This window comes from Aeromonas sp. 604282 (assembly GCF_049170575.1).
In the GTDB taxonomy this organism is placed as follows: Bacteria; Pseudomonadota; Gammaproteobacteria; order Enterobacterales; family Aeromonadaceae; genus Aeromonas; species Aeromonas veronii_A.
The window spans coordinates 1-57,671 of the sequence record NZ_JAAKMV010000004.1; the positions used below are offsets into that span (position 1 = coordinate 1).

Sequence of the window (57,671 nt, forward strand, 5' to 3'; positions counted from 1 at the left end):
CCCGAGCGGCCAAAGGGATCAGACTGTAAATCTGACGGCTCTGCCTTCGAAGGTTCGAATCCTTCTCCCTCCACCATCATTCAGAAAACCCGGCCTAGCGCCGGGTTTTCGCTTTATCGCCAATTCACCTTTCCGCCCTTGTCAGATCTGACAGTTGCAATTGCATCCCAGCTTGCTCATCGTGGCATCATTAACATCAGAGTGTTCACATCATGTTTGAAGTCTGGGATGAGCATGACCACGCAACAGGTCTGACACTGCAGGCACTCAAAATCAGAATCAGCAACGACTATCAGGGCGATCTGATGGTGCGCTACAGCAACAAGCTGGGACTCCCTACGACTCTTTTTCTGACAGTTCACAAGGGTATTGCCTATCAGCGCTTCAAAGCCGGCTCACCAAAACTGGACTGGGAGTGGCTGGCTGGCGCAGGTAATGGCCATACACCCCGCGATTTTATGAGTGAGCAGTTTCCCCTACTCCAGTTTTCCCTCGACAACAACTGACTCTTCATACTGTTCGCTTAAACGCATCAGCTCCCCGATGATTTGCTGTAGTTGGGCACGAAAGCGTGTCAGCTCGTCAGTACAAGCTGACGATCCAAACTGGCGGATTTTTTCTTCCAATCGCCATGCCTCTTCAGCCAGCTGCGGCGCCATCATCATACTGACGGTTCCTGCCTGACGATGAACCCAATTAGCCAGAGCCTTGTCATCCTGTGGTTGCTGCCCCATCGCTTGCTCAAGCTCCTGACGAAAGAGTGGGAACATCTGCCGCAACTTGTCACCTTGGCCAAAAAAAGCCGCCATGGCCGCGACATCAATCAAGGATGGTGATGGCAAGATACGCCACTTTTGCAGCATCTGACGCAAACCATCCAGCAGCACCGGCTTGCCCAGCAAATCATCCATGCCGGCGGCAAAGCAGCGTTCAGCCTGCTCAGGCATGACATTGGCCGTCATGGCAATGATCAGCAAGCGCTTCTTATCCTCCCCAGCCCGTACCCTGCGCGTGAACTCATAGCCATCCATCACCGGCATCTGGCAGTCACAGAGCACCAGATCATAGGGATACTGCGCGACCATCTCGAGGGCTTGCTGGCCATGCTCAGCCAGTTCGCAGTTCAGCTTGAGCTGCCCGAGCTGGCGCATCACCAGCTGCTGGTTAAGGTGATTATCTTCCACCAGCAGAACCCTACAGGGCAGCATGGGCTCGCACTCTGCGCTCTTTTGTATCGCTTGCGTAACAATCTCATCGCTCAAGGCCAGCTGGCGATAGCAGACTTCCCGCACTGCATGCCAGGTCATGGGATTGCTGTTGAGAATGTAACCCTTCTCATCACTGCGATAGCCAAGAGGGGTGGCCAGCGGCAGCACCCGGATAACGCCCTCAGCCGCCAGGTCATGGTCACTGAAACGCAACTGAGCATTATCAGGGGGCGACGTTCGCGTGACTCCCAGCGCGTCAAGATGCAGTAACAGGGTGTGACACAGCTTATCGTCATGCAGTTCAATGCTGGCTTGCAGGCCATTGAGACGGAGATCCGGCTCTCGCTGTGCCAGAACAGGCAGCGTGACTGTCAAGGTGATAAAGGTACCTAGCCCCGGGGCACTCTCCAGCCGGATCTCGCCCCCCATCAAGTTGGCCAGGGTCTGGCAGATGCTAAGCCCCAGGCCACTGCCACCATAACTGCGGGTGGTGGAGCTCTCAGCCTGTTCAAAGGCATTAAAGATCCGGTCACGCGCTTCGGGTGTCATGCCGATGCCACTATCGCGTACACCGAAGCGCAATTGCTGTTGCCCCTCCCCCTGTGCCAGCAGTTGCACCGAAATCTCGATAAAGCCCCGCTCGGTAAATTTGATGGCATTGCTGACAAAGTTGAAGAGGATCTGACGCAAACGCAGCGCATCGCCGCTTACCCGGGCCGCAACTCCGGCATCAGCCCACAAGTAGACACGCAGTCCCTTGCGGTGTACCTCGCTCACCGTCATGGTCAGCACACTGTCAATCAGCTCACGCAGAAGAAACGGGGTTTGCTCGAGCTGCATCTTGCCCGCCTCCAGCTTGGCGTAGTCGAGCACATTGTCGATCAGCGCATGCAGCCCCTGAGCCCCACGGTTGATGATCTCCACCATCTGGCGCTGCTCCAGGGTCAGCTCGGTGAAGGTGAGTTGCTCCGCCATGCCGACGATACCATTCATGGGCGTGCGAATTTCGTGGCTCATGGTGGCCAGAAACGCCCCTTTCTGGGTGGCGGCCGACTCAGCTTTTGCCTTGGCCATGGCGAGTGCAGCCTCGACCTGACGACGACGAACTATCTCCTGACGTAGCCGCCAGTAAGCCACCGAGAGTATAAGGATAAACAGGGCAATCCCGATACCTATAGGGATCAGAGTTCTGATTAATTTATGCCAAGGGATCCCCTCGCTGTAGTTCAATGCCAACCAACTATTGCGGATCTGCTGTTTCTCCTTGTCACTCATGCTGGCGAGCACCCTGTTAATCAAAGGCAGCAAGGGGGTGTATGGCTCACGCACCGCTACGGCCAGCTCATCTCTGAAAGGCGTCGGCGCAACAATATGCAGGCTGTCATCAAACTGCTCATTGATAAGTCGAGATATCACTGCAAGATTGCCTATGTAAGCGTCTCCGCGACCAGACGCCACCATGGCTAGTCCCTCTTTCGGGCCGGAAACCACAGTAGTCCTGATATCAGGAATACGAGCACGCAGCTCTGCAACCAGCAAGCTATCTGTAACCACCAAATGCTTGCCCACCAATTCTGCAAATCCCCCAAACGTACTACTCGCACGAGACATGGCGATCACAACAGGAAACGAAGCAATCGGCTGGCTAATCTGCCAACCGCTAATACGCTTGATTATTCGGGTCGGGATGACAGCAATATCCGCATCTTGATGCAGCAATCCCTGTAACAATTCAGGCCAACTCTGATCAACGCGATATTGATAGGCAAGTCCTAGCTTGTCTTTGAAGACATTCATGTAATCGCCGATCAATCCTGTGAGCTTACCGTCACCATCTGAGTAGGAGAACGGTATCCACTTGGGAATAAAGCTCAACTTAAGGGGGGGCAGGCTCGCAAGCCAGTCACGTTCATCCGGTCGCAGTAAAAAACCACTATGCCCCTGAAAGTTAAGGTTATTGTCGCCCAACCAGCGTTGTTCCAGAGCGCTGCGCTCTTCAATTCTCAGCGCCTGGATCGCTGTATCAAAGCGAACCCCCAGCCTAGAGTTATGTTTGCTTATTCCCAGATGCAGGCTCTCCATCAACAAGGGAGCCTGGGCGACCACTGCCAGTTCTGGATGCTGGGCAATAAACTGATTCGTGACATGCAAATTGCCGATATAGGCATCGGCCCGCTTGTCCAATACGGCCTGGAGTGCCATGTCAGTGTCTTGAAACAGCAGTCGCTGTACCTCTGGATAATGCGCTCTCACCAGCTTTTCAGTCAGAAATCCTGCTTCTATCGCAATGCGCGATTTATTCAAACCACTGACATTTTTAAACAAAGGTGAATCATGCCGCACTACTACCACGGTCGGTGAAGAATAATAAGGCCGACTATAGGTCACGCACTCACTCTCTTCCGATCGAAAAGAGTCCAGCATAATATCCAATTGCCCTTTACAACTCGCTACGTATAGCTGGTTCCAGTCAGGATATGTTTTCCATTCAATATGATAATCAAGATTCCTTGCCAGGGTCGTGATCAATTCAACACTGAAACCGCTGGCATTATGTCCATCCCACCGCTGAAATGGCCCCCATCCTCCAGTTAATAACCCGACTTTTATTGTTGGTAATGAGTTGTTTTTATGAGCAGAGGCAGACGTCGTGAATATGCAGAAATGACATATCATTATGGCGACTATGCATCGGTATATGTTCATATGAAGACGACTCACTGTACGATTTCTGAAGGAGAGAGCATTATCTGAATACTAAAAAAGGTCGCGTAAAGTAGTATAGAAATGAAATGTTTGCTAGTGTAAATATTATTGTAATATTCATATAGGGCTCATCTATGTCTTCCAAGATCATTCTTGCCGACGATCATCCGCTTATACTGACCGGGATCCGCAGCCTTATTGCACAACACCAACCAGGTTGCGAAATTGTTGCCGAGGCACATCAGGTCTCCGAATTATTCAAAACATTGCAGCAACACCAATGCAATCTCTTGATAACTGATTTTAGTATGCCTGGTGACTCTCGCAGTGATGGCCTGGTGATGCTCCAAAATTTAAAAAGAAGCTACCCGGGACTCTCGATTATCGTGCTGACACAGATACAGAATGCCGGGATACTCCAAGCCTTGCTGCAGCTTGGGGTCAGCGGAATATTATTGAAGAAAGCCGTCATCAGTGAATTATCGGATGCCATTCGCCATGTCTTATCGGGCCAAAAATATCTTGGCCACTCAGTGAAAATGTTATTGGCGGAAAGCGGTATGGTTAACCCGGCCCAATCACAGCAACTGACACCAAGAGAGAGTGAAGTCGTGCGTTTATTAGCCAGTGGAATGTCTGTCACCCAGGTGGCCGAGTACCTGCATCGCAGCGTCAAGACCATCAGCACCCAGAAAAAGAGCGCCATGGTACGCCTCGGCCTGCAAAGCGATAGCGACCTGTTTCACTATGCCAAAGAGCAAGGGCTGGCCTGAACCTTGACCTTGGTGAATCACCCGAGCCTTAAATCGCGGCATCATAAATAAGGGTTACATTACCTTTATAAGTGCTGCCCGGATATTCCATCATCAAGGCCAGAACTGGCTTTTGCACTTTAAAGATGATGCTGCGTTCTTCATTTATGTAATATGGGTCTTTTATACCTGCTGTGAATAGCTTCTTAACGCCATGCGTCAAAGGAAACTCTTCTTTTGATTTATTTACATAAATCACATCAAGTTTGACTTGCATCCCGAGCCTTTCATTATTCAGCATACAGACTTCACCAATGGCATACTGGCAGTTCAGCCAGACATTAAAATCTGAACTACTCCATAGTCGATATGGTAACTCCGCTATCAAATAGGGAGGAATATGTGATTTCCCACGATAAATCCAGTCATGCCATCCGCCAGGAGGTTGCAACACGACTTTGTCACCACCAGGAGGAAACTCTACCTTTATTTGATGTTGAACTTTTAATGTCAATTCTATTATCAGTTGATTATCTTCATATACCCCATTACCAAGATCGATATCTTTATTTTGGCCTACAGAGAGAATTATCGAACCGGTATAAATTCCATTTGGCATTTTCAGTGGGGAGGGTGGTGTTATTTTAAAACCGAAAAACATCGCTTGTATATTAGACGTGCCATCCACAGATAGTCCTGTATAACAAGATTTTCCCCCAACATCTCCCCATAATACGATCCAAGAGGTTAGATTAATATATCCTGCAACCTGCCGCTCAAGATAGCGACATCCACCTCGAGGATTTGTAAAGGATGTATTGTATATTTTCCAGCCATCATTTTGATTGACAACAGAATCAAAATGTACTCCTAACTTATCAGGCTTAAATAAAACCGAGAACTGTTGCCCTTTATCAGATGTAATAATCATGGTTTTGTTTCCCAACGAACTTAGAGAAACAAAGGAATCCCTTGTATTTGAAAAATCCTTTATCACATTTCGCTTTACTTTAGTTTTTAATGAAAATAATAAGCTATCAAGTGACATTACACCGCCACTACAGGATGAAAGCCACATTCCCTCACTGGTTTTCACACATTTTGTAGTGCTAACAAAGGTTCCATTATCAGCATCATAGACTGCAGGCTTATATTCAGCGGTCACTTTAACGACTGCAGCCTGACATGGAAATCCAAAGAGCAAGCCTGCTATTAACCACCAATATCCGTACATCGCACCAGCTCTCATTATCTCTTCCTGCTCAAGCATTTATTGACTGGCCCAGGCCTGGGTACTGCAAACTAGATCACCCAGTAACAACACAGCCTGTTGGCGTTCGGCTCGGGCCGTGTCCAGCGCCAGATCGCACTGCTGTGCTCCCTGATATTCCACCTGCAAGCTGGGATTGCGCTCGCTCATCTCCACCGCAAAGAAGCCATCTGCCTCGCTGACTGTGCGGTCCGCGTGGTTGACCACCATGGCGCCTCTCAAGGGATCGCCCTTCTCATCCAACAATCGACCGATGACGGTTACTGTCTGCATGACCCTGACTTTGTGATAGGCCACCCCCCCCTTGTTGAGATGATAGGGCAGCACGTTGGGGCGAATGCTCACCGAGGGCGCATCGTGCTCTGCCAGATCCAGCTGCACGGCACCGCTGCGATAGGCGGCTACGGGTATCAGATTGCGACCGGGCCGCAACTTGATATTGCTACCCTGATCGTCATCGGCGCGCAGAGTCAGCTCGGGCATATCGGACTCCAGGTCCACTATCATGCCCGCCTCGAACCCTTGCGATTGACCTGTCATGGTCAAGCTGCCCTCATCACCAAACGCCAGGGTACTGTCGAGGTTGAGCCCCCCGCTCAGCGCCCGGTTATAGGAGGATGATTGCAGGTGGGCATCACCACTGACCAACGCCCCCTGAAACTTGGCGTAGCCTGCCGTGCCGACGCCGTAACTGTCGGTAGTCAAGTTGGCCCCCACGCTCTGCAGTGCGCCCCACTCCAACTGTTGCTGGTACCCGAGGGAGGCGTTGCGCTCCTGCCCACCGGAACGAGAGGTTCGACTGCCGATACCGATGGCCAGTAGGCTATGCTCTCCTCCCAGATTCATGCTCAGGGAGAGCATGCCGCCCCTGTCCCTCGCATGATCGGTACTGATGCTACCTGGCCGGTCAAACACCGTCAGGTTCCAACTCACCGTATGACCAAGCAACTCTCCGTTGTAACGCCAGCCCAGATCGGCCCCCAGCCCCCGCCCCACCTGGTGTGCCAGATAAAAGTTGGCGGAGTGGCACTCATCGAGCCGCTGCTGCAACGACAGGTTGCTCTGCTTGAGGTCACGGCTCTCCTCTCCGACTTTCCCATGCTGGCGCTGCTGCTGGTGGCTCAGCACCAGGCTACCTTCGCCATAATGGTACAAAGCCTGCAGATCGAAGCCGCTGCCCAGCGCCTGTGTCGCCATCAGGTTGCCAAACAACCGCCACTGTTTATCCAGGCTCCAGTCGGCAGAGAGACCATGCTGCCAGCGCTGGTCGATATACTGGCTGGAGGCCCCGACTACCACCGAAGGGGTGAGCAGATGGTTGAGCATGACGCCGCTGCTCAGAGGCCGGGCCGTGTCCTCCTCCCAGTTGCTGAACAAGCGGGTCTGCTGGCCCACAAACAGGTTGAAGCGCCAGCTTTCATCCGGGTTTTGCCAGTTCATCGGCTTGTAGATCATCTCTCTGCGCCGCTCGGTGACTTGGCCATCTTCCAGCACATGCAGCTCCACCTCGTAGATGCCGGTGGGCAGCACTTTGGTATCCAGCGCCTGCAAGCCGGAGAGCACCTGCTGCGAGTTGATGAGCTGCCCATCTCGATAGATCTCGACCATGCCGGGTCGGCTCGGGGTGACATAGACAGGTGTGGTACTGACTTGGCCCTGCTCTATCAACAGGGTGTCGGAGTCACCCAGCATGACCCCCAGCACGGTCGGAGTGCCGCCGCCAAACAGGGTGGGCTGACGCACCAGCCCCTGGGCATAGGGCGAGAAGTAGCCCAGCCGATAGAAATGTCCTGTACCTTCGTGTTCGGCATAAAGTTGCTGCACATGATGCTGAGCCGCCTGCCCGCTGCCAGACTGGCTCACTTCTCCCTCCAGCAGCGGAGTCCACTGTCCTATGCTGCCCTGTGCCATCAGGTTGTAACGGCCACTGCGCTGCTCCCCTTCCCCCTGGATCAGGTTCAACTGGTGGCGCAACAGGGCGCCATAGCTGCCCCCGCTGGGCAGGTTGTGATAACGGGTCAGCGGCTGCCCCTTCTCGGCACCGGCCGTCAGCACCGACAACTGGGAGTTCTCCAGGCTGTACTCCAGCGCCAGCACTTCGTCGGTACACTGATTCTGACATGGGCCCAGTCGATGGGATGCCGTCAACACCTTGCTCCAGCGCTGGCGGTCCCGTTCTTCCAACTCGCTCTCGTGGCCGTCGGTCAGAGCCAGCAGTTGTACACTGGTGTCTTTGCCCAGCACTATCTCGCCTTCCCCCAACAGTTGCCCATCGACCAGGATGCGCACCGTCAGCGGGACGCCGAAGAAGTAGTCGGCAAAACCATCAGGCAAATCTTCTGCTTGTTGTAGCAGGTCAAGGGGTTGTGCAACATGCCCCCCCGTAGCCCAGGCCGGTACACACAATGCAACCAGGATCAACAGGAAAGAGAAATACGACACGACCTATCTCGCTCTTCTAAGCACAGACAAAAAGGCTCCCCCGATACAGGGAGCCTCCATCAATCGGCTTATGCGCCGCCTTTAGGGGCTTCCGATTCAAATATCATGTTCACTACCCCCTGGTAGTTGCCTGGCTTGTAGCCAGTGACCGGGGCATCCACCGGGATCACTTCCAGCCCCAACAACTTGCCGGTCTTGGCATCATCAGCCTTCATTACTTCAACGGAGGTGGTCGACAGGGCGACACCACCCACCTTAACGGTCAGGGGAATGTTGTCGTTGCCGCTGGCCATCACGGCCGGGTTGGTCAGGTAGCCAGTGATGGCGCCGATCGTGCTCTTGGCATCCAGCTGTTTGCTCAGCTTGTCCAGCTTCTTGGTATAAGGGTTGTAGGCCAGCTTCTGCGGGGTGCTCATCCAGTTGTCCCCGCCGGTCGGCTGCACATAGAAAGCTTCGGTCGGGATCTGGGCGGTCACGGTGACCTGATGCTCGACACGTTCGGCAGCCATCAGATTGGCCGACACCAGCATGGCCAGGGGCGCAGCTATCCATACTTTCATTACTCTCTCCTCTCTCGGATATAAGAAACATCAGTGACCAATCACCATGTTTCTACTCTTGTCGCCCTCTATCAGCACAAATCGATAGAGGCGATCGCTCTTCTTCATCAACTGCTTTTTCATATTTGGCAGCAGATGAATCTTGGTCGGGCTGGAACAATTTGTTTTCCGTTCATTACATTCTTCAAAAAAATCCAGTATGAGTGTTGTGTTGCCTTTATTGATGATGGTGGTCATCTTCTCATCTTCAATAATTTGGGTATCAAAGTGACTTTTTCTTGGCATCACGAACAGGATTGAGCCGAATCCGGTCAATATATTTACACCAGCGGAGACCTGTTGTTGTTCTTTCTGAATAGCACCGGCATCAATATCAAAGCTGTCTTCTGCTCTGGGCAACACAGGAATAAACCGAACCCTGAAGTAGCGCTCTTTATCGCGATCTCCCATAAACAGAAAACGGGTTGCCTGCACACCACTTGCCGGAATAATGAGCCTGGAAGGACTTGCAACCAGTGCTCGATTACCTTCTGTCAGCTCCGGCGACTCCTGCGGCATACCATCACTGTCATAGGTGATTTCATGGATGGCCACCTTTACAAAGGCTGTTGCATCACCCTGATTACGAACCCGTTTCAAATAGGTGCTCTGTTGTCCTGACATGTAGTCATAGAGCGTGCCAATACTTATTTCAGCTGATGCAAAAACATTTCCACATATTAAGCAGAAAAGAATTGAAATGAACTTCCTCATAAATTTTTATCCAAAAAACTGCTGCGAGATTTTTATTTTCCCTACGTTGTGGAAATTTATATATTTTTGCAAACCACCCGAAAGGATATCGATGACACTACTTTACGAGTCACATGAACCACTGTTAATCAGAATATTCTGATATTGACTTCAAAAAACACCGCCGACATATCAGACAATTCCTACAGGCTTTCTCACGCATCTCTGCTGTATTATCCGCACCCCTTATCAGTCAACAGGTGAGTGCCGTGTTTGCATTTCGAGAAGAGTACCCAATAAGTGACATGGCAAGCATCGCAGTAGCCGATCTTGCCATGCCCTTTTATCAGCCAATCATTGGCCAGGATCATCAGGTCAAGGGTTACGAGGTACTGGCCAGACGCTGGGAACCTGCCCGGCAGAACTATCATGGCATCGACTTTGCGTCCCTCAGTGAGGAGCAGTCTCTACATCTGGACATCGTCATGCTCAGAGCCATTATGCGTGATCTACCGGCTCTGGCGAAAAACGGTCCCTGTTTCCTCTCCATCAATCTCAACCCGGCACTGAATAGCCCCACCTATCAGAACCTGTTATTACTGGTGCTGATGCAGGCACGCAAGGTGGGGATCGACATATGGTTCGAAGTAGTGGAGTACGCCCCGCTACAGCGCAAGGCGTTGGCCCTGATCGAGGTGCTGCGTAGCCACGGTGCCCATATCGCTTGCGATGACTTTGGCGCCCTGGAGTGCAACTTCCAGCGCATGCTGGCGATGCCTTACGAGATCATCAAGCTGGACCGCTCCCTGTTGCTGCAAGCCACCAAGAATAGCCATGCCCTACGGATGCTAACCGGCCTGGTAGAGTACTTGCAGCGGCTCGGTATGAAGGTGGTGTGCGAAGGGGTTGAAACCCAGCAACACATCGAGATCGCCAACCAGCTCGGCTGTGACTATCAGCAGGGCTATGCCCATGCCATGCCCTCCCCCCTCTCACGCTGGGCCTGAAAGGCCCCATTGATCACGTCGACTCCAGCCCCTGCCAAATTGCATGATACGGTGAGGACGAGTACAATCTCGCACCCCGTTTATCCGGCGCATATTGTTTATAAACGTACAGCCCGGATATGCCGTTATCGGGTAGCGGTCCGAGTATCTACTCCCCCCGCAGCTCAAGCCATACGATGCCATCAGGTGGCGTCGTCCTGATTTGCAATCAGACATAAAGAGTCAGCCATGTTTAAACCAGAATTGCTCTCCCCCGCAGGTTCCCTCAAGAACATGCGTTACGCCTATGCCTATGGTGCCGATGCCGTCTATGCCGGCCAGCCCCGCTACAGCCTGCGGGTACGTAACAACGAATTTGATCACGAGAATCTGCAACTCGGCATCAACGAAGCCCATGCCCTCGGCAAACAGTTCTACGTGGTGGCCAACATCCAGCCCCACAACTCCAAGCTCAAGACCTTTATCCGCGATATGCGCCCGGTGGTGGAGATGAAGCCGGATGCGCTGATCATGTCAGACCCCGGTCTCATCATGATGATGCGTGAAGCCTTTCCGGATATGCCCATTCACCTCTCGGTGCAGGCCAACGCAGTCAACTGGGCCACGGTGAAATTCTGGCATCAGATGGGCCTGACCCGGGTCATCCTCTCCCGCGAACTGTCGCTCGACGAGATCGAGGAGATCCGCATGCAGGTGCCGGAGATGGAGCTGGAAGTGTTCGTCCACGGGGCACTGTGCATGGCCTACTCCGGCCGCTGCCTGCTCTCTGGCTACATCAACAAGCGTGACCCCAACCAGGGCACCTGCACCAACTCCTGCCGCTGGGAGTACAAGGTGCACGAAGGTAAAGAAGATGAGGTAGGCCAGATCGTCCACCGTCAGGAGCCGATCGCCGTGCGTCCGGACAACACCCTGGGACTTGGCAAGCCGACCGATGCGCTGGTGTTGCTGGAAGAGTCCAACCGCCCGGGCGAGTACATGAGCGCGTTCGAAGACGAACACGGCACCTACATCATGAACTCCAAGGACTTGCGCGCCGTCGAGCATGTCGAGCGACTGACCAAGATGGGCGTTCACTCGCTGAAAATCGAAGGTCGTACCAAATCCTTCTACTACTGCGCCCGTACCGCACAGGTCTATCGCAAGGCGATCGACGATGCAGTGGCAGGTCGCCCGTTCGATCGCAGCCTGATGGGCACCCTCGAGAATCTGGCCCACCGCGGCTATACCGAGGGCTTCCTGCGCCGTCACAACCACAGCGAATACCAAAACTACGACTACGGTTACTCCGTCTCCGACACCCAGCAGTTCGTCGGCGAGATCACCGGTCGCAACGGTGACATGGTGGAAGTCGAGGTGAAGAACAAGTTCCTGGTGGGCAACAGCCTGGAGCTGATGACCCCGCAGGGCAACCTCAGCTTCAATCTGGAGCAGATGCAGAACCGCAAGGGCGAACTCATCGACACCGCACCGGGCAACGGCCACGTAGTCTATGTGCCGGTGCCGAAGGAAGTGGACGTGAACTACGGCATCCTGCTGCGCAACCTCGGTGAGCGTCAGGATACCCGTCAGCCCCACTCGGCCGCCTGAGATGGCACTGCTCATCACCGACAAGTGCATCAACTGTGACATGTGTGATCCCGAGTGTCCGAACCAGGCCATCAGCCTGGGTGAGGAGATTTACGAGATCGACCCAAGTCGCTGCACCGAGTGCGTCGGTCACTATGAGAAGCCGACCTGTATCAGTGTCTGCCCTATCGACTGCATCATCTGGGATCCCGCTCATGTGGAAACCGAAGATCAGCTGATGGAAAAGTTCGTCCGGATGCACAGGCAGTAGCTGATGCACAGACCGTAAAACGAAAAAAAGGCCGAGCAATCGGCCTTTTTTGATCCTGTGTTCAGCAACTGGCCATCACTTGCCGATCAATCGACTCAGCTTGTCCAGCTCCCGCTGGGCCTCCAGCATCCTGGTCTGGGACTCCTCCAGCTTGGCCTGTTGCTTGGCAATTTTCTCCGGCTTGCCACTCACTCTCGCCTCCTGCAACTCGAGCAGGCGTTCGTCCACCTCGCCACGCAGCTTGTGAACCCGCTCTTTCTGCTCCTTGAGCAGCCCCTCATCGGTGCAGTTGGCCTTGATATTGCGCGCAGCCTGTTCCAGGCCGGCAATCTGTCCGGCATTGTTGTGAGCTTTGGCAAACACCAGTTGGTCGTTGACGGCCTGCAGACGAGCCTTGCAGCCGACAGCTTCACTGCCATAGGCATGACCCGCCAACAGCAGCAACCCTATTCCTACACTTTTCCACATCTCGATTCACCCGGTCATGTTTGCGAACTGACCATAAGAACCGTGTTTCGCTAACGGGTCAAGCAAGCAGGGAAAAGGTGCGACAGAAGTTGTGCGACATCACGCTATCGTCATCCGGTTGGTTCTACAATGACGCTTTTTAGAATCAGGAGTCTCTTATGAATCAACAGATTGTGGTGATCGCCAATGGCGCCCCCTATGGCAGCGAATCCCTGTTCAATGCCCTGCGTCTCGCTATCGCCCTGAGCGAACAGGGTGGCGCCAGCCTTAAGCTGTTCCTGATGTCAGATGCGGTGAGTGCGGCACTGGCCGGTCAGGCACCGGCCGAAGGGTACAACCTGCGCCAAATGCTGGAGATCCTGCTGGCTCAGGGCGTCACCATTCGCCTGTGCAAAACCTGCACCGATGCCCGGGGCATCACCGCCCTGCCACTGATCGAAGGAATTGAGGTCGGTACCCTGGCGATGCTGGCTCAGTGGACCCTGGCTGCCAACAAAGTACTGACCTTCTGAGTTACTTCACCGGGCAGGTCAGACTCCTGGCCTCCCGGTTACCCGCTCCGTACAGGGCGAACACCAGCACACAGATCCCCGCCATCACAGCAAACAGCGCTGGCCCTCCCCATACTTGCAACAGCCAGCCCCCCACCAAGGGGGCAAGCGCCCAGCCAAGTCCGGCAAGAGCACTGGCACCGAAGTAACTCCCCTTGAGGTGAGGGGGCGCCATCTCGTCGATCAGCACGTTAAAGAGCGGAAAGAGCACCGCTTCCCCGACACTTAGCAAAAACACAGCCATCAACCAGGGCCAATGCAATGCAGGGTTCGACAGGGCGAACAGCACCTGGGCCGCCGCCATCAACAGAATGGAGAACCGTAACCGCAGACTCACCCGCCAGCGCCGGGTCACATGTAACAGCGGGAACTGCAGGGTGATGATGGTGACCGCATTGGTCGCCACCAGCAACGCCACCAGGGTCTCGACCTCAGGTGCACCGGCCCGGGTCAAATATTGAATAAGCGGCGACTCCACCTGGGCATAGACCAGCATCATCAGCAAGTTAGCGAGGATAAACAGCATAAAGGCCCGATCCTGTACCAACACCCTGAGCATGGCCCCCAGCGTGAGCCCGGCAGCAGGGTGACTGGCGCAAGCACAACGAAACCCGAACAAAAATACAAGCCCCAGCAAGCCGTAGCTCACCGCGGTCACCAAGAAGGTCTCCTGCCGAGCCCCCAGCCCAACCATCACGCCAATCAAGGGCCCCACCCCTGCCCCCACATTGAGCAGGAAGTAGCGCAGGTGTTGAGCCAGCTCTCGCTGCGCCTTCTGGGGCAGCTGATCGCCCATCAGCGCCTTGCCCGGGGTATCGATAAAGGCATAGGAAAGCCCTGAGCCAAACACCCCCAGTGCGATCAGCCAAAGAGAGTGGCCAAAACCAAGCAGCAGGTAGGCTCCACACGACACGGCACAGCCCAGCAGCAAGATGGCGCGGCGGCCAATCTTGTCGGAAAGCCCCCCACGTAGAAGCCGATCAGACTGGAGAGTACTGCCGCGCCACCTAGCAACATCCCGATGCAGGAAGCGGAGAGGTCATACTCCCGATACAGCAGGATGGAGAGGAAAGGCCAGACCATGAAAAAACTGGTACGCACCATAAAGGTGCCCAGAATGACGATCCAGACCAGCAGGGGAAATTGCCTGAGGATATTCCATGGCATAGCAAGACTCCGTGGCGCGTGGGTCAAATAATCAGTGGCAAAAAGGGGAGTTGCAACAGAGGACTCCATCGAGGCAACCACTATCCGCGCCGGACCAGCTGAACGGCGTTTTCCTCCGAAACATCTCAATACACAAGGTCAGCCAGCGTGGCCTTGTTGACTGCCTTTCATCCCGTTAGAGGGATTTCAGGCTGATATTTAGCACTCAAGTAGGAACATCACAGGTAGCTCGGGCGTCATACCGCCTTGCCAACCCCCTCCTTGTGTCGAGCGCTATAACGAGCACCCGACTCATACAACGAAAGAGTGACCACACAGAGCAGCGCCATCAGCACATAGAGCAGCTGACCGCTCCACTGTTCGAGGATCCAGCCTCCCAGCAGCGCGCCGGCGGCCCCTCCCAACCCGGCCAGTGCGCTGGCACCAAAGTAGCTCCCCTTGAGATGAGCGGGGGCCATCTGATCGATCAGCACGTTGAGCAGGGGGAACAGGATGGTCTCGCCGATGCTGAGCAGCAGCACGGCGCCAAACCAGTGGCTGCGCACCGTCGGGTCCCCCAGCGCGAAGAGCAGCTGGGCCGCCAGAAAGAGCGCCATGCCGATATGAAGCCGTACCCGCACCGGCCAGCGTGACAACAAGCGCAGCAGCGGAAACTGCAGCAGCACCACGGTCAGTGCATTGGTCGCCACCAGCAGGGCAACCAGCTCGGCCACCTGCGGCATACCGGCCCGGGTCAGGTACTGCACCAGCGGTGAGTGAAACTGGGAGTAGACCAGCACCATCAGGAGATTGGCCATCACCAGCAACAGGAAGGCGCGATCCGCCAGCAACACCTTGATTGCATCCCGCAAGCCGGGCCCAGCAGTCCCCGGCTTGCCTGTGCTGCCAGCCCGGCGCAAGCCCCAGCCAAAGGCCAGCGCCAGCAGCAAATAGCTCACCACCAGAAACAGGAAGGTCTCCTGCTGGCCGTTGATCCCGAGGGTCACCCCGAGCAGCGGCCCCAGCGCCGCCCCCAGGTTGAGCAGAAAATAGCGCAGGTGCAGTGCCAGCTCCCGCGCCTTGGCCGAGGCCAGACTGTCGGCCATCAGCGCCTTGCCGGGGGCATCGATGAGCCCCGACGAGAGGCCGCTGCCCATCACCCCTATCCCGAGCCAGAACACCGCATGGGAGAAACCGAGCAGACCGAAACAGATCATCGCCACCAGACAACCGGCCAGCAGTATGCTGCGCCGCCCGAAGCGATCAGAGAGCCAGCCGCCGTAGAAACTGACCAGGGTAGAGAGGGCCATCGAGCCACCCAGCAACAGGCCGATGAAGGTGGCCGAAAGGTCATACTCCCGATAGAGCAGAATGGAGAGGAAGGGCCACACCATGTAGTAGCTGGTGCGCACCATGAAGGTGCCCAGAATGACGATCCAGACCAACGGGGTAAATTGCCTGAAGGTGCTCCATGACATCGCTATGCTCCATGCCCCGCAGCTCTTACCACAAGATCCTGTCATAAACGGGGAAAGCATTCAGTTGTAACAGAGGGCCTCAATAGAAACAACCTTTGCTCACCCGCAAGGTGCAACCGGATGCAAAAAGGCCAGCCGATGGTCATCGGCTGGCCTTTTTATCGCGGGATTTCCCTCTGGCTAACGCCAGAGGGCCAGGCTTAGCGCCAGGGGCTCTGCTGCCACAGCCGCCCAAGTCCTGCCTCGAGCGCCTGCGCGCCCTGCTGCCCCAGCTTCTGGGTCAGGCTTTTTGGCTTGCGATAGCTGATGCCGATCACCTTGTGGTGGCTGGCCTGCGCCAGCAGGTAGTCATCGCTGGTGCAGAGGGTATCCACCAGCCCCAGCCCCTTGGCCTGACTCGCCAGCCAGTGCTCACCGGTCGTGACCCGATCGATATCGAGTTGCGGACGGTGCTCGGCCACAAAGGCCTTGAAGCGCTCGTGGATCGCCGCCAGCTCCTCGCGAAACTTCTCGCGCCCCAGATCGTCGTTCTCGCCGAACATGGTGATGGTGCGCTTGTACTGACCGGCAGTGTGCATCTCGAATTCGATATCGTGCTTTTTCAACAACTTGTTGAAGTTCGGCATCTGGGCGATCACCCCGATGGAGCCGACGATGGCAAAGGGGGCAGCCAGGATCTTGTCCGCCACGCAGGCCATCATGTAGCCGCCGCTCGCCGCCACCTTGTCGATAGCCACGGTGAGCTTGATGTCACGATCGCGCAGACGCTGCAGCTGGGAAGCGGCCAAGCCGTAACCATGCACCACGCCGCCACCGGATTCGAGCCGCAGCAGCACCTCGTCGCCGGGCTGGGCGACGCCAATCACCGCGCTCACCTCCTCGCGCAGGGAGGCAACCTCTTTGGCATCCATGCTGCCGTTGAAATCGAGCACAAACAGGCGACTGCGCTCATCACCCGCCTTGGCGCGCTTTTTCTGCTCCTCTTTCTGCTGCTTTTCCAGCACCTTGCGCTCGGCCTTACTTACGAGCGCGCTCTTGAGGGCAAATTGCCCCTGCTCCAGCTCGCTCGAGAGATCGGTCACCACCAGCTCCCCCTTGCGCGCTTTCGGCTGGCGAGTGCTGACGATCATCAGGATGATGGCACCGATGGCCAGCAAAAAGGTCACGGTTTTGGCCAAAAACAGGCCATATTCGGTCAGAAATGTCACGATGGACTCCAGAATGGATCGGTTTTCGTCACATTCTAGGGAGTTTGATGGAGGCGCGCAAAAAATCGTAGCCAGTGCCCGGAAAAACCAACCCGAGCATCACAACCTCTCTATTTTCTTCACATTTTTATTGCCGCTGGCTGGTCAAACAGGCGCGCGGATCAGTACACTTGGCGCCGATTGCCATGCACTTATGGCCGGAATTTGTTAACAGGAGTTGTCATGCTCGATTATCAGGCACCCCGCGATCTGCTCAAGGATAAAGTCATTCTGGTCACCGGTGCCGGCGACGGGATCGGCCGCGAAGCCGCCCTCACCTACGCCGCTCACGGTGCCACCGTGATCCTGCTCGGCCGCACCAGCGCCAAACTCGAAGCCGTGTATGACCAGATCGAAGCGGCCGGTTATCCGCTGCCCGCCATCGTGCCGGTGGATCTGAAAGGGGCCACCGCCGCCCATTACCGCGGCATGGCCGAAACCTTCGCCCAGCAGTTTGGCCGCCTCGACGGCGTGCTGTTCAACGCCGGTCTGCTCGGTACCCTCTCTCCGTTTGAACATATTCAGGAGAAGGAGTGGGACGAGGTGATGCAGGTCAACGTCAAATCGGAATTCCTGCTGACCCAGGCGCTGCTGCCGCTGCTGCGCAAGACCGCCAAGGCGCAGGGCGATGCCTCCATCGTCTACACCTCCTCCAGCGTGGGACGCAAGGGGCGCGCCTACTGGGGCACCTATGCCATCTCCAAATTTGCCATCGAGGGGATGATGGAAGTACTGGCCGACGAGCTGGAGAACACAGGCGTGCGGGTCAATACCCTCAACCCGGGCGGTACCCGTACCAAGATGCGCGCCAGCGCCTTCCCGGCGGAAGATCCCATGAACCTCAAGACCCCGGCCGACCTGATGCCGCTCTACCTCTACCTGATGGGGTCGGACAGCCGCGACAAAACCGGCCAGACCTTTGTGGCTCAGCCCAAATAAATCAATAAAATACCCAGAGTGTTGTGCGGCAGGGGTTAAATTGAATAGGGGGCACAGGCTCCCTATTCGAACCACTGACCATCCTATCTCCAATCAGGTTGAACTATGTTTCGTCCCAAGAGCACGTTTGAGCAATGGCGGATCTTTCAGGCGGTGGTCGACTGCGGCGGCTACGCCCAGGCGGCCGAGGCGCTGAACAAGAGCCAGTCCTCCCTCAATCATGCGGTTGCGAAGTTGCAGCAGAGTCTGGGGGTGCCCTTGCTGGAGGTGCGCGGCCGCAAGGCGGTGCTGACCCCGGCGGGCGAGATCTTCCTCAAGCGGGCCCGCCAGCTGAGCCAGCAGGTGGAGGAGCTGGAGAATCTGGCCAACAACCTGGAACGGCAGTGGGAGCCGCAGATCAACCTCTATGTTTCGGCACTGCAGCCAAGGGATCGCCTCTATCGGGCGCTGGCCAGCTTCTATCCCCGCAGCCGGGGTTGCCGGGTCAACCTGCACGAACGCATTCACTGCCACTTCAACGCCCTGCAACCGGGGGATCTGATGCTCTCCGAGCACCTGCCCGGCGATCGCACCGGTTTGCTGCTGGACGAGGTGTGCCTGCTGCCCCTCTGCGCCGCCAGCCATCCGCTGGCACAGGAGGAGGGGCCCATCCGCAGCGACGTGCTGACCGGCCACAACCAGATCAGCCTTCATCCCCCCATTCACCGCTCGGTGGACTGGAACGATGCAGATGACACCGGCTGGAAGGCGACCCACTACCACGAAGTGCTCGCCATGCTGCGCCTCGACCTCGGCTATGCCTGGCTGCCGCGCCATCTGGTTGAGCGGGAACTGGCGGAAGGTTCGCTCATACAGCTGGATCTGGAGAGCGGCAACGAGCGCCACCTCTACACCTATCTGCTGACCCTCTCCCCCGAATCCCTCGGCCCTGCGACCGAGCTGCTGCTGCGCTGCCTGCGCAACGAATATCAGGGCGAATCAGCGCCGCTTCCGCACGCCCAGCCCCTGCACGGTAAATAACAGCCAGCTCCCCGTCAGACGTTGGGCACCCGCCAGCTGGCGGCCAGTGCCACCAGTGCCAATCCCAGCGCCACCATAAAGACCCCGTGGAAACTCCACACCTCCGCCACCACACCGGCGATGGCCCCTGCCATGATGGAGCCGGTGCGGATGCTGTTGGCAAACAGGGTGGTCGCCACCCCGGCTCGCCCCGGCATCAGATCCTGAAAGTAGGACATGCCGATCCCCGCCACGATACCGATGAAGATGGCGTTGAACAGCTGCAAGGCGATCAGGGCGTATTGGTCGGTGAGGGTCACCAGACCTGTGTAAAAGGCCGCGCCAGCCAGTACCGCCAGCAACATCATGGGGCGTTTGCCAAAGCGAGCCGTGTAGTAACCCGCCAGCAGCATGAAGGGGATCTCCAGCGCCGCCGCCGTGCCCATCAGGATACCGGCAAGCTTCTCATCCATCCCGAGCTCTCGGGTGATGTAGAGCGGCATATTGATGAGGTACATGCTGTTACAGGTCCACATCAGGGTGGAGGCGATAAAGAGCGCCCGCACCGCCGGATCACGCCAGCTGCTGACCCGCTCTGTCTCTTCGGCCATCTTGGGCAAAGGGAGAGAGGGGAGCCAGCGCCACACCACCAGGGCGCAGAGCAGGTAGGCCAGTGCCGAGGCCAGATACATCAACTCGAAACCGTAGCCGATGGCCAGCGCGAAGGCGATGGGTGGGCCTATGACCCAGGCCAGCGAAAACTGGGCCCGCATCACCGAGCTGAACATGTCCGCCCGCCGGTTGCGGCTGTCGGAGTACTCCCGCGCCAGCGCAAACAGCTGGGGACTGGCCGTGGCCGCCAGCGCCGCCAGCATCACCCCCAGACTCGCCAACAGCCAGTAGTTGCGGTTCCAAGCAAACAGCAAGGAGAGCGCCACCCCGGCAAAACAGCAGCGCAGGATCAGTCGCTTGCGATCCCCCTTGTTATCGGAACGGTGGCCCAGCCACTGACTGACCAGAATGCCCACCACGGCGTTGATGGTATAGAAGAGCCCGACCAGAAAGGGGCGCACCTGCACCTCCTCGGCCAGAAACAGACTTAAGGTAGGCACCTGCAGTGCCACCGCGACGCCGGTCATAAAGGTCACGGCAAGAAATGAAAGAGAGACGGGATCCGGGCGTTTGACTGCCGCTATCGACAAGCTCATAGGGTTACCACTGATTGGAAGGACGATACGGGCTAACGGGCGGCAGCCGTATGAAAATTCGGCGCCTATCTTATGTCACTATCAAGAGCGGGCTCAAGGATGGCATAAGCGGGTGTGCGCCTTGCGAGGGAGGCCGCGACCCCGTAGAGTGAAAGCCCATCCTGCCAGCACAAGGAGTTCGCATGTTTGATTTTGATCAGGAAGTAGACCGCAGTGGCACCATGAGCCTGAAATGGGACAAGTACAAGGGTCAGGATGTGCTGCCCATGTGGGTTGCCGATACCGACTTTGTCTCCCCCCCGTCCGTGATCGAGGCGTTGACCAAACGGGTTGCCCACGGCATTTTCGGCTATTCACGCCCCTCGCCGCGCCTGATCGAACTCATTATCGAACGGATGGCGACCCGCTATGGCTGGGCCATCGAGCCCGAATGGCTGGTGTTCCTGCCCGGCGTGGTGCCGGGGCTCAACCTCGCCTGCAAGGCCTGGAGCCAGCATGGTCGCGGCATCATCACCCCCAAGCCGGTCTATTACCCCTTCCTGCAGGCGCCGGGCTTCAATGATCGTCCCCTGCTCACCGTGCCGATGATTGAGGAAGCGGGTCGCTGGGTGCTGGATCTTGAAGAGCTGGAGCGTCAGGCCCCCGCCGCAGATCTGCTGCTGCTCTGCAACCCCCACAACCCGGGCGGCACCATCTTCACCCGTGACGAACTGCTGGCCATCGATGCCATCGCCGCGCGCCACAATCTGGTGATCTGCTCCGATGAAATCCACTGCGATCTGCTGCTGGATAAAAACGCCCGCCACATTCCCTACGGCGCCCTCAGTCCGGAAGCGGCCGAGCGCTGTGCAGTGATGATGGCTCCGAGCAAAACCTTCAATATCGCCGGTCTCTGCTGCTCCTTCGCCATTATCCCCAACGCCCGTCTGCGCTTCAGGCTGCAGCAGGCAATGCGCGGCATCAGCGCCGACGTCAACCTGCTGGGCTTTGTCGCCGCCGAAGCAGCCTACGAGGGCGGCGAACAGTGGCTGACCGAGCAACTCGACTATCTGGCGGCCAATCTGGCCCTGATCCAGCAGGCGGTGGCTCGCTGGCCCGGCGTCAAGCTGGCCAACCATCAGGCAACTTATCTGGCCTGGATCGATGTAAGCGCCCTTGGCCTTGCCGATCCCATCGCCTTCTTCGAGCAGGCCGGCGTTGGTCTCTCCCCCGGCGCCCAGTTTGGCGACGGTCAGTTCGTGCGGCTCAACTTCGGCTGCACCAGGGCACGACTGACCGACGCGCTGGCGCGGATGGAGCGGGCAATCCTCAACCACAGCAAGCCCTGATCAGCCCAGCAACGGGATGGGCAAGCCCCATCCCTTTTACCCTGTGTCATCAGCCAGCGGTCAACTCAGTCAACGGTCAATTATGTCTCTACGGATCTTGCATCACCTTCTGCTCCCCCTCTGTGCACTCTCTGCGCTGCTCCCTTTTGGCAGCCAGGCGCTGACTATCGGAACGGGCCCGCTCAACGGGGTCTACTACCCGACCGGTGGCGCCATCTGCCGGGTGCTCAATGCCGACCATGCCCTCCATGGGGACAGCTGCACCGTGCAGAGCACCCGCGGCTCGATGGCCAACCTCAAGGCGCTCGGCAAAGGGGACGTGCAGCTGGCGCTGGTGCAGTCCGATATATTGCACCACGCCCTGCACGGCACCGGTCCCTTCAGCGGGCAGGGAGCCAACAATGAGCTGCGCAGCCTGTTTCGCCTCTATCAGGAGTCGCTGACCCTGCTGGCCGCCCCCGACAGCGGCATCACCACCCTGGCAGATATCGAAGGGAAACGGGTCTACCCGGGCAACAATGGCGCCGGTGAGCAGATCACCAGCCAGGCCCTGATGGCAGCTATGGGATGGCAACCCGGGCAGTTTGCTGCCTATCAGCTCAAGTCGGACAGCGAACCGCTGGAAGGGCTGTGCGATGGCTCGCTGGATGCCGCTTTTGTGGTAGCCGGTCACCCCAGTCTGGCAGTCGGCGATCTGATCAGCCGCTGCAAAGTGCGCCTTATCCCCATCGAAGGGGAGCAGGTCGACACGCTGCTCAAGCAACACCCCTACTATCAGCGCAGCCGCATCGCAGCCAACCTCTATCCGGGTCAACTCACCGCCATCAACAATATCGGGATGAGTGCCGAACTGGTGGCGCTGGCCAGCCTGCCGGACCCCATCGTCCGTACCGTGCGCGATACCCTGCTGGCCCGGTTCAAACAGTTCAGCCGGCTGCACCCCGCCCTGAGCAAGGTGACCCCCGAGCAGTTGCAGGCGCAAACCGAGCTGCCCCTCCATGCGGGGATGTCGGATCAACCGCCAGCCCCTTTGCCACTGACCCCCGAGCAGTTAACTGCGGAACAGCTGACACCAGAGCCGTTAACACCAGCACCATCGACCTCGGAGGCGGCACCAACGGCAGAACAGGTGAGTGCCGCCAACGGGATGACAGCCACCCTTGAAGCGCCTTCTGACGCGACCGCCACCAGCAGTGCCGCAGTGGCAACAGAAGCCACAGAGGTTAATCCCTTGCCTGAAGAGGCCCTCGAGGTCACCCCCGAGCCCACTGCTACGCCGACCACCGAGGGGGAAAGAGTGGCTCCCTCTGCTGCAGCGTCAACAGTTCCATCACCATCGGCTGCTGTGTCGACTCTGTTGCCACAAAACGCCTCTGCGGCAACTGCGCAGCAAGAACAGGCAAACCAGCCTGCCAGCAGCGCGGTTGCTGGCGAAACCCCACCGCAGGATAAAACCGACACGCCTCCCTCCCCTGCTACCAGCGCAGCCACACAGCTGCAACCCTGAGTGGTCAGCGCCCACAAATGCATCAGGGCAGCCTCGGCTGCCCTGATTGTTTACGCGCGTTCGATAGTGACGCAATTGATGGCGGCGCAGTCACCCCGATAGGCCTGCTCACCTTGCCGCTCAGCTACGGCTCCATCACCCGGGTCAGATAGGGGTTGGGCTTCTGGATCTCCTCCTCCACCCAGTGCAGCAACTGCTTGATGGCCCGCGACAACACCTGATTCTGGCGCACCACGTAGCCCAGACTGGTACCGGGAAAGTCGCCGAGGCTGGTGACCGGCGCGGTGAGGTTGAGGCGCGGATGCAGGGAGAAGTCCGGCACGATGGCGACACCAAAGCCCGCCTCGGCCCAATCGAGCTGGGCGTCGACGCTGCCCACCTCCATGATGCGGCAAGGGGGCAAGGCCAGCAGCGGCAGGGATGGGTCGATCAGCGCCCGGGTGCGGGTGTCGTGACCGAGCAGGATCAGGGTCGGCTCATCGAGGGGGTCGCTCTCTCCCGCCACCGCCCGCGCCTGCCAACGGGCAAGGCCATGACCCAGCGCGCACCAGGTCACCTGTTGCAGCTCGGTATAGAAGAGCGGCTCGCTGCGCTTTTGCGCCATCACGAAGCCCAGATCCGCCTTGCCCGCCTTGACCAGCTCGGCGGCCTGATCCGAAGTGGTGTTGAACAGGGTAAGGTCGATGCCGGGGAACTCCCGCTTGAAGCGCTGGAACGGCTGGATCAGCAGCAGGCGGGAGATGATGTCGCTGGCGGCGATGGCCAGCGTCCCCTGACTCAGCTGGTTGAGGGCATTGAGATCGGACTGGCAGAGCTGCAACTCGGCAATGGTGCGCTCGGCACTTTGCAGCAGCCGCTCTCCTGCCTGAGTCAGGCGAAACGGACTGCGCTCGATCAGCCGCACCCGGGTCGCCTGCTCCAGCCGCTTGATATGCAGGCTGACATTGGGCTGGGTCATGTGCAGCTCGGTGGCGGTCTGACCAAAATGTTGCAATCGGGCCAGAGTGACAAAGGTTTGCAGCCAGTGAATATCCAGCATAAGAGTCCCTCCACCCGCGAGGTGCGGGGCTTGCCAGGCAAAATCGGACGGTTTGCCGCTTAATTGGCCATAATTATATGGCTCTCTTATCGGAATTATAAAGATAATTAATTTTTCTAATCCGCATCAGGCTCCTAGGATGGACGCCTAACGTCTTAGGAGAAAGAGTCATGTCGTCTATCGTAGTCGTAGGTGCTAACTGGGGTGATGAAGGCAAAGGCCGCATCGTGGATTATCTGGCAGGTCAAGCTGGCGCCAGCATTCGCTTCCAGGGCGGCAACAACGCTGGCCACACCGTGGTCAACGACCTTGGCACCTTCAAGCTGCACCAGGTTCCGAGTGGCGTATTCAACCCGGATTGCCTGGTTGTCCTCGGCCCGGGCATGGTGATCAGCCCCGAGAAACTGACCGTCGAGCTCGACGAAGTCAAAGCCTCCGGCGTGACTCCGAAGCTGGCCATCTCTGACCGCGCAACCCTCTGCCTGCCGCTGCACGCACTGGAAGATACCCTGGAAGAGCAACGTCTGGGTGACGGCGCCTATGGCTCCACCCGTCAGGGCATCGCTCCTGCCTACGGCGATCGCGTGATGAAGAAAGCGATCCTGGTCGGCTGGCTGAAACAGCCGGACGTGCTGGTCGAGCGCATCCAGTTCATGCTGGACTGGAAACTGCCGCAGATGAAGGCTATCTACCCCTCCTTCGAATTCACCCAGACTGCCCAGGAGATGGCCGACTGGCTGCTGGAAGTCTCTGCACCCTGGATCGACGCCGTTTGCAACGTCAGCATGCCGCTCAAAGCGCTGCAGGCCGAAGGCAAGACCCTGCTGTTCGAAGCACAGTTGGGCGCTGGCCGTGACCTGATCTACGGCGAATACCCCTGGGTGACCTCCTCCCACGTATCTGGCGCCTACGCCGGTATCGGTGGCGGTCTGCCGGGTCTGCGCCCGGAGCGCGTCATCGCTGTGGCCAAGGCATTCAGCTCCTCTGTCGGTACCGGCACCCTGCTGACCGCCATGGAGAACCAGGACGAGTTCCGCAAGATCACCAACGAGTTCGGTGCCACCACCGGCCGTCCCCGTGATGTCGGCTACTTCGACGCTGTTGCCACCAAGAACGGTGTCGAGCTGCAAGCCGCCACCGAAGTGGCACTGACCAAGCTGGACTGCCTGACCGGTCTGCCGGATCTGAAGATCTGCGTAGCTTACGAAGGTGCCCACACCGAGAACCCGATTTGGCCGCAAACCGCTGCTCTGAAGCCGGTTTACGAGCAGATGGAAAGCTGGAGCGAAGACATCACCGGTTGCCGCACTTTCGAAGAGCTGCCGCGCGCTGCCCAGCAGTACGTGCTGCGTATCGAAGAGCTGCTCGGCGTACCGGTTCCGATGGTTTCCGTCGGCCCGGGCCGTGACGAGATGATCCTGCGCTAAGCCGCACCTCTTATCGTCAAACAAAAAACCGGCATCCCTGATGCCGGTTTTTTTATGGCTGCCGTTTACCTTCTTGCCATAAAACCACCAAAAGGCTCAATTAACTCATTAATCGACCTCACATTGAGCCGTTCTGCAATAACATTCTACCCTGCCCTCGTTAAAGTGAACCCGTTACCACACGAGGAGTCACCCAATGAAATTGCTCAAACAGAGTGCCCTGTTGCCACTGCTCTGCCTGACGGCCATGCCAGCCTTTGCCATGACCCTGAAGAGCACGGACATTCACGAAGGCCAGTTGATGGCCAAACAGTTCAGCTTCAACGGCTTTGGCTGCAGCGGCGACAACCACTCGCCCCAACTTAGCTGGCAGAATCTGCCGGCAGGCACCAAGAGTGTTGCCATCACCGCCTATGACCCCGATGCCCCCACCGGCAGCGGTTGGTGGCACTGGCTGGTGGTGAACCTGCCTGCCACCCAGAGCGAGCTGGCCAGCAATGTCTCAGGCAAGCTCAAGCAGGGATTGGAGATCCGCACCGACTTTGGCAGCCAGGGTTACGGCGGCCCCTGCCCGCCCGCAGGTCACGGCATGCACCGCTATCAGTTCACCGCCTGGGCCCTGCCCCATGATCTCGAGGTAAAGGCCGATACCCCACCCGCTATGGTAGGCTACATGCTCAACAGCATGGCGCTCGGCAAGGCCACCCTGACCGCCACCTTCGTCACCCCCTAGGAGCCAACCGGATGAGCACTCCCCTGCTGCAACAGAGCCACTATCTCGGGATCCGCCAGCAGCCCCTGCACCGGGTGCTCATCTATGCCCCGACCCTCATCTGGGTCACCCAGGGGAGCAAGCAACTGTGGTGGCGCGAGCAGCGTCTGTCGTTTGACAGGGAGCGGTGGCTGCTGATCCCGGCAGGCCACCAGCTCACCTTCGTCAATCAGCCGGAGAAGAGCAAGTTTCGCTCCCACGCCATCACGCTGCTGACCCCACCACCGCCGGAGTGGCTGGCCGCGTCAGCCCCTTCCCACGCCGATCTGGAGGAACCCGCCGTCAAGGTCACCCCCGGGCTCGCCTTCTGCTTTGAACTCATCAGCACCATGGCCGAACGGGGACTAAGCGAAGCAACCCAGGCCGAACTGCTGCGCGGCTTCTATGCCGAGCTGCGGGCAGCCAACGCCCTCGGGTTACTTTTTCCCGCCAGCACCATGACCCTCGCAGAGCGGTTGGCACGCTACCTGGCGGTGGAACCCGGCATGGACCACACCCTGGAGGCAGTGGCCCCCCACTTCTCCATGAGCCGCGCCTCCATGGTGCGCAAGCTGGCCGCCGAAGGTCGCAGCTTTCGCCAGTTGCTGGCTCAGGTGCGCATGAGCCACGCCCTCAACCTGTTGCAACAGGGCCTGACCCCGCTGGAGGTCGCCCTCGCCTGCGGTTATGACTCCCCAAGTCGCTTTGCCGCCCGCTTCAAACAGGAGTTCGGCCTGACGCCTCACCAATACCTGCACACCTGCCCTGCCAGATTGGCGAGCAACGACAAGTAAAACATTACTTAAAACCAACCTTATGTAACCTGATGTAACCCAGTGATCCCGCTCACATTGCCGCCTCTTCAGAGTGTGATCTCGCGCCAGCGCCCCCCTTTCCCCTTGCCATACAATGGCTACCGAACACCTTTTCACTAAAAATAAGCGTAAAAAATCTTCCTTTTAACCTACATAAACGGAATTGGAGCGAGAAATGTTTCGTAAAACTTTACTCTCGATAGCCCTAGGCACCGCCCTGTTCGGACTGACCGCCTGCAACGATAACCAGACAGAGAGCAGCACAGTCGCCAAACCGGAGCAGGCCATCCAGTACAAGGACGTGATCGACCGTCGGGGAACTCCGACCCAATTCCGCGACTTTGACAGCTACTCCAACCTCAAATACAACCCACTGCTCGATCTGGGGGCATGGCACGGTTTCCTGCTGCCTGCCAGCGACAAGGAGTGGGGGGGCTTTACCGGCCCCATGGTCATCTCCGAGGAGTACAGCCTCTTCTTTGCCAGCGAGCTGGACAAGCTTACCCTCAGCGATGCGAGCGGGCGCCCGTTCCCGCTCACCAGCGCCCGCAAGCAGGAGGTGTACGCCATTCCCGGTGCACTGGTGCAACGCTTCGAGTTCGAGCCCTTTACGCTGGAGCTGGAGCTGCGTTATGGCGATGCCCGTACCGCTCTTATCCGCACCCGACTCATCAACCAGACCGATGCACCGCTCACCCTCAACCTCAACTGGCAGGGCGAGTTGCTCAATCAATGGGATGCCAAGGATACGATTGCCAGCAAATATCCAGGCTGGACACGCACCATCAGCGAGAGCGACAAAGGAATCGAATTCCAGTTCGGTAAACTGCGCAGCACCTGGAACATCATGCAGAGCGGCAGCGCCCGCTATCGAATCGACCGCACCCTGCCAAGTCGCACCACCCTCGACCAGAAGACACTGGGCTACCAAAGCGACGCCAGCATTACCCTGGCCGCCAAGGGGAGCGAGGATATCTACACCCTGCAGAGCTATCTCCACTCCGCAGATGACGCCAGCCGCCATCAGCAGAGCCGTCAAGCCCTGCTGGCCAACCCGGCCAGCTATTTTGCCGACTCCATCCGCCGCTGGGAGGACTACCTTGCCAAGGGTCTCTCCAATCAGGGTATCCCCGAGTCGGAGCGCCGCATCGCCGTCAAGGCGATGGAGACCCTCAATGGCAACTGGCGCTCCCCGGCTGGCGCCATCCTCCACGACGGGGTAACCCCCTCCAATACCGCCCGCTGGTTCGACGGCGTCTGGGCTTGGGACAGCTGGAAGCACGCCTATGCCATGGCGCACTTCAACCCTGAGGTGGCCAAGAACAACGTGCGCGCCATGTATGACTATCAGGTGCAGCCGGATGACCCGGTGCGACCGCAAGATGCGGGCATGGTGATCGACGCCGTCTTCTACAACAAGCTGGCGGATCGCGGTGGCGATGGCGGCAACTGGAACGAGCGCGACACCAAGCCGCCCCTCTCCGCCTGGGCTATCTGGGAAATCTACAGCGCCACCAAGGACAAGGCCTTTATCGCCGAGATGTATCCCAAGCTGCAGGCCTACCACGACTGGTGGTACCGCGCGCGGGACAACAACCGCAACGGCATCATCGAATATGGCGCCACCAAGCATGTGGAGCACAATGACGAGTACGGCAATATCACCTTCAAGGTGCAGTACTCCAACGGTATTCCCGCCGGGCTGGATCTCTCAAGCTGTACCAGTGAGGGGGATGGCTGGTATGCCTGCGCCGGAATGCCGCTCTATCAACAGGTGTTGAACGTGGGCGGTTATAGCGACATGGATATCGGTGCCCAGCACGGCGCCGGTTGGGAGTCCGGCATGGATAACGCCGCCCGCTTCGGCTTTATCGAACCGGGCCAGCTGCAACGCTATGCCGACAAGACCTATGGCGGAGATTTGGCCAAGGCACGTCAGGACTGGAACGTCGCCTTCTTTGAAAACCATCAGGACAATGGCGATTTGATCGGTTTCTCCATCGACCAGGAGTCAGTGGAACTCAACGCCTTCCTCGCCAAGGAGAAACGCATTCTGGCAGACATGGCCGACCTGCTTGGCAAGCCGGACGACGCGAGCCGCTACCGCGATGGCGAGACCCAGCTGGCTGGTTACATCAACAGCTGCATGTTCGATGAGGCATCAGGCTTCTATTACGATCGCCAGATTGCTCAGGGGGATGTTGCTGACGGCAACGGCTGCGTCGGCAAATTGCTGACCGCCCGCGGCCGTGGCCCGGAAGGGTGGAGTCCGCTCTGGGCAGAGGTCGCCGACAAGGAGAAAGCGGCACGGGTGCGCGAGGTGATGCTCAACGCCCAGGAGTTCAACACAAAGATTCCGCTGGGCACAGCCGCGCTGACCAACCCGGCCTACGACCCCAATATCTACTGGCGCGGCCGGGTATGGCTCGATCAGTTCTACTTCGGGGTGAAGGGGCTGGAGAACTACGGCTACCGCAGCGATGCCGAGGCTCTGGTCAACAAGCTGTTCAACAACGCAGAGGGCTTGGCGGGCAGCGGCCCCATCCGCGAAAACTACAATCCGGAGACCGGCGCCATGCAGGGGGCCAGCAACTTCAGCTGGAGCTCGGCCCACCTCTATATGCTCTATCGCAACTTCCTCAAGCCACAGGAATAAGCCTCGAGAGAGGATGCCCCCCCTTCGGCTTGATGCATCAGGTGGCCTTGTAGAGTGTTGCCATACTGATTGAGCAAACTGAGCACTCGGGAAATATTGCTCAGGCGCTTGCTGCTCCCCCGCAAAAAATGGTGATAGCGGGGGAATAAAAAACAACCCGGCACGAATGCCGGGTTATTTTTTTATCAGAGAGACGAACTCAGCTCTGGCCTTGCAGCGCCTGCTGCAACTCCTCTTCGCTCCAGATGGTAATGCCAAGCTCCTGTGCCTTGACCAGCTTGGAACCGGCCGCTTCCCCCGCCACCAGCACATCGGTCTTGGCAGATACCGAACCCGCCACCTTGGCCCCCAGCGCCTGCAGTGCCGCCTTGGCATCGTTGCGCGACAAGGTGGTCAGGGTGCCGGTCAGCACGAAGGTTTTGCCGGCAAAGGGTTGCTCCGCGGCCTCTTTCTTCTCGATGGCCGGCCAATGGATGCCGGCAGCCAGCAAGGCTTCCAGCACCTCCACGTTATGGGGCTGACGCAAGAAGTAGTAGACATGCTTGGCCACCACATCGCCCACGTCGGCCACTTCAAGCAGCTGATCCACCGAAGCCGCGCGCAGAGCATCCAGGGTGAGGAAGTGGTTGGCAAGATTGAGCGCTGTCGCCTCCCCCACTTCACGGATCCCCAGGGCAAACAGGAAGCGCGGCAGGGTGGTGCTGCGCGCCGCATCGATGGCGGCTACCAGATTGAGGGCCGATTTTTGCCCCATCCGCTCAAGCCCGGCCAGCTGGATGGCATTGAGGCTGAACAGATCGGCGGGGGTCTTCACCAGTCCCTTGTCCACCAGCTGCTCGACAATCTTGTCGCCAAGGCCGTCCACATCCATGGCGCGACGGGCAGCAAAGTGCTTGATCGCCTCCTTGCGCTGCGCCTCGCAGAACAGGCCACCGGAGCAGCGTGCAACCGCCTCTCCTTCCAGCCGCTCCACTGCCGAGCCACACACCGGGCACTCGGTCGGGAAGAGAATTTCGCGCGCATCAACAGGGCGCTGTGCCTCTACCACGGCAACGATCTGAGGGATCACGTCCCCTGCCCGGCGCACGATCACGGTATCACCGACCATGACGCCAAGGCGCTCTATCTCGTCGGCGTTGTGCAAGGTGGCGTTGGAGACAGTCACACCGCCGACAAACACCGGTTTGAGCTTGGCCACCGGCGTCACGGCGCCGGTACGGCCAACCTGAAACTCGACGTTCTCAAGCAGAGTCATCTCTTCCTGCGCCGGGAACTTGTGGGCGGTCGCCCAGCGCGGCGCGCGTGCCACAAAGCCGAGCTCCTCTTGCAGAGCGATAGCATCCACCTTGTAGACCACGCCGTCGATCTCATAGGGCAGCTCGCCACGGCGGGCCAGAATGTCGTCGTGGAACGCCAGACAACCGGCAGCCCCCTCTTTGAGTTTCACCTCGGGACTAAGCGGCAGCCCCCACTCTTTGAGCTGATTGAGGCGACCAAAGTGAGAGCCACCGAGTTGCTCGCCGCCGACACCGACGCCGTAGGCGTAAAAGCTCAGGGGACGGCTGGCAGTGATACGTGAATCGAGCTGACGCAGGCTGCCGGCGGCGGCGTTACGCGGGTTGACGAACACCTTCTCGCCTGCGGCCAGTGCCTTGGCGTTCATCGCCTCGAAACCGGCTTTGGGCATAAAGACTTCGCCACGCACTTCCAACCGCTCGGGCCAACCAAAGCCCCGCAATGCGAGCGGAATGGCCTTGATGGTACGCACGTTCTCGGTGATCTCCTCACCGGTAGCGCCATCGCCCCGGGTCGCGGCCTGCACCAGCTGACCATTTACATAGAGCAGGCTCACCGCCAAGCCATCAAGCTTGGGCTCGCAGCAAAACTCGAAACGCACTTCACGCTTGAGGCGATCGCTCATCCGTTGTTCAAACGCCAGCAGCTCTTCGCTGCTAAAGACGTTGTCCAGACTCAGCATGGGGATCTCGTGACGCACCTGCCTGAAGGCAGTCAGCGGCTGGCCACCGACCCGCACGCTCGGGGAAGCCGGGGTTTTCAGCTCGGGGTGGTCGGCCTCCAGCGCGATCAGTTCGCGCATCAGACGGTCATATTCAGCATCCGGTACGGTCGGGTTATCCAGCACATAGTACTGATGACCATATTCGGTAAGCAGCTCACACAGTTGACGGTGGCGGGAGAGAATATCGCTCATGAAAAAGTCTCGAAGTGTGATTGAAAATCCGGCCCGGGGTAGAAACAAAAGTGCGGTACCTGGGTACCGCACTTTTATCTATTCGACCCGCATGGCGTATTAGTCGCGGCTGGCCTCGTAGGCAGCCAGTTCATGCCGGTAACGGGCAATAGTCTCGTCACTCAGCGGGCTGCGCTCCATATCGGTCAGCATGGCATCGAGATCGCTGGCCAGTTGATCGGCGGCCTGCAGCATGTCCTCGAAGGCAAACGCGGCGTTGCTGCGCAGCGGCAGCTGCATGAACAGGGAGACACCCGGCGTGGTGAACTGCTCCATCCGGTACGGGTTAAAGGTGCCCGGCTTGACCATGTTGATCATGGAGAAGAGCACTTCACCCTTGCCATTGGCATCTTCGTGACGGTGGAAGATATCCATCTCGCCAAATTTGAAGCCAAGCGCCATCAGGGAGGAGAGCAGAGTCGCCCCTTGCAGCTCATGCCCCGGACGGCCCATCAGGTTGATGACATAGACATCCTGCCAGATTTTTTCTACCGGCTGGGGAGCTGAGCGAGGTTTTGCAACGGGAGCCTCGTAGACGGGCTCTTCGTAAAGAGGTTCAGGTTCCACTTGGCGTGGCTGGGCCTTCACTTCAGGTTCAGTGGCTCGCACAGGCTCATTTCGCACACCAAAGGTGGGCGCTGTGGCATAAGCAGGCTCGATCAGCGGCTCGTCATCCTGAACAGGCATGACTGGCTCGCGCTGGGGACGTGAACGGTAGACCGGGGTACGGCGATTAACCTGAGCCGGTTTGCGTACCGGAGCGGCAGGCTCTTGCGCAATGACGTCAGGCAGCGGCTCATCAAAGCCCGGTTCCTCTTCTTCATAGGCAGGAGGCGGCGGAACCGGACGGGCAGCAGGCTTGCGCACGACGGGCGGTGGCAGTTCATCCTCATCATCTTCATCATCAAAGGCGGGCACGGCGGCACGGCGACCAAACTCCGGCTGAAGGCTCTCTTCACTGCGCAGCTTGGGCTCGGCACGGCGGCCACTGCTGACTACGCGCACCTGACCGATGCCATCGCTGTCGAAGGCGTCATCATCGCGGTTTCGCGATTTGGATTCCATCCGGCCAAGGGGTTTCTCTTTGATCGGTGCCTGACGATTCTTTCTGTTGCTCCACAACCCGTGAATGAGCAATGCCGCGATGGCAATACCGCCCAGGGCAACCAAGATGTAACGCAATTCCTGCATTAGCTGCTTCTCTTTCTAGTTTTGCTCAGCCAAAGCGACGGCTTCACCGATATCGACCGACACAATGCGAGAAACCCCGGGCTCTTGCATCGTGACGCCAACCAGCTGCTCAGCCATCTCCATGGAGACCTTATTATGACTGATGTAAACGAACTGTACTGTGCTCGACATCTCTTTGACAAGAGAACAGAAGCGACCGACGTTCACTTCATCGAGCGGTGCATCCACCTCATCCAGCAGACAAAAAGGTGCTGGGTTGAGTCTGAAGATGGCAAAAACCAGCGCAAGCGCGGTTAACGCCTTCTCCCCCCCGGAAAGCAGGGCAATGGTAGCATTCTTCTTACCCGGAGGTCTCGCCATGATGCTCACTCCGGCCTCCAAAAGATCATCGGAGGTAAGCTCAAGCCAGGCACTGCCCCCACCGAACACTTTCGGAAACAGGGATTTTAAATCTTCGTTGACCTTATCGAAAGTGTCCCGGAACCGTATTTGTGTCTCTTTATCAATTCTTTTAATGGCTTGGCTCAAGGTTTCCAGCGCTTGCTCGAGATCCTGACACTGATTTTCAAGATAGGTTGCCCGGGTTTTCGCCTCTTCGTACTCCTCCAGCGCCGCCAGGTTGATGGCGCCGAGCGCTTCCACTTGCCCCTCCAGAGTCTGGATCTCCTGCCGCAGCTTGCTGCGATCTGCAGCGATCAGCACCGCCTGATCGAGATCTACCAGTCGAACCCCCAGCTCTTCGAACTGCTCGTGCAGCCCCTGTCGACGGGTGAGGCTGCGTTCACGCTCAAGGCGCAGGGTTGCCAGCTTCTCTTGCAAGGTAACAAGCTGCTTGTGATCGGCTCTTCTGGCCTGTTCCAGCTCGGTCAGCTGGCGCTCCAGCTCCGCAAGCCGTTGATGGCAGGCGAGCTGCTGCGCCTCCAGATTGCGCTGCTCGGCAAGCAGGGGCGCCAGATCCGGCACTGCCTCGCTATCCGGCCCTTTCAGCCCGGCCAGCTCCAGCCCGAGCCTCGCCAGCTCCTCTTCACCCAGGGTAATGAGTTGGCGCAGATTGCCCAACTCCAGTTGCAAACGCTGGCAGGTCGCTTGTTGCTGCTCGCGGCGCACTCGCGCCTCATCGACCGCCCGCTCGCAGCGGGTCAGCTGCTCCTGCGCGACCTGCAACCCTTGTGTCAGCGGCTCCCCCTGCTCCTGCAACTCGGCAAGGCGCGCCTCATCGAGTTCCAGTTGTGCACGAGCGCTGGCCAGTCGCTCTGCCTCTTCGGCCTGCTCCTGATCAAGCCGGATCAGCTCTTCGCCGAGCTGACCGAGCCGCTGCAACCGCTCCTGCCGCTGACCCTGTTGCAGGCTCCAGGCTTCGCGCAGTTGTTGCCATTTCTGCTCTTGCTCGCGCAAGGTTCGCTGCGACAACTCATGCGCACTGGCAAGCTGGGCACGTCGGGCATCGGCAGCCACAAGTTGCTCGCTCAGCTGTGCCTGCCCCGCGGCAACCTTCTCCAGCTCGGTGTGCAACCGCTCACGCTCACCGAGCAGCGCCATGGTGCCGAGCGCCGCGCCCAGCCCCAGATCGGCCCAGTTTGGCCCCAGCCAGTCGCCAGCAGGAGTCAGTACCGACTCACCAGCCGCAAGGCTTGGCTGGCGGGCCAATGCGGCCTCCCGGCTCTCCACCAGCCAGATGGCATTGAGGAAGGCGGGAATGTGCTTGCCGCCCAGTTGCGCCGCCAGCGTACCGGCAACCGCCGGTTGTGCCGGGCCAATCCAGAGTCCCTCTTGCGCCAGATTGCACTCGTCCGCTGGCGTTGCGGTGAGCCAGCGACCCAGCACCTTATCGAGCGCCTGTGCCCACTCGGGGGCAACTTGCAACCGGTCGGCCAGAGTCACCCCCTCCATCTGTTCGCCGAGGATCTGATCCAGGGTCGCCAGCCGCGCCTCCAACTCCCGCTGCAGGCTCAACTGCTGGCCATGCTGCTGCTTGAGTTGTTCATGGGTGTGGACAGCCTGCGCCAGCTGCTCGGTCAGCTCGTCATTGGCCGCCCGCGTCAGCTCCAGCTCACCACTCAGGGCATCGAGGACCGGTTGCAGATCGTCGGCCTCTGCGCCGAGGGGGCCAGCGCGTTCATCTTCCAGCTTGAGGCGGGCCAGCCGGGTCTTGGCCTGCAGCTCCTGCAGGCCACCCAACCGGGTACGGGTCTGGTTGAGCTGCCCCTGCAACCCTGCCAACTGTTGCTGCCACTGCTGCTGGCGCAAGCGGGCCTGCTCCAGCTGCTCGCTGGCGTGCTGGCGAGCCTCCTGCTGCTCGGTAAGCAACTGCTCACACTGCTCCAGCCGAGCGCTCTCCTGCTCAGCGCGCAATACCCCTTCGGTCAGTTGATCCTGCTGGCTGGCCAGCTGCGCCTTGCGGGTGGCAATCCGCTCGCCCAGCGCCTCTGCACGGGCCTGCCAGTCGCGCCCCAGTTCACTCTGGTGCAGTTGCTGCTGTTCGAGACGGGCGATGGCCTGCCCGCCGAGAAAAATCTGTTGCTGACGGCTCGCCTGCTCGGCTTGCGCCTCTTGTCTGGCGACCGACAGGGTGACGTGGCGCCCCTCATCGGCGGTACGCTTGGCATCGAGCGCCGCCAGCGCCTGCTCGGCCTGCGCCAGCTCTGTTTTAGCCTCGCCAAGACGCGTCTCCAGCGCCCACAACTCGGAGCCAATCAGCTCGGCGCGAGCAGCGCGCGAACGACTCTTGAGCTGTTTGTAGCGCTCGGCCGTTTCGGCCTGGGCTTTGAGGTGGTCAAGGCGCGAACCCAGCTCGCCGCGAATATCGCCGAGGCGCTCCAGGTTATCCTGAGTGTGGCGAATGCGCTGCTCGGTCTCGCGGCGCCGCTCCTTGTAGCGGGAAACCCCGGCCGCTTCTTCCATAAAGAGCTTGAGATCGGCCGGACGTGACTCCACCAGTCGGCTGACGGTGCCCTGCTCGATGATGGCGTAGCTGCGGGGGCCAAGACCGGTGCCGAGGAAGAGGTCGGTCACATCTTTGCGGCGGCACTTCTGGCCGTTGATCTGATAGTGGTTGGAGCCGTCGCGCAGCACTTCGCGGCGCACCGAGATCTCGGTAAAGCGGCCGAACTCGCCGGGCACCCGGTTATGGGGATTGTCGAACACCAGCTCCACCGAGGCGCGCCCGTGCGCACTGCGATTGATAGAGCCGTTGAAGATGACATCGGTCATGTTCTCGCCGCGCAGATGGCGAGCGGAGCTCTCCCCCAGCACCCAGCGCACCGCGTCGATGACGTTGGATTTGCCACAGCCATTGGGGCCCACCACGGCGGTCATGTCTGCCGACAGTTCGATGCGGGTCGGCTCGACGAACGACTTGAAGCCGGCGAGTTTGATCAGTTTCAGACGCATGGCGACCTGTATCAGTGGCTAAATAAAGAGGAGGCGGGCAGGTGACTTTACCAAATCCAGACCCGGCTTTGTTTGTAATATGCAGGCATCATCCCCATTCATGCCCGATTTTTGGTCGCCACGGCACGAAATAAGGAATAGTCGGCGACTTTACCAAATCAAAGGCTTGTTTGTAATATGCTGGCAGTTCTCCCATGCATAGATGGAGCTCACATGAGCCAATCACCCCATATGGTCAAAGATTCAATCAGCGGTGCAGATTACTTTCTGCGCGGTTTTTCCCTTATTCGCCAACCGGGCATCCGCACTTTTGTGCTGATCCCCCTGCTGGTCAACTTCGTGCTGTTTGCCGGGGCCTTCTATGCCCTGCTACTGCAACTGGACGACCTGTTCGCCTGGCTCCATCAGCAGATCCCCGCCTGGCTCGACTGGCTGGACTATCTGCTGTGGCCCATCGCCCTCATCACCATCCTGGTGGTCTTCTCCTTTATCTTCAGCTCGGTTGCCAACTGGGTAGCCGCCCCCTTCAACGGCCTGCTGGCGGAGAAGGTGGAGCAGATCCTCACCGGCCAGCCCGCCAATGACAGCGGCATGCTGGATATCGTCAAAGATGTGCCACGCACCTTCGGCCGCGAATGGACCAAGCTGAAGTATTACCTGCCCAAGGCCATCGGCTGCCTGATCCTGTTTCTGATCCCTGTGGTTGGCCAGACCCTGGCGCCGGTGCTCTGGTTCCTGTTCAGCGCCTGGATGATGGCGATCCAGTATGTGGATTATCCGTTCGACAACCACAAGATCGGCTTCATCACCATGCGCGATGCCTTGAAGCAGCGCCGCGGCAAGTGCCTGAGCTTTGGCGCTTTGGTGACCCTCTTCTCCGCCATTCCGGTGGTGAACCTCTTTGTGATGCCAGTCGCCATCTGTGGCGCCACCGCCATGTGGGTCGATCACTACCGCAAGGAGCAGTTGGGGCGCTAACCCTTGAACATTGATTAGAAAAAGGCACCCGAAACGGTGCTTTTTTTGCATTTAGCATGAATTAAATTAATGCATGCATTCGATAGCTTGTCCCATATGACACGAGTTGGTAGGATTCTGGCCTTTCTCGTTCCCTGGGATATCTCATGTTACATGCACTCTTCTTGGTGGGCCTGGTGGCCGAAGGGATGACCGGCGCGCTGGCCGCGGGTCGGCGACGGATGGATCTGTTTGGTGTGGTGATCATCGCCTCGGCGACGGCCATCGGTGGTGGCACCATCCGCGATGTGCTGCTCGGCCACTATCCGCTGCTCTGGATTGAACATCCGGAATATGTGCTGCTGGTTGCCGCAGCCGCGATGGCGGGTGTGGTCTCCGCCCCCCTGATGCGCTATCTCGGCAAGCTGTTCATGGCCCTCGATGCCCTGGGGCTGGTGGTCTTCTCCATCTTCGGTGCGGCCCGAGCGCTGGATATGGGCCACGGCGCCGGTATTGCCTGCATCATGGCGGTGGTGACCGGGGTCTTTGGCGGGGTGCTGCGGGATCTGCTCTGCCAACGCATTCCGCTGGTGTTTCGTCGCGAGCTCTATGCAGCCATTTCGCTGATCACCGCAGCGCTTTACTGTCTGGCGCTGGATCAGGGCTTGCCGACCAACTGGGCGGCGTTCGGTTCTATCGGAATTGGCTTTGTACTTCGGCTGCTGGCGGTTCGCTTCAAGTGGGGACTGCCCACCTTCAACTATCAATACGCCACCCACTGAGTACGCCAGCTTCTGGCGAGGGGGGTTGGATTGCGAGCAACAAAAAAGCGCCCGAGTGGCGCTTTTTTCATGGACGTTCTGCGACTCAGTTAATCCCTTCCGAGCTGAAGAAGGTCGCCTTGTCGGCGATAAAGCGGATCTTGATGTTCTTCCCTTCCCCGCCCCAAAGGCAGCTGGTGGTGCCCAAGGCATCATCACAACGCTCCGCCTTGCCCAGAATGGTGCTGGCCTCGGCGTAACTCATCCCCATCTTCAACTGGTCATAATTTTCACGGTTGAGCTTGCTGCAACCGGTCAACGACAGGGCGATCAGGCCGCCAATCACTATCTTTTTCATCGCTATCTCCTCACTGGTGGGAAGAGCTTGGCAGCTTGCCAACCCCTTTACCAGCTGCGAACCGGGCCGGTATCGAGGTGAACGAAGTTGTCACGGGGATAGTAGCCGACCCCACCCACCTTGAGATTGAGGGCCGCCTTGCGCAGATGGGCCAGCTGAACGCCGGGGATCCGCACATCCACCGCCTGCCCCAGGGTGTGGTAACTGTGCTTGGCCACGCCGCGGCTCTTGTGACGCTTCTGGCGATTGGTGGCCGGTGCCCGATAACCGGAGATCAGCTGGATTTCGCTGCGCCGACCCAGCTTGTGCTGCAACAGGAACAGCTGATCAAACAGCTTCTTGTCGATGTTGAACACTTCGTTGCGCCGGTAATCGCGGAAAATGTGATTGAGCTCGGCCAACCCGTCGCTCAGATAGTGGCCATTTTCCCAATAGCTGGCGCGCACCCGCTCGCCGGTATTGAGATTGAAGAAACTGAGTTCACGCCCGGTGGTACTGCGGCTGGCCAGTGCAGGGAAGGAGATCAGCGAGCTGCCCAGCAGGCAACCGGCTCCCAGCAACAGGCGACGTCGACTTATCTCTTGTTCCAGCATAAGGGGTTCGTCCATCGCAGATTCAAGCGAAAAATAGTTGAATAAGATCACTGATTGAATGTGATACAGGCGCTTGAAACTACCCTCCGGCAGGGGGAGCTGTCAAACCTCAATCGCCCATAGAAAAGCCCGGCACAGGCCGGGCTTTTCACTCTGTGGCAGGGATCACAGCAGGCGGCTCTGGAAGCTGACCCGATCAAATCCGTAGATGTCGTTGCGCAGTTGCTGGCGACCATTTTCGTCGATCCAGCTGCTCCAATAGACGGTAAAGACCGGGATCGGCGTGGTGAGCGGCAACCATTTGGTCTGGCTCTCCTTGAGGATATTGGCCACCTTGTCCGGCTGATAGCGGGAATCTGCCAGCAACAGCTCGGCCAGATCGTCCGCATGTTCCACCCGGATGCAGCCCGAACTGAAGGCGCGTGCCCCCTGCTCGAACAGCGCCTTGCGCGGGGTGGAGTGCAGATAGATGGCGTCATTGTTGGGCAGGTAGAACTTGTAGCGTCCCAGGGCATTGTGATCACCCGGCTTTTGCCGCAGGCGATAGGGGAAACCGGCGGCCAGCGCCTGATGCCACCCCTCTTCGGTGAACTGCACCGGGTTGCCCTCGCTGTCGATCACCTCGAACTGCTCGCGACTCAGATAGGCGGGATCGCGCCCCAACTTGGGCAGGATGTCCTTGCTCAGGATGGAGCGCGGCACATGCCAGGAGGGGTTGAGCACGATGGAGCGAATTTCGCTGGCCAGAATGGGGGTGGCCCGCTGCTCCTTGCCGACAATAACCCGGCTGGTGAATACCTCGTTGCCGGACTCCACCACGCTGAGCCGATAGTCGGGAATATTGACCAGCACGTAGCGGCCACCGGCGAGCTGATCCACCAGATCACGACGCCACAGGTTGCGCAACAGCAAGCTGGCACGCACTTGCGGGCCGGTATTGAGCCAGGAGCGGGTCTGACGGCCGATGATACCGTCCGCGGTGAGCCCATGACGACGCTGGAACTGTTTGATGGCCTGCTCGGTATCACCATCGTAAATCTGATCACCATGGCTCGGAGCACTGTCGCCCAGCTCGTTGAGCATGGCGCGGATCTGACCGAGCTCGGCGGAGCTCTCTCCGGCACGCAGGGTCGGCATATCAAGGGTCGGCCACTTGCTGGCCATAGGCATCGCCAGCAGTTTGTGCACTTTTGCCCGCACCGCCTCGTACTCCGCCACCTGGGGGCGCAGGGATTTCACCTGGGTGAGCAGATCATCATCGCTGGGTTTGGTCACCACAGGGCGCTTCAAATCAAGCTTGAGGGTCTTCATCTGCTCGCGAGAGACCAGATCCATCCCTCGCCAGGCGTGCTGAAAACGGGCTAGCTTGGTAAAGACCTCGTCATAGATAGCACTGCGCTGCGCTGCCGGCGTAGCCTGCAGGCGCTTCCACAGCGTGAAAAAATCGGGGTGCAGCTGGGCCAGCACAGCTTCTTGCAACTGCTGTTCCAGCTCGACACGGGCCTGTTCGGCCTGACTGCCCTGATACCAGTCATGACGGGTTTCAGTCACCGCCACAACGACTTGAGCCTCTGCCGCGTGCACTAATCCGGCAGGCAAACAGCCAAACCAGAGCAGATTGGCAAGGGCCACCCAATACTTCATCCCCATGGATACCTCAAAACGATTGATGCACGTAGTCAAACACGACCATCAGGCCGCTCATGATGCGTGAATGGCTAACAGTTTGCTAGTTTCCTGGCGCATAGCGTCGCAAGATAATGTCATATTCGTCGCTGCGCTGGAATTCTGCCAAAACCTGGTTGAAACGCTGCAAAAATTGCGGAGATATGGTGCGCTTGCTCATCATGAAAAATCCCGGAGATTCATACACGACCATAGGATGATATGAGAACTGACTGCTCATTCCCTCCTTGCTCAACCCACTGGGAGTCGCCAGCATGTCACCGAGGAAGCCATCGATGCGCCCACGGGCCAGCTTCTCGTAATTCTGTTTGTCGCTCACCGCACTCACCTGGCCGGCATAGCGGCCGAGCAGAGCCATCACTTCATCACCATAAAAATACTCTTTGGTCACGCCGAGGGCGTAGCCTTTGGCGAGCCAGCTAGCCAGATCCTGCTCGGGGTAATGGCTGCCCTTGCGAACCCACAACAGTGTGCGACCCGGATTATAGGCATCTGAAAACCACGCATAACGGGTGCGCTCATCGTTGATGTTTGCCTCCATCGCCATATCGACCTCGCCTAACTTAACCTCCTGAAGTATGCGCTTCCATGGCAACTCCCTAAACTCGATCTCGCAGCCCATTCTGGTCAAAACCGCAGTGAGCACCTCGGCGGCATAGCCACGCACCTGAGCAGGATAGCTTTTATCGTGATAGTGATAGGGTGGCCAGTTATCAAAACCGGCCTTGATAGGTGCAGGACAGAGCGTGGAGGCTGAGAGAGATGAAATCCAGCCAAAGAACAAGCACGCCTGGAACATCCACTTCATGGGTCATCCTTGACGAAACGATGAATCATCATAATTCCTCCCCTGAAAAATGGCGATAGAGGCCGCATCACCGGCAGCATCTGTAAGAATATGACGCAGCAAATTACAGAAAACCTCTTTTTACCAGATAAAATCCTCCCATTACCATGGAGCCCTTGATTACCGTCAATGTTGTCATTAACAAAGAAAGTGCAATGGTGAACGCCTTGATGAGGGGTTGATTTGTGACCAAATATTTTTTTGTGATCCACTATGCTTTTTTTGCAATTGGATTAGCATATGCGCGACATCGGCCTACCAATTTATGTCAGGCATAGAGAGTGATATGACGTACAAAAAGTTTGGTTTTCTGACCGCCATCCTGGCACTGAGCGGTTTCTATCTTTATACCCTCTATCTGGCTGCTCACCCTAACGTGAGCCTGGCCTATCGCCTCTATTATCTGGAGGGTAAAACCCGTTTCTGGGAACACAACTCCAGCATGACCTATCAGCCCGGCAACGAGCTGAACCTGACCAAGCCGAGCCGTTTTCTCTCCAGCGAAGGCTGGGCCAAAAAACCGAGTGACGAAGGCACCCAGCTAAGTGGCAAAGGGGGACTCTATTTTGTGCTACCCAAACAAGCAGCAAAACCGGAACAGTTGACAGTCCATGCCCGCGTCAATAGCCCTGAAGCTGGTGCGCTACTGAAAGTGGCTCTTGGTCACGACTTCACTACTACCGTGAAACTGGCCAAAGCGGGTATCAATGAAATCCGGCTCAACCTGCCAGGAGATTCGCTCACGGCCGATCCCAAGCACCCCAATTTTCTGGCACTCTCGGCACCCACTCCCATCAATGTTCAGTCGGTGCGTTTGACTGTTGCCCAGTGATATGGGTCCCCGATAGCGTTTTATAAAAATAACCAGCCAATAAGGACGTTCTTATGTCGCATCCAGATTTTCGACTCTCTCTGGTTGTTCCCGTTTATAACGAGGAGGAGAGCATCGATGCCTTCATCAGCGCGATAGACAATGAACTGGCCCCGCTCAAAGACCAGCTTGAAATTGTATTCGTCAACGACGGTAGTCGTGACCGTACACGTGAGGTAGTCGAACAGGCAATCGCCCGTGACCCCCGCGTGACCCTGGTCAACCTGGCACGCAACTTCGGTAAAGAGGCAGCCCTGACCGCCGGTCTGCATCAGGCCAAAGGGGATGCCATCGTGCCAATGGACGTGGATCTGCAAGATCCCCCCGCCCTGATCCTGGAGTTCGTGAAACTGTGGCAGACCGGTGACTATGACACCGTCTATGGCATCCGCGTCGATCGTAGCGCCGATACCCCGATGAAGCGTCTGACTGCCGGTGGCTTCTACCGCTTCTTCAACGCCCTTTCCACCAGTACCAAGCTGCCGGAGAACGCCGGTGACTTCCGCCTGATAGACCGCCGCGTAGTAGAGGCGATCAAGCTGCTGCCGGAGCGCAACCGCTTCATGAAGGGGTTGTTTGCCTGGGCCGGTTTCCGTGCCGTTGGCGTCCCCTACGAGCGCCCTGCCCGTCACGCCGGTGAAACCAAGTTCAACTACTGGAAACTGTGGAACTTCGCCCTCGACGGCCTGCTCAGCTTCTCCAGCTGGCCGCTGCGGGTCTGGAGCTATGTGGGTGTCAGCGTCTCGCTGGTAGCCTTCCTCTATATCCTGAAAATCATCACCCAAGTAATCTTCTTCGGCATCGACGTGCCCGGTTACGCCTCCCTGATGTCCGTGGTGCTGTTCCTCGGCGGTATCCAGCTGTTGTCACTCGGCATCATCGGCGAGTACATCGGCCGCATGTTCGTGGAAGTGAAACAGCGCCCGGTCTACCTCATTGAAGGGGTCTATGGCCAGTATGCCAAGCAGGATGCGGCCAAACCGCAGAGCACAGAAAGCAATCCGCAAGAGCAGCAGGAGCAGGCGCCTCAATGATCTCCCGCGAGGAATTCTGGCGGCTGGTACGTTTCGGCTTTGTCGGCGGGGGGGCTACCCTCGTCGACCTTGGCACCTCCATCGCACTGTTTCATACCTGGCCCACCATCTCGGAGCACCTGGTTACCACACTGGCTTTTGCCATAGCGTTCTGGTTTTCCTTCTTTGGTCACCGCTACATCACCTTCCAGAAGCAGGGAGCCGCCAGCAAGTTTCTGCTGGTCGCCCTCTTCTCGCTTGCGGTGCGTAACCTGATCCTGAGCGGCCTGCTGTTTGCGGGGCTCTCCGGTCTGCTGCCGGTGGTCATCGCCACCCTGACCGTTACCGTCCTCACTTACGTTCTCTCTCGCGTCTGGGTTTTTGCCTGATGAATGATATGACCAATACTGCCCCGCTAACCGGGGCTGCACTCCCCTATCGCCCGTCACTACGCATCAGCGGTCGTGACTGGCTGATGATCATCGCTGCCTTCATGCTGAGCCGGGTGGCGCTGTATGGCATGGGCTACTTCGGTGTCCAGCTCTATGGTTCCCCCGACATAGGCCCGCTGCAGGCCTATTGTCAGTTCGACTGCGTCTGGTTCCAGCGCATCATCGAGAACGGCTACGATCTCTACCCGCGCTGGCTGAGCAAGGGCAATGCGGCCAACTGGGCCTTTATGCCGCTCTATCCGATGGTCTCCGGTGCCATCTCCAACCTGTTCAATGTCGAGAGCCTGATCGGCCTCATCATTGTTACCAATATCTCCTTCTTCGCCAGCCTGCCGCTGATGCTGCTGGTGTTGCGTCAGCTCAAGCTGGGGGACGATACCGCCCGCTTCGGCGTCTGGCTGCTCGCCTTCTCCCCCTTCTCCGCCTACTTCGTCTCCGGTTATACCGAGTCGACCTTTATGGCGCTGATGCTGGGGATGTTCCTGTTCGCCTATCGGGAGCAGTGGCTGATGGTGGCCGTGCTGGGGGTCTGTATCTCCGCCACCCGCAACCTGGGGGTGATGATGGTCTTCCCGGTGCTGATCCTGGCGCTGCAGGCCTACGGCTGGCGGGAATTTTTCCGCTTCACCGAGCGCGCCTTCAAGGTGGTGTTCACCCTCTGGATGATCCCGTTTGGCCTGTTTGCCTACATGGTCTACCTCTATCACCTGACCGGCGATGCCTTTGCCTTCAAGCACATTCAGGTGGCTTGGGGTCGCTATATGGACAGCCCGCTGGACTGGTGGCTGAGCGGTTTCGAGCTGGGTGGCCGCAAGGCTTACCTCTCCATCATGGTGATCTTCGGCTGGTGCCTGAACGGCTACCTGTTCAGCCAGAAACGCTGGGCTGAAGCGACCCTGATGTTCATCTGCTGCACCATCCCGCTGATGACCGGCCTCAACGCCATGCCGCGCTACATGTTCGGGCTCTACCCGACCCTGCTGGCCATCATTCTGCTGACCCATCGCTGGCCCGCCATCCGCCCTGCTGTGCTCTGCATCAGCGGCATGGTGGCCTCCTTCATCGCGGTGGCCTTCGTCAACTTCAAGTTCTTCACCGTCTGATGTGACGACGATGCCTGACACACCAAATGCCGGTCACCTGACCGGCATTTTTTATGGCCACTATTTTTATCGACAGAGCGTCCCATCTCCTCTCCGTCACACTTTCCGCGGCTTGAAAACGTAACCATTTGAACTGATGTCACAAATCGGCATTTTGCCGATCCAAGGTGCGCTTTGCTGCTCCTAGAATGGGCCCTTGTCCGAACTGCCCTGCTCAAGGAATGGCTTATGCGTCGTGCTCAAAACTTATCCCCCCTCTTGCTAGCCCTGATGGCCGCCCCGCTGTTCACCCAACAGGCGATGGCCGCCCCCGAGGTTCACCTCTATGTGGATGGTCAGCCGGTGGCAACTCCGATCGCGCTGGACAAAGGGGCGGTCGAGCTGACCCACACCCTTGCCAAGGGGAGCCACCAGATCCGCATCAGCGACGCAAGCAACAGTTGCGGTACCAGCTTTGGCCCGAGCGAGAGCAAGCCGCTCCCCTTCGGCACCGCCCAACCCATGGACAAATGCAGTAAGGATCAAAGCTTTACCCTGCGGGTGATGCTGGCAGGGGAGTATCAGTTCACCTTCAACCCGGATACTCCCAGCCTCAAGGTGTTGCGGGCGACCAAGAAGAGCGAATTCAAACGCCAGCCACCAGAAGAGCCCTGCATCAGCTGGGATGGCGGCCCGGTCACTGTATCCCTGAAAGGGGTCTGGCCAGACGGTACCCGACTGAGGGATGCCTACTCAAAACAGGAGGCGGTGGTCAAACAGGGCAAACTGACCCTGACCCCGAGTAAAGAGAGCGGCGGCCTGCTGCTGCTCGAGCCGGTCAAGGCAGCCAAGCCAGCACCGTTCAGCTGGGATCAGGCGAGCGTCTATTTTCTGCTGACCGATCGCTTCCACAATGGTGACCCCGCCAACGACCACAGCTTCGGCCGCCAGAAGGATGGACAGGATGAGGTGGCCACCTGGCATGGCGGTGACTTCAAGGGACTGACCGAGAAGCTCGACTACATCAAGAGCCTCGGCATGAACGCCATCTGGATCACCCCCATGGTGGAGCAGGTGCACGGCTTTATTGGCGGTGGCGAGCAGGGCAACTTCCCCTTCTACGCCTACCACGGCTACTGGGCGCTCGACTTCACCAAGATTGACCCCAACTACGGCGATGAAGAGAGTCTGAAAACCCTGGTGGATGAGGCCCACAAGCGCGGCATGCGGATCATCCTCGACGTGGTGATGAACCACGCCGGTTACGCCACCCTCGCCGACTTGCAGGATTTGGGGCTCACCGAGCTAACTCAGAACAGCAGCAAACTGCCGACCGTCTGGAACCAGTGGCGTCCGAGCGGTGGCCTCAACTGGCATGGTTACAACCAGTTCATCGACTATCAATCACCCGCGTGGAACAAGTGGTGGAGCGGTGACTGGGTGCGCGCCGGTCTGCCCGGCTACCCGCAGCCCGGCACCGACGATGTGACCGGTTCGGTGGCGGGGCTGCCGGACTTTCTGACCGAATCGGCCAAACCGGTAGGGCTGCCGCCGTTGCTGGCGGCGAAAAAAGATACCAAAGCCAAGGCGCTGCCCAACGCCACCGTGAGCGACTACCTGATAGCCTGGCACACCGACTGGGTGCGCCGCTTTGGCATCGACGGCTTCCGCGCCGACACCGTCAAGCATCTGGAGCCCGAGGTGTGGGCCAAGCTCAAGCAGGCGGGCACCGCTGCGCTCAAGGAGTGGAAGACTGCCAACCCGGGCAAGGCCCTCGACGATCTGCCCTTCTACATGGTGGGTGAGGTGTGGGATCACGGGGTGGCCAAGGATTTCTGGTATCAGAACGGTTTCGACTCCCTGATCAACTTCGACTATCAGCGCGAGTTCGCACTGTCACAGGCCCAGTGCATGGCCAGCGCCGAGCCCACCTATGCCAGCTACGCCAGTCGCATCAATCAGGATCCCGAGTTCAACGTGCTGAGCTACATCAGCTCCCACGACACCAAGTTGTTCTTTGGCGACTATCAGGATGTGCCGCTACAGCGCCGGGTCGCCAACAGCTTTATGCTGCTGCCGGGTGGCATCCAGATCTACTACGGCGACGAGTCCGGCCGCGGGCTGGCCAAGGATGGCGGGGTGTTCGATCAGGCCTTGCGCTCGGATATGAACTGGCAGGAGCTGACCAGCGGCGACAAGGCTGAGCTGGTCAAGCACTGGCAGCAACTGGGCCAGTTCCGCGCTGCCCATCCGGCCATTGCGGCAGGCAGCCACCAGAAACTCTCGGATGCCCCCTACGCCTTCGTGCGGGAGAAGGGGGATGACAAGGTGGTGGTGGTCTTTGCCGGTCGGCAGAAGTAACTCTTGGGCCATATATACCAGCAACAGAGAGGGGAGCCACTGGCTCCCCTCTCTCGTTTATCTATCTGCCAAGGCTCACTGTGACTGGCACGCCGCCACCGGCCACTGCAACCGCGCCTTGAGCAGGGTCTCCTGCCACAGAGGCCAAGAGAGCAGCGCCTGCTGATAGACTCCCGCCTGACCGGGCAACAGGATGCCGTAGCTGGCCAGCCGATAGGCCATCACCGCATAGAAGGCATCGACAATGCCTGCCTCGCCAAAGTAGAAGGGGCCCCGCGTCTGCGACCAGATCTCCTGCAAACGGGCCAGCTCACCGACCGCCTCCACCGGGGGATCGATACGGGTTGGCGCCCCAAGAAAGAAGGGGAGCAGAGAACGGATCTGCCGAAATCCTGCATGCAACTCGGCGCAGAGGCTGCGAGCCTGTGCCCGCTCGGCCAGCGAAACAGGATAGAGCTGGCGGTCGGGACAGAGCTCGTGAACATATTCGGCGATGGCCAGCGAGTCGTGAACCCGCACGCCATCGTGTTCGAGCCAGGGCACCAGACCGGCCGGTGCCAGCCGCTTGAGCCGCGCCAGCGACTTGGCATCCTCCAGATCGAACACCTGCTCCTGCCACGTCAGCCCGCTCATGGCGAGCACCAGTGCCGCCCGCATCGCCCAGGTGGAGCCGGAGCCCACCGCCAATACCAAGGATCCCATCTGTTGCCTCCTGCATGAGTTGCCTGCGACCGGCCTGTCTGCCCTTGATAGCAAAACATCCGATGGTCGCTTCACATTTGCGCACCGGCGGGTTTGACCCTCTTGGTGAGCGATGCTAGTTTGATTTTTCAAAACAATCAGTTAGCAACAATGTGAGCCATTAACCGAAATATGGACAGCCAATTTACCATCGTCATCGCAGATGACCACCCCCTGTTTCGGGGCGCCCTTTACCAAGCGGTGCACATGGCCATCAACGACGCTCAATTGCTGGAAGCGGACTCCATCGACAGCCTGACCAGCCTGCTCGGCGAGCACCCCGAGGTCGACCTGTTGCTGCTCGATCTCAAGATGCCCGGAGCCAATGGCTTCGAGGGGCTGGCCCACCTGCGCGGCCAGTATCCCGACCTGCCCATCGTGGTGGTCTCCGCCTCGGAAGATGCGGCCATCATCCAACAGGTGTTGCGGCTTGGGGCGCTCGGCTTTATTCCCAAGTCGGTACCGATGAAGGAGCTGGTCAACGCCCTCAATACGGTGATCGGGGGGGATAACTGGGTGCCGGAAGGCATCTCGCTCCATCCCGAATCGGAAGATGGCCCCGATTTCGCCAGCAAGCTGGCCAGCCTCACCCCCCAGCAATACAAGGTGCTGATCATGCTGCGCGATGGCAGCCTCAACAAACAGATCGCCTGGGAGCTCAACGTCTCAGAAGCCACCATCAAGGCCCATATCACCGCCATCTTCAGAAAACTGGGGGTCAAGAACCGCACTCAGGCGGTTATCGCCCTGCAACAGCTCGATATCAAGGAGAACTGACCCCCGCGCGCAGTGACACGCGGGAGACGACATAGCCAGCCATGCTGGCTATTTGTTGCTCGACAATTAGCACGATCGTACTTTATGCTGCCAGCGCCAACGAGGAGAGAGTGATGAGCAAGGGGCGCCTGACCCGGGAAACCATTTTGCAGACTGCCTTCGAGCAGGCGAGCCAGCAAGGGCTGGAGAGCCTGACCATAGGCTCGCTGGCCAGCGCCTGCGAGATGTCGAAAAGCGGCCTGTTTGCCCACTTTCAATCCCGCGACAATCTGCAGATCGCCGTGCTGGAGTACGCCGCCGAGGTGTTCCGGCTGCGGGTGATCCAGCCGGTACGCCAGCAGGAGCACCAGAGCCAGCACGACAAGCTGATCGCCCTGCTGCGTGCCTGGCAGACTTGGAACCACTGCTTAGCCGGACGCTGCATGTTCCTCGACGCCTGGACCTCGGTGCAGGATGGCCATGAGCAAGCGAGCCCTGTACAACAAGCCGCTCGGCAACTGGTGCGCTTCTGGCTCGACTATCTGGCCCGTCAGGTGGTGCAGGGGCAGGCCGCAGGCGAGTGGCGACAGGAGATGGATCCCTGGCGCGCCGTTTATCGCCTCTATGGCCTCTATCTGGCGGATCAGGTGTTCAACGATCTCGAACTGTGTCAGGATCCGGCCCGCCACTTCTGGCCCGAAGTGGACGCTCTGCTGAGCAGCTGGCGCTGATGTTTTGGCATCCGTTCAACACGAATTTTTAAAAACCAACAAAAAAGCACGACCGTTCGCACATAAAAACCACAGGATGACCATGAGCAGCAAGATCTACTTCAACACCCGCCGCTTCAGCCCGAGCAAATGGCTGCTGGGGATAGGCACCCGCTTACACCACAGACTCGCCCCCACCCATGCCAAGCGCACCGCCAGCAAGTTGCTGCTCACCCCCCAGCGCAACCAGCGGGATGACCACGAACCTGCCGGTCTGGTGAAGCAGGCCGTCCATACCAGCGAAGGGGTATTGATGAGCTATCGGCTCGGTCAGGGGCCGCAGTGGCTGCTGATGCACGGCTGGTCCGGCAGCGCCAGCCAGTTCTATCCGCTGATGAGCCATATCGCCGCGCAGGGTTTCACCGCCATTGCCTACGATCATCCGGCCCACGGCCAGAGCGCAGGCAACACTGGCCACCTGCCCCGTTTCGTGCGCGCCTTCGACGAGCTGGCAGCAAAATTGGCCAGCGAAACAGGTCCGCTGCACGGGGTTATCGCCCACAGCATGGGGGGCGCCGTCACACTATCCAGCCGTCAGGCGGGTATCGATACCCTGCCGCTGCTGTTGATTTCGCCGGTGCTCGACTATGTGCCCCAGCTCTACGGCATGGTGGCACGTTCCGGCTACTCCATCCGGCTGTTCGATGCGGTGGTCAAGGAGATTGAGCAAGAGTACCAGCACCCCTTGAGCACGGTCGATCCACTGGGTCGCCTCGCCAGTCGCAGCGGCGCGGCGATAATCGTGCACGACGAGGAGGACAGATTTGCCCCGCACGGCGATTCCTTGCGGGCCAGTCAGGATGGTCATACCCGGCTGGTGAGCACCCGGGGTCTGGGCCATGGTCGCATCCTCGCCAGCGCCCCGGTATTCGCCGCCTTCGATCAGCTGGCTCGACCGGAAAATCCTCACCGCGCCCTTTGACATGGGGCCATGAAAAAAACGGGCCAGCGCCCGTTTTTATATTTGATACAGCGCCTTATAGTTAATTTGTCAGTGGGAACATTCTTGTCAGAACACGATAAGGCGCCAGCATATGGCCAGACCCAATACAGCGTTGTTGCTCACCGGTGGCGGTGCTCGTGCCGCCTATCAGGTCGGTGCGCTCAAGGCGATTGCGGAGCTCTACCCGCGCAATCTCGGCATCCCTTTTCCCATCCTGTGCGGCACCTCGGCGGGGGCCATCAATGTCACTGCACTGGCCTGCTACGCCTCCTGCTTCCATCTGGGGGTTCGCAAGCTGGAGTGGGTCTGGCGCCGTTTCGAGACTCACCACATCTTCGATTTTCACCCCGGGCGACTGCTGTGGCGGTTGTTGTACGAAGGGTCGGCGGGGCTGATCAATCCCCACACCAACCACGCCTTTCACCTGTTTGACAACGCGCCGCTGCACCGCCTGCTGGATCAGCTCATCGACTATCACCGCATCGATGACAACATCCTCTACGGCAGTCTGGAGGCGCTGGCCATCACGGCGTCGGATTACGATGACGGTCTCTCCACCACCTTCTTTCAGGGGCGGGCCGAGCACCATCCGTGGGAGCGGGCGAGACGGCGCGGGGTGCGCACCGTGCTTACATCGGAGCATCTGCTCGCCTCCTCGGCACTGCCCTTCGTTTTTCCGGCCACCCGGATCGGCGAGAAGTTCTACGGCGACGGCTCCATCCACCAGCTAAGCCCACTCAGCCCCGCCATCCATCTGGGGGCGGAGCGGATCCTGCTGATCACGCTCGATCCGCCGGCACACTCAGCACCGACCCATCACCACGGCCACCTCACCAGCTCCAATATCGCCAGCCATCTGCTCGATACCGTCTTTACCGACACCCTCAACTCCGATCTGGAGCGACTGTGGCGCATCAACCAGACACTGGATCTTATCCCGCTACGGGAGCGCAACCGTCTGCAATTGAAACGGGTGGAGACCTGTGTGCTGAAACCGAGTCAGGATCTCGACACCATCGCACTGGCCTACCTGCGCAAACTGCCGCTAAAGTTGCGCCGCCTGTTGCGGGTGCTGGGCGTGAAGGGGGATGAGACCAGCAGTCTGGCCAGCTTTTTGATGTTCTATCCGGGTTATTGCCAGCAGCTGATCAAGCTGGGCTATCAGGACACCCTGAGGGAGCGGGAGCGGGTCGTCGCCTTCCTCGATATCGAAGGGCTACCAAAAGAGCGGGAGTAAAGGACGCGGCCGATGAGTGCGAGGGGGCTCAGCGCCCCTCCAGCAAACGCTGCTCCGCCTGCTCCATCGCCACCACGGTGCCAAACAGGATCAGTCGATCGCCAGCCGCCAGCACCAGCTCGGGTCTGGGTTCCAGACTCTGATCCCCGCGCTGCACCTCCTTGATCCGCACCTCATCGAGCGGCAGCTCGCGCACTTCACGGCCTACCGCCCACGCCTGATCGTGCAGCAACAGCGGATGGAGGCGTTCGAGCAGCTGATCCGCTTCCAGATTGCTGGCGCTTTGATCCCCCCAGTAGAAGCCGTGCAGAAAGCGATATTGACTGCTGCGCTCCAGCTCCATCCGGCGGATCACCCGACCGATGGGGATATCGCAATTGAGCAGCAGGTGGGAGACCAGCATCAGGGCCCCCTCCTGGGATTCGGGGATCACCTCAAACGCCCCCGCCTGCTTGTACTGCTCCAGAAAACTGTCATCCCGGGTACGCACCAGCACCTTGAGATCCCCCGCCAATTCGCGGATCAGTGCCAGCATCGCCTCCACCCGCTTGCGATCATCGAAGGTGATGATCACCAGCCGCGCCCGCAGCAGCCCGGCGGCCAGCAGAATATCGCGGCGGCTGGCATCGCCGAAGGCCACCTGCTCCCCCGCCAGCTTGGCCTCGCTCACCCGCTCCGGGTCAAGATCGAGGGCCAGAAAGGGGATCTCCTCGAGCTTGAGAAAGCGGGCACAGGTCTGCCCCGCCCGGCCAAAGCCGGCGATGATGACGTGCTGGTTTTTGCTCAGGCCCGACTGGGCGACTTCGGAGCGAGTCAGCAGCGCCGGATCGGTGAGGCTGCGAGCCAGCGAATGGGCCTGGGTCACCAGCCAGGGGGTCATGGCGATGGAGATGATGCCGATGCCGATCAGCAGGGAGACCAGTTGCTGATCCAGCAAGCCGTGGTGGAGCGCCAGCGCCAGCAGCACGAAGCCGAACTCCCCCACCTGACTGAGCATGATACCGGCGGCCATGCTGTCGCGCTTGCGCTCCCCCATCAGCCGCCCGGCCAGCAGCACCAGAAGAGATTTGCACAGCACCAGCAACACTACGCAGATCAGTACCTGCCACCATGCCCGCGCCACCAGCTCCCACTCCATGGCCATGCCGATGGTGATAAAAAAGAGCCCCATCAACACGTCGCGAAAGGGCTTGATGTCTACCTCAAGCTGATGACGGTAGTGGGACTCCCCCAGCATCATCCCCGCCAGAAACGCCCCCAGCGCCATCGACAACCCCAGCGAATGGGTCATGTAGGCAGCCAGCAGCGCCACCAGCAGGGCACTCAGCACGAACAACTCGTCGGAGCGGGCTCGCGCCACCTCGTGAAACAGCAGCGGCAGCAACCACTTGCCCACCGCCAGCAGAGTGAAGAGAGCAAACAGCCCCTTGAGGGTAGCCCAGGCGATCTCGGCGGCCAGCGCACTCCCCTGCACTTCCGGCTGGGCGAGGATGGGGATCATCACCAGCAGGGGCACCACCGCCAGATCCTGAAACAGCAGCACGCTCACCCCCAGCTGGGCGCGGCGGGTATGGAGCTGCTTCTGCTCGCCAAGCTGCTTGATCACCACCGCCGTCGAGGAGAGTGCCAACGTTCCCGCCACCACCAGCGACTGGGCCAGACCCAGCCCCCACCACCAGCCGATGGCGAAAAAAAGCAGTGACGTGAGCAGCACCTGCAACATCCCCACCCCCAGCACCAACCGGCGCATCGCCAGTAGTTTCGGCAAGGAGAACTCCAGCCCCAGCGAGAACATCAGAAAGACGATCCCCAGCTCGGCAATGGTCTGCATGATCGACTGGCCGGTGATCACCGCCAGCCCGTGGGGGCCGAGCAAGACGCCGGCAATCAGGTAGGCGAGGATCACCGGCAAGCCGAGGCGCCGGAAAGTTGCCACCAGCAGGACGGCGGCGAACAGCAGGATCAACAGGTCGGTGTACAAATTTTCCTCTCCTTTTATCGACTTAAGCTTAGTCAGCCGATCTGGCGGGCAGGAAAGATATATTGGGCATGCCAATTGCAGGGAGGAGACAGTAGTCAGGTGTTACAGGTGGAAGACCATGGAAAATACGTCGTCACTTAATGGCTTTAGCCATGGCATCGAGCAGTGGGTTCGCCAGATGGAGCGGCTCACGCCGTTGCCCAGCGTTGAACGCAACCAGTTGCTCGAGCAGTTGTTGGGGCAGAGCGATCTCGGCGGTCTGCTGACAACTTTTGCCGATCGTGCGGCAAGAATTGTCAGGATCCACGGTCTCTACCTCGATTGTGGCCAGCCCCATGTGCTGATCCAGCACCCGCCGCTGGCCACCCTCAACCTGCACAACTATCCGTTCGAGCTGCGCGGTCAGCATGGCCAGCTGCTCGGCCAGCTCCACTACGAGCTGGAACATCCGCTGAGCGGCAGCCAGCAACGGGTACTGATGCAATACCATCAGCTGCTCTGCCTGCTGCTGCCCCTCTATCTGCGGCTGGAAAAACTGGATCAGCTGGTCCGGCTCGATCACCTGACCGGCCTTGGCAACCGCTCCTACTTTGACGAGGCTATCGGTCGCGCCATCGAGCAGCACAGCCGCGAGCCCCACGGTCTGGTGCTGGTGCTGCTGGATCTCGATCGCTTCAAGCAGATCAATGACACCTGGGGTCATCCGGTGGGGGATCTGGTGCTGAGCCGCTTCGCCCAGCTGCTCAAGGGGTGCATCCGCAGTACGGATCAAGCCTTCCGGCTCGGGGGAGATGAATTTGCCCTGCTGCTGCAACCGGCCGACCCCGAGGCGTGGCGCCCGGTCTGGCTGCGACTGCAGCATATGTTGATGACCAACAAGGAGCTCAGCACCTTCTCGGTCGGATGCAGCCTTGGCGCCGCCAGCTGGCAATCCGGGGTCGATGTGCCGAGCCTCTACGAGGCGGCCGACAGTCACCTCTACGCCCGCAAGAAAGCAGGCAAGGCCAGCCCTAACGAATAATCCCGAACTCTTCTTTGCTCCGGCACATGCGCACCATGTGACCGGAGCTTCTTTTTTTGGGGTCCCCGCTCACACCGATCACCTCAGGAAAGATCATGCTCGGGCAGGATGGGGGCTGCACCGCTCCCCTGCCAGTGGCACACCAGCCCGGCCCCCTGCGCCATAAAACCTTCGCAGACAAAGAGCCCCACCACCGCCGCCACCTGCTCGCCATAGTAGAGGATGGGAATGCGCCCCCGCTGCCACGAAGGCACGCCATACTCCTGCAGCAGCTTCTTCATCCGCCGACTACCGCTTCGCCCCACCGGTTTGAGGGGGATCCCGGGCACCACCTGAAAACGCACCGAGAGCGGTTCGTCCGCTCGGGGGGCACGCAACAGTCCCTCGCCGTGCTCCGCCATGCGCACCACCAGCTCACCCAAACCGTCCGGCAGGGGCAGCGGCTCACCCACGGTCAGCGGCAATACCTGATGACAGGGTTGCAGGTCAGGGCTCACCAGATAGAGTCGCTCCTGAAAACGGCGGCAGCTCTGGCGCCCCCAGTTGAGCTGGGGATTGGCATCGCCGCGCGCCAGCACTACCTCCTGCCACAGTCGGGCAAGCTGTTCACGGGATGGCATCTCCCCCCCCTGACGGCGGATCCAGTAGCGCAGCAGGTTGTTGCGCCGGGTGGGTGAAAGGGCGTGCAGCGGGCCGATATGGAGCGCCTCCCCCTCGCCCGCCAGCTGCCAGTCGCTCTCGGCAAGCTCATCCAGCAGCGCCTCCTGCTCGGCGCACAGGGCCATGCTGCGCGCAGCGGTCTGGGCCATGGCTGGCCAGCGCGCCTTGAGCTGGGGGATAAGCGTCTGGCGCAAAAAGTTGCGGTCATAACTCACGTCCAGATTGCTCTCATCCTCCACCCAGCCAAAGGGGAGGCTCGCCGCCGCCTCGGTCAGCTCGGCGCGACTCATATCGAGCAGCGGCCGCAGCAGCAGGCCGCCGGCAAAGGGCTGGCTTGGCAGGATCCCCGCCAGCCCGCGCAGACCGGCGCCGCGCTTGAGGGCCAGCAGCAGGGTCTCCAGCTGATCGTCCTGATGGTGGGCTGTGAGCAGCCACTCCCCCTCCCGCATCCGGGCGGTCAGCCGCTGGTAACGGGCGGTACGGGCCTGCGCCTCCAGACTCTCGCCATTGCCACGGGCCAGTGTTACCCGCTCGACCAGCAGCTCCACCGCCAATTGCTGACACACGGCTTCACAATGAGCGACCCACTCATCGGCATGGGGACTGAGGCCGTGGTGCACGTGCAGGGCGCGAAGCGGCAGGCCGTGCTCGCGGGCATAGTGCGCCGCCAGCACCAGCAGCAGGGTGGAGTCGAGGCCGCCACTGAAGGCCACCAGCAGACCGGTGGAACCTTCCGGCGCTGGCATAGTCAGACAAAAGCGAGAATAAAGATGAGAAATCATAGGCTTCCCCAAAACGGACCGGCCGATCTTAGCAGAGTCGGACTTATCAAGCTGCAACCCTGCTGCTAGAGTGAGGCTCGCCCGCCCTCTCCACCAGGCTGGCCGCAAGGCGGTCGCACAACTGATTGGAGCAAGGAAGATGGGCAGGGAAGCAAACAATCGGAATTGGAATCAAACAAGATGAACAATAAGAAAAGCTTACTGGCCGGCCTGATTGGACTGGCACTGCTGGCTGGCTGCAGTCAGGCACCGCAAGACTCCCCCAAACACTCCGGGCTGGCGCTGGCCAATATGGACACCCAGGTCAAACCCGGCGATGACTTCTTCCGCTACGTCAATGGCAAGTGGCTCGCCACCGCCAAGATCCCTGACGATCGCCCCGCCGATGGCGCCTTCTACATGCTGCGGGACAAATCCCTCGCCGATGTGCGGGTGCTGGTCGAGGGGCTGGCCAAGCAGGAGGCCGCCACCGGCACGCCGACCCAGCAGATCCGCGATCTCTACGCCAGCTATCTGGATCAGGCAGGCCGTGACGCCAGGGGGCTCACCCCGCTGGCACCGGCGCTGGCCGATATCGATCGGATCGGTGATCAGGCCGCACTGGCCCGCGCCTTTGCCCAAAGTGGCCGCATGGGCGGCGGCGCGCCGTTCGGCATCTGGATCGACGCCGATGCCAAGTCCCCCGACCGCTATGCGGTTTACCTCTATCAAGGTGGACTGGGGCTGCCGGATCGGGACTACTACCTCAAGCAGGATCCCGAGAGTCAGGCCCTGCGCCAGAAGTACCAGCAGCATATCGCCGCCATGCTGAGCCGCCTCGGGGAATCTGACCCGAGCGGCAAGGCCAAACGGATTCTGGCCCTCGAAACCCGGCTCGCCACCATCCAGTGG

47 protein-coding genes and 1 pseudogene (1 of these 48 running past the window's edge) are annotated in these 57,671 nt (G+C 59.1%); 27 read left to right on the plus strand and 21 right to left on the minus strand.

What is annotated here, in order from left to right; all coding sequences use genetic code 11:
- Nucleotides 1-212: 212 nt before the first annotated feature.
- Nucleotides 213-506 carry a hypothetical protein gene (locus G5367_RS06650; RefSeq protein WP_421244240.1) on the plus strand — a complete coding sequence of 98 codons (294 nt, stop codon included), beginning with the start codon at nucleotides 213-215 and terminating at the stop codon, nucleotides 504-506.
- On the opposite strand, the gene G5367_RS06655 is transcribed toward G5367_RS06650, so the two are convergent.
- Nucleotides 477-3,884 (minus strand): ATP-binding protein, encoded by a 3,408-nt coding sequence (locus G5367_RS06655; protein ID WP_421244239.1) that lies wholly within the window; start codon nucleotides 3,882-3,884, stop codon nucleotides 477-479. The two genes, G5367_RS06650 and G5367_RS06655, sit on opposite strands and share 30 nt — an antisense overlap.
- A gap of 164 nt (nucleotides 3,885-4,048) precedes the next feature.
- Between G5367_RS06655 and G5367_RS06660 the strand changes: the two genes are divergently transcribed.
- On the plus strand, nucleotides 4,049-4,687 hold the full coding sequence (locus G5367_RS06660; protein WP_216978263.1) for a response regulator: 639 nt from the start codon (nucleotides 4,049-4,051) through the stop codon (nucleotides 4,685-4,687).
- 28 nt (nucleotides 4,688-4,715) lie between these two features.
- On the opposite strand, the gene G5367_RS06665 is transcribed toward G5367_RS06660, so the two are convergent.
- The 4 genes from G5367_RS06665 to G5367_RS06680 form a co-directional block, all read right to left on the minus strand.
- Entirely contained in the window at nucleotides 4,716-5,915 is a 1,200-nt protein-coding gene (locus G5367_RS06665; protein ID WP_216978262.1) for a hypothetical protein, read from the minus strand.
- 21 nt (nucleotides 5,916-5,936) lie between these two features.
- The gene (locus G5367_RS06670) at nucleotides 5,937-8,378 is read right to left on the minus strand and encodes a CS1-pili formation C-terminal domain-containing protein (protein ID WP_421244238.1); all 2,442 of its coding nucleotides are present in this window, start codon (nucleotides 8,376-8,378) and stop codon (nucleotides 5,937-5,939) included.
- Nucleotides 8,379-8,446: 68 nt separating this feature from the next.
- Entirely contained in the window at nucleotides 8,447-8,938 is a 492-nt protein-coding gene (locus G5367_RS06675) for a CS1 type fimbrial major subunit (protein ID WP_216978260.1), read from the minus strand.
- 30 nt (nucleotides 8,939-8,968) lie between these two features.
- Nucleotides 8,969-9,691, minus strand: coding sequence for a hypothetical protein (locus G5367_RS06680; protein WP_216978259.1), 723 nt, complete (start codon nucleotides 9,689-9,691; stop codon nucleotides 8,969-8,971).
- A 248-nt stretch (nucleotides 9,692-9,939) separates the two neighbouring features.
- Here G5367_RS06680 and G5367_RS06685 point away from each other — a divergent pair, with 248 nt between their 5' ends.
- The 3 genes from G5367_RS06685 to G5367_RS06695 all read left to right on the plus strand — a co-directional run bounded on the left by G5367_RS06685 (nucleotide 9,940) and on the right by G5367_RS06695 (nucleotide 12,517).
- The gene (locus G5367_RS06685; RefSeq protein WP_421244237.1) at nucleotides 9,940-10,677 is read left to right on the plus strand and encodes an EAL domain-containing protein; all 738 of its coding nucleotides are present in this window, start codon (nucleotides 9,940-9,942) and stop codon (nucleotides 10,675-10,677) included.
- 228 nt (nucleotides 10,678-10,905) lie between these two features.
- Complete coding sequence (gene yegQ, locus G5367_RS06690) at nucleotides 10,906-12,267, plus strand: tRNA 5-hydroxyuridine modification protein YegQ (protein WP_236347411.1); 1,362 nt, start codon at nucleotides 10,906-10,908, stop codon at nucleotides 12,265-12,267.
- Between the two features lies 1 nt (nucleotide 12,268).
- Entirely contained in the window at nucleotides 12,269-12,517 is a 249-nt protein-coding gene (locus tag G5367_RS06695; RefSeq protein WP_005334896.1) for a YfhL family 4Fe-4S dicluster ferredoxin, read from the plus strand.
- Between the two features lie 75 nt (nucleotides 12,518-12,592).
- Here the strand turns inward: G5367_RS06695 and G5367_RS06700 are convergent, their stop codons facing one another.
- Nucleotides 12,593-12,985: a DUF1090 domain-containing protein gene (locus G5367_RS06700; RefSeq protein ID WP_041234333.1), complete on the minus strand. Its 393-nt coding sequence runs from the start codon at nucleotides 12,983-12,985 to the stop codon at nucleotides 12,593-12,595.
- 158 nt (nucleotides 12,986-13,143) lie between these two features.
- On the opposite strand from G5367_RS06700, the gene G5367_RS06705 reads away from it, so the two are divergent.
- On the plus strand, nucleotides 13,144-13,497 hold the full coding sequence (locus G5367_RS06705; RefSeq protein ID WP_421244236.1) for a DsrE/DsrF/TusD sulfur relay family protein: 354 nt from the start codon (nucleotides 13,144-13,146) through the stop codon (nucleotides 13,495-13,497).
- Between the two features lies 1 nt (nucleotide 13,498).
- Here the strand turns inward: G5367_RS06705 and G5367_RS06710 are convergent.
- The 3 genes and pseudogenes from G5367_RS06710 to sohB form a co-directional block, all read right to left on the minus strand.
- A pseudogene (locus G5367_RS06710) lies at nucleotides 13,499-14,703 on the minus strand (MDR family MFS transporter).
- A gap of 236 nt (nucleotides 14,704-14,939) precedes the next feature.
- Nucleotides 14,940-16,160 carry an MFS transporter gene (locus G5367_RS06715; RefSeq protein ID WP_421244235.1) on the minus strand — a complete coding sequence of 407 codons (1,221 nt, stop codon included), beginning with the start codon at nucleotides 16,158-16,160 and terminating at the stop codon, nucleotides 14,940-14,942.
- Between the two features lie 200 nt (nucleotides 16,161-16,360).
- Nucleotides 16,361-17,368, minus strand: a complete 1,008-nt coding sequence (sohB, locus tag G5367_RS06720; RefSeq protein WP_421244234.1) for a protease SohB — start codon at nucleotides 17,366-17,368, stop codon at nucleotides 16,361-16,363.
- Between the two features lie 222 nt (nucleotides 17,369-17,590).
- Here sohB and G5367_RS06725 point away from each other — a divergent pair, with 222 nt between their 5' ends.
- Together G5367_RS06725 and G5367_RS06730 are read left to right on the plus strand one after the other, a co-directional pair.
- A complete protein-coding gene (locus G5367_RS06725; protein WP_421244233.1) occupies nucleotides 17,591-18,346 on the plus strand; it encodes a YciK family oxidoreductase in 756 nt (251 codons plus the stop codon).
- A 105-nt stretch (nucleotides 18,347-18,451) separates the two neighbouring features.
- The gene (locus G5367_RS06730) at nucleotides 18,452-19,366 is read left to right on the plus strand and encodes a LysR family transcriptional regulator (RefSeq protein ID WP_421244232.1); all 915 of its coding nucleotides are present in this window, start codon (nucleotides 18,452-18,454) and stop codon (nucleotides 19,364-19,366) included.
- A gap of 14 nt (nucleotides 19,367-19,380) precedes the next feature.
- On the opposite strand, the gene G5367_RS06735 is transcribed toward G5367_RS06730, so the two are convergent.
- Nucleotides 19,381-20,553 (minus strand): MFS transporter, encoded by a 1,173-nt coding sequence (locus tag G5367_RS06735; RefSeq protein WP_005334914.1) that lies wholly within the window; start codon nucleotides 20,551-20,553, stop codon nucleotides 19,381-19,383.
- A gap of 182 nt (nucleotides 20,554-20,735) precedes the next feature.
- Between G5367_RS06735 and G5367_RS06740 the strand changes: the two genes are divergently transcribed.
- Together G5367_RS06740 and G5367_RS06745 are read left to right on the plus strand one after the other, a co-directional pair.
- Nucleotides 20,736-21,881 (plus strand): MalY/PatB family protein, encoded by a 1,146-nt coding sequence (locus tag G5367_RS06740; protein WP_288728089.1) that lies wholly within the window; start codon nucleotides 20,736-20,738, stop codon nucleotides 21,879-21,881.
- Nucleotides 21,882-21,963: 82 nt separating this feature from the next.
- Entirely contained in the window at nucleotides 21,964-23,388 is a 1,425-nt protein-coding gene (locus G5367_RS06745) for a TAXI family TRAP transporter solute-binding subunit (RefSeq protein WP_421244231.1), read from the plus strand.
- 124 nt (nucleotides 23,389-23,512) lie between these two features.
- On the opposite strand, the gene G5367_RS06750 is transcribed toward G5367_RS06745, so the two are convergent.
- Complete coding sequence (locus G5367_RS06750; protein WP_005353868.1) at nucleotides 23,513-24,427, minus strand: LysR family transcriptional regulator; 915 nt, start codon at nucleotides 24,425-24,427, stop codon at nucleotides 23,513-23,515.
- Nucleotides 24,428-24,597: 170 nt separating this feature from the next.
- On the opposite strand from G5367_RS06750, the gene G5367_RS06755 reads away from it, so the two are divergent.
- The 4 genes from G5367_RS06755 (at nucleotide 24,598) to ygjK (ending at nucleotide 30,076) form a co-directional block, all read left to right on the plus strand.
- Nucleotides 24,598-25,854: an adenylosuccinate synthetase gene (locus tag G5367_RS06755; protein ID WP_005353870.1), complete on the plus strand. Its 1,257-nt coding sequence runs from the start codon at nucleotides 24,598-24,600 to the stop codon at nucleotides 25,852-25,854.
- 196 nt (nucleotides 25,855-26,050) lie between these two features.
- Nucleotides 26,051-26,587 (plus strand): YbhB/YbcL family Raf kinase inhibitor-like protein, encoded by a 537-nt coding sequence (locus G5367_RS06760; RefSeq protein ID WP_421244230.1) that lies wholly within the window; start codon nucleotides 26,051-26,053, stop codon nucleotides 26,585-26,587.
- A gap of 11 nt (nucleotides 26,588-26,598) precedes the next feature.
- Nucleotides 26,599-27,399 (plus strand): helix-turn-helix transcriptional regulator, encoded by an 801-nt coding sequence (locus G5367_RS06765; protein WP_368215273.1) that lies wholly within the window; start codon nucleotides 26,599-26,601, stop codon nucleotides 27,397-27,399.
- Nucleotides 27,400-27,595: 196 nt separating this feature from the next.
- The gene (ygjK, locus tag G5367_RS06770; RefSeq protein ID WP_421244229.1) at nucleotides 27,596-30,076 is read left to right on the plus strand and encodes an alpha-glucosidase; all 2,481 of its coding nucleotides are present in this window, start codon (nucleotides 27,596-27,598) and stop codon (nucleotides 30,074-30,076) included.
- Between the two features lie 199 nt (nucleotides 30,077-30,275).
- Here ygjK and ligA read toward each other — a convergent pair whose 3' ends face one another.
- The 3 genes from ligA to G5367_RS06785 all read right to left on the minus strand — a co-directional run bounded on the left by ligA (nucleotide 30,276) and on the right by G5367_RS06785 (nucleotide 36,908).
- Nucleotides 30,276-32,288, minus strand: a complete 2,013-nt coding sequence (ligA, locus tag G5367_RS06775) for an NAD-dependent DNA ligase LigA (RefSeq protein ID WP_421294023.1) — start codon at nucleotides 32,286-32,288, stop codon at nucleotides 30,276-30,278.
- Nucleotides 32,289-32,387: 99 nt separating this feature from the next.
- Nucleotides 32,388-33,518 carry a cell division protein ZipA gene (zipA, locus tag G5367_RS06780; RefSeq protein WP_421294025.1) on the minus strand — a complete coding sequence of 377 codons (1,131 nt, stop codon included), beginning with the start codon at nucleotides 33,516-33,518 and terminating at the stop codon, nucleotides 32,388-32,390.
- A gap of 15 nt (nucleotides 33,519-33,533) precedes the next feature.
- On the minus strand, nucleotides 33,534-36,908 hold the full coding sequence (locus G5367_RS06785) for an AAA family ATPase (RefSeq protein ID WP_421294027.1): 3,375 nt from the start codon (nucleotides 36,906-36,908) through the stop codon (nucleotides 33,534-33,536).
- A 213-nt stretch (nucleotides 36,909-37,121) separates the two neighbouring features.
- Between G5367_RS06785 and cysZ the strand changes: the two genes are divergently transcribed.
- Together cysZ and G5367_RS06795 are read left to right on the plus strand one after the other, a co-directional pair.
- Nucleotides 37,122-37,886 (plus strand): sulfate transporter CysZ, encoded by a 765-nt coding sequence (cysZ, locus tag G5367_RS06790; RefSeq protein ID WP_421230597.1) that lies wholly within the window; start codon nucleotides 37,122-37,124, stop codon nucleotides 37,884-37,886.
- A 146-nt stretch (nucleotides 37,887-38,032) separates the two neighbouring features.
- A complete protein-coding gene (locus G5367_RS06795) occupies nucleotides 38,033-38,647 on the plus strand; it encodes a trimeric intracellular cation channel family protein (RefSeq protein WP_005338456.1) in 615 nt (204 codons plus the stop codon).
- Between the two features lie 85 nt (nucleotides 38,648-38,732).
- On the opposite strand, the gene G5367_RS06800 is transcribed toward G5367_RS06795, so the two are convergent.
- The 4 genes from G5367_RS06800 to G5367_RS06815 all read right to left on the minus strand — a co-directional run bounded on the left by G5367_RS06800 (nucleotide 38,733) and on the right by G5367_RS06815 (nucleotide 42,071).
- Entirely contained in the window at nucleotides 38,733-38,984 is a 252-nt protein-coding gene (locus G5367_RS06800) for a DUF3862 domain-containing protein (RefSeq protein WP_219594582.1), read from the minus strand.
- Nucleotides 38,985-39,031: 47 nt separating this feature from the next.
- A complete protein-coding gene (locus tag G5367_RS06805; protein WP_033136140.1) occupies nucleotides 39,032-39,577 on the minus strand; it encodes a DUF882 domain-containing protein in 546 nt (181 codons plus the stop codon).
- Nucleotides 39,578-39,742: 165 nt separating this feature from the next.
- A complete protein-coding gene (locus tag G5367_RS06810; protein WP_421244227.1) occupies nucleotides 39,743-41,227 on the minus strand; it encodes a L,D-transpeptidase family protein in 1,485 nt (494 codons plus the stop codon).
- Between the two features lie 79 nt (nucleotides 41,228-41,306).
- Entirely contained in the window at nucleotides 41,307-42,071 is a 765-nt protein-coding gene (locus G5367_RS06815; protein WP_419772924.1) for a substrate-binding periplasmic protein, read from the minus strand.
- A gap of 325 nt (nucleotides 42,072-42,396) precedes the next feature.
- On the opposite strand from G5367_RS06815, the gene G5367_RS06820 reads away from it, so the two are divergent.
- From G5367_RS06820 to G5367_RS06840, 5 genes are all read left to right on the plus strand, one after another.
- Nucleotides 42,397-42,942, plus strand: coding sequence for a hypothetical protein (locus G5367_RS06820; RefSeq protein ID WP_005347826.1), 546 nt, complete (start codon nucleotides 42,397-42,399; stop codon nucleotides 42,940-42,942).
- Between the two features lie 53 nt (nucleotides 42,943-42,995).
- A complete protein-coding gene (locus G5367_RS06825; RefSeq protein WP_005347828.1) occupies nucleotides 42,996-44,015 on the plus strand; it encodes a glycosyltransferase family 2 protein in 1,020 nt (339 codons plus the stop codon).
- The gene (locus G5367_RS06830) at nucleotides 44,012-44,383 is read left to right on the plus strand and encodes a GtrA family protein (RefSeq protein ID WP_005338463.1); all 372 of its coding nucleotides are present in this window, start codon (nucleotides 44,012-44,014) and stop codon (nucleotides 44,381-44,383) included. Before G5367_RS06825 ends, G5367_RS06830 begins: the two co-directional genes overlap by 4 nt.
- Entirely contained in the window at nucleotides 44,383-45,549 is a 1,167-nt protein-coding gene (locus G5367_RS06835; RefSeq protein WP_005338464.1) for a hypothetical protein, read from the plus strand. The genes G5367_RS06830 and G5367_RS06835 overlap by 1 nt, the downstream gene beginning before the upstream one ends.
- Before the next feature lie 228 nt (nucleotides 45,550-45,777).
- Nucleotides 45,778-47,889, plus strand: a complete 2,112-nt coding sequence (locus G5367_RS06840) for an alpha-amylase (protein ID WP_421294031.1) — start codon at nucleotides 45,778-45,780, stop codon at nucleotides 47,887-47,889.
- Between the two features lie 75 nt (nucleotides 47,890-47,964).
- Here G5367_RS06840 and G5367_RS06845 read toward each other — a convergent pair whose 3' ends face one another.
- Nucleotides 47,965-48,591 carry a glutathione S-transferase gene (locus G5367_RS06845; protein ID WP_421294032.1) on the minus strand — a complete coding sequence of 209 codons (627 nt, stop codon included), beginning with the start codon at nucleotides 48,589-48,591 and terminating at the stop codon, nucleotides 47,965-47,967.
- A gap of 171 nt (nucleotides 48,592-48,762) precedes the next feature.
- Between G5367_RS06845 and G5367_RS06850 the strand changes: the two genes are divergently transcribed.
- From G5367_RS06850 to G5367_RS06865, 4 genes are all read left to right on the plus strand, one after another.
- On the plus strand, nucleotides 48,763-49,407 hold the full coding sequence (locus tag G5367_RS06850) for a response regulator (protein ID WP_005347836.1): 645 nt from the start codon (nucleotides 48,763-48,765) through the stop codon (nucleotides 49,405-49,407).
- Between the two features lie 113 nt (nucleotides 49,408-49,520).
- Nucleotides 49,521-50,117: a TetR/AcrR family transcriptional regulator gene (locus G5367_RS06855; protein WP_421212273.1), complete on the plus strand. Its 597-nt coding sequence runs from the start codon at nucleotides 49,521-49,523 to the stop codon at nucleotides 50,115-50,117.
- Between the two features lie 82 nt (nucleotides 50,118-50,199).
- The gene (locus tag G5367_RS06860) at nucleotides 50,200-51,078 is read left to right on the plus strand and encodes an alpha/beta hydrolase (protein WP_421294035.1); all 879 of its coding nucleotides are present in this window, start codon (nucleotides 50,200-50,202) and stop codon (nucleotides 51,076-51,078) included.
- A gap of 112 nt (nucleotides 51,079-51,190) precedes the next feature.
- Nucleotides 51,191-52,336, plus strand: coding sequence for a patatin-like phospholipase family protein (locus G5367_RS06865; RefSeq protein ID WP_421294037.1), 1,146 nt, complete (start codon nucleotides 51,191-51,193; stop codon nucleotides 52,334-52,336).
- A gap of 28 nt (nucleotides 52,337-52,364) precedes the next feature.
- Here G5367_RS06865 and G5367_RS06870 read toward each other — a convergent pair whose 3' ends face one another.
- Nucleotides 52,365-54,317 (minus strand): monovalent cation:proton antiporter family protein, encoded by a 1,953-nt coding sequence (locus G5367_RS06870; protein ID WP_162519638.1) that lies wholly within the window; start codon nucleotides 54,315-54,317, stop codon nucleotides 52,365-52,367.
- Between the two features lie 118 nt (nucleotides 54,318-54,435).
- On the opposite strand from G5367_RS06870, the gene G5367_RS06875 reads away from it, so the two are divergent.
- Nucleotides 54,436-55,338, plus strand: a complete 903-nt coding sequence (locus G5367_RS06875; RefSeq protein WP_204383868.1) for a GGDEF domain-containing protein — start codon at nucleotides 54,436-54,438, stop codon at nucleotides 55,336-55,338.
- Nucleotides 55,339-55,421: 83 nt separating this feature from the next.
- Here the strand turns inward: G5367_RS06875 and tilS are convergent, their stop codons facing one another.
- A complete protein-coding gene (gene tilS / locus G5367_RS06880) occupies nucleotides 55,422-56,780 on the minus strand; it encodes a tRNA lysidine(34) synthetase TilS (protein ID WP_204383870.1) in 1,359 nt (452 codons plus the stop codon).
- 180 nt (nucleotides 56,781-56,960) lie between these two features.
- On the opposite strand from tilS, the gene G5367_RS06885 reads away from it, so the two are divergent.
- Nucleotides 56,961-57,671, plus strand: the beginning of a protein-coding gene (locus tag G5367_RS06885; RefSeq protein ID WP_338454173.1) for a M13 family metallopeptidase. Its footprint extends 1,323 nt past the window's final position; the window shows 711 of its 2,034 coding nt (coding positions 1-711); it begins with the start codon at nucleotides 56,961-56,963; its stop codon lies off the right edge, out of view.

Bases quoted from the DNA above. Each gene is read 5' to 3' on its own strand.
- G5367_RS06695 (WP_005334896.1), top strand. From the start codon at position 12,269: ATGGCACTGCTCATCACCGACAAGTGCATCAACTGTGACATGTGTGAT.
- G5367_RS06705 (WP_421244236.1), top strand. From the start codon at position 13,144: ATGAATCAACAGATTGTGGTGATCGCCAATGGCGCCCCCTATGGCAGC.
- G5367_RS06760 (WP_421244230.1), top strand. From the start codon at position 26,051: ATGAAATTGCTCAAACAGAGTGCCCTGTTGCCACTGCTCTGCCTGACG.
- G5367_RS06810 (WP_421244227.1), bottom strand. From the start codon at position 41,227: ATGGGGATGAAGTATTGGGTGGCCCTTGCCAATCTGCTCTGGTTTGGC.
- G5367_RS06725 (WP_421244233.1), top strand. From the start codon at position 17,591: ATGCTCGATTATCAGGCACCCCGCGATCTGCTCAAGGATAAAGTCATT.
- G5367_RS06815 (WP_419772924.1), bottom strand. From the start codon at position 42,071: ATGAAGTGGATGTTCCAGGCGTGCTTGTTCTTTGGCTGGATTTCATCT.
- tilS (WP_204383870.1), bottom strand. From the start codon at position 56,780: ATGATTTCTCATCTTTATTCTCGCTTTTGTCTGACTATGCCAGCGCCG.
- G5367_RS06865 (WP_421294037.1), top strand. From the start codon at position 51,191: ATGGCCAGACCCAATACAGCGTTGTTGCTCACCGGTGGCGGTGCTCGT.
- G5367_RS06660 (WP_216978263.1), top strand. From the start codon at position 4,049: ATGTCTTCCAAGATCATTCTTGCCGACGATCATCCGCTTATACTGACC.
- G5367_RS06650 (WP_421244240.1), top strand. From the start codon at position 213: ATGTTTGAAGTCTGGGATGAGCATGACCACGCAACAGGTCTGACACTG.
- zipA (WP_421294025.1), bottom strand. From the start codon at position 33,518: ATGCAGGAATTGCGTTACATCTTGGTTGCCCTGGGCGGTATTGCCATC.
- G5367_RS06820 (WP_005347826.1), top strand. From the start codon at position 42,397: ATGACGTACAAAAAGTTTGGTTTTCTGACCGCCATCCTGGCACTGAGC.
- G5367_RS06750 (WP_005353868.1), bottom strand. From the start codon at position 24,427: ATGCTGGATATTCACTGGCTGCAAACCTTTGTCACTCTGGCCCGATTG.
- ygjK (WP_421244229.1), top strand. From the start codon at position 27,596: ATGTTTCGTAAAACTTTACTCTCGATAGCCCTAGGCACCGCCCTGTTC.
- G5367_RS06680 (WP_216978259.1), bottom strand. From the start codon at position 9,691: ATGAGGAAGTTCATTTCAATTCTTTTCTGCTTAATATGTGGAAATGTT.
- G5367_RS06840 (WP_421294031.1), top strand. From the start codon at position 45,778: ATGCGTCGTGCTCAAAACTTATCCCCCCTCTTGCTAGCCCTGATGGCC.
- G5367_RS06665 (WP_216978262.1), bottom strand. From the start codon at position 5,915: ATGAGAGCTGGTGCGATGTACGGATATTGGTGGTTAATAGCAGGCTTG.
- G5367_RS06845 (WP_421294032.1), bottom strand. From the start codon at position 48,591: ATGGGATCCTTGGTATTGGCGGTGGGCTCCGGCTCCACCTGGGCGATG.
- G5367_RS06700 (WP_041234333.1), bottom strand. From the start codon at position 12,985: ATGTGGAAAAGTGTAGGAATAGGGTTGCTGCTGTTGGCGGGTCATGCC.
- G5367_RS06860 (WP_421294035.1), top strand. From the start codon at position 50,200: ATGAGCAGCAAGATCTACTTCAACACCCGCCGCTTCAGCCCGAGCAAA.
- G5367_RS06795 (WP_005338456.1), top strand. From the start codon at position 38,033: ATGTTACATGCACTCTTCTTGGTGGGCCTGGTGGCCGAAGGGATGACC.
- G5367_RS06755 (WP_005353870.1), top strand. From the start codon at position 24,598: ATGTCGTCTATCGTAGTCGTAGGTGCTAACTGGGGTGATGAAGGCAAA.
- G5367_RS06835 (WP_005338464.1), top strand. From the start codon at position 44,383: ATGAATGATATGACCAATACTGCCCCGCTAACCGGGGCTGCACTCCCC.
- cysZ (WP_421230597.1), top strand. From the start codon at position 37,122: ATGAGCCAATCACCCCATATGGTCAAAGATTCAATCAGCGGTGCAGAT.
- G5367_RS06740 (WP_288728089.1), top strand. From the start codon at position 20,736: ATGTTTGATTTTGATCAGGAAGTAGACCGCAGTGGCACCATGAGCCTG.
- G5367_RS06825 (WP_005347828.1), top strand. From the start codon at position 42,996: ATGTCGCATCCAGATTTTCGACTCTCTCTGGTTGTTCCCGTTTATAAC.
- G5367_RS06830 (WP_005338463.1), top strand. From the start codon at position 44,012: ATGATCTCCCGCGAGGAATTCTGGCGGCTGGTACGTTTCGGCTTTGTC.
- G5367_RS06855 (WP_421212273.1), top strand. From the start codon at position 49,521: ATGAGCAAGGGGCGCCTGACCCGGGAAACCATTTTGCAGACTGCCTTC.
- G5367_RS06745 (WP_421244231.1), top strand. From the start codon at position 21,964: ATGTCTCTACGGATCTTGCATCACCTTCTGCTCCCCCTCTGTGCACTC.
- G5367_RS06715 (WP_421244235.1), bottom strand. From the start codon at position 16,160: ATGTCATGGAGCACCTTCAGGCAATTTACCCCGTTGGTCTGGATCGTC.
- G5367_RS06735 (WP_005334914.1), bottom strand. From the start codon at position 20,553: ATGAGCTTGTCGATAGCGGCAGTCAAACGCCCGGATCCCGTCTCTCTT.
- yegQ (WP_236347411.1), top strand. From the start codon at position 10,906: ATGTTTAAACCAGAATTGCTCTCCCCCGCAGGTTCCCTCAAGAACATG.
- G5367_RS06850 (WP_005347836.1), top strand. From the start codon at position 48,763: ATGGACAGCCAATTTACCATCGTCATCGCAGATGACCACCCCCTGTTT.
- G5367_RS06765 (WP_368215273.1), top strand. From the start codon at position 26,599: ATGAGCACTCCCCTGCTGCAACAGAGCCACTATCTCGGGATCCGCCAG.
- G5367_RS06655 (WP_421244239.1), bottom strand. From the start codon at position 3,884: ATGATATGTCATTTCTGCATATTCACGACGTCTGCCTCTGCTCATAAA.
- G5367_RS06800 (WP_219594582.1), bottom strand. From the start codon at position 38,984: ATGAAAAAGATAGTGATTGGCGGCCTGATCGCCCTGTCGTTGACCGGT.
- G5367_RS06730 (WP_421244232.1), top strand. From the start codon at position 18,452: ATGTTTCGTCCCAAGAGCACGTTTGAGCAATGGCGGATCTTTCAGGCG.
- ligA (WP_421294023.1), bottom strand. From the start codon at position 32,288: ATGAGCGATATTCTCTCCCGCCACCGTCAACTGTGTGAGCTGCTTACC.
- G5367_RS06675 (WP_216978260.1), bottom strand. From the start codon at position 8,938: ATGAAAGTATGGATAGCTGCGCCCCTGGCCATGCTGGTGTCGGCCAAT.
- G5367_RS06875 (WP_204383868.1), top strand. From the start codon at position 54,436: ATGGAAAATACGTCGTCACTTAATGGCTTTAGCCATGGCATCGAGCAG.
- G5367_RS06805 (WP_033136140.1), bottom strand. From the start codon at position 39,577: ATGCTGGAACAAGAGATAAGTCGACGTCGCCTGTTGCTGGGAGCCGGT.
- G5367_RS06785 (WP_421294027.1), bottom strand. From the start codon at position 36,908: ATGCGTCTGAAACTGATCAAACTCGCCGGCTTCAAGTCGTTCGTCGAG.